At 44.5% G+C, this 55920-nt stretch carries 44 protein-coding genes, 1 other RNA gene and 3 pseudogenes; 21 read left to right on the top strand and 27 right to left on the bottom strand.

From position 1 onward, the window contains the following. Window positions 1–153 (top strand): helix-turn-helix domain-containing protein (locus C7379_RS09980; RefSeq protein WP_133241891.1); only part of this gene is annotated, 153 nt, incomplete at its 5' end. Window positions 154–340: 187 nt separating this feature from the next. Here C7379_RS09980 and C7379_RS12990 read toward each other — a convergent pair. Further along, window positions 341–580 (bottom strand): annotated as a pseudogene (locus tag C7379_RS12990) (hypothetical protein); the annotation flags it as partial. Here C7379_RS12990 and C7379_RS09970 point away from each other — a divergent pair. From C7379_RS09970 to C7379_RS09950, 5 genes are all read left to right on the top strand, one after another. Further along, entirely contained in the window at window positions 579–1766 is a 1188-nt protein-coding gene (locus C7379_RS09970) for an HlyD family secretion protein (protein WP_102697340.1), read from the top strand. The pseudogene C7379_RS12990 and the gene C7379_RS09970 sit on opposite strands and share 2 nt — an antisense overlap. Window positions 1767–1775: 9 nt before the next feature. Next, window positions 1776–3944: a peptidase domain-containing ABC transporter gene (locus C7379_RS09965; protein ID WP_102697339.1), complete on the top strand. Its 2169-nt coding sequence runs from the start codon at window positions 1776–1778 to the stop codon at window positions 3942–3944. Window position 3945: 1 nt separating this feature from the next. After that, the gene (locus tag C7379_RS09960; RefSeq protein WP_102697338.1) at window positions 3946–4272 is read left to right on the top strand and encodes an HTH domain-containing protein; all 327 of its coding nucleotides are present in this window, start codon (window positions 3946–3948) and stop codon (window positions 4270–4272) included. A gap of 47 nt (window positions 4273–4319) precedes the next feature. Further along, window positions 4320–4499 carry a hypothetical protein gene (locus C7379_RS09955; protein WP_102697337.1) on the top strand — a complete coding sequence of 60 codons (180 nt, stop codon included), beginning with the start codon at window positions 4320–4322 and terminating at the stop codon, window positions 4497–4499. Window positions 4500–4648: 149 nt separating this feature from the next. After that, a complete protein-coding gene (locus C7379_RS09950) occupies window positions 4649–5284 on the top strand; it encodes a CPBP family intramembrane glutamic endopeptidase (RefSeq protein ID WP_165815059.1) in 636 nt (211 codons plus the stop codon). Window positions 5285–5539: 255 nt separating this feature from the next. Here the strand turns inward: C7379_RS09950 and C7379_RS09945 are convergent, their stop codons facing one another. The 6 genes from C7379_RS09945 to C7379_RS09920 all read right to left on the bottom strand — a co-directional run bounded on the left by C7379_RS09945 (window position 5540) and on the right by C7379_RS09920 (window position 12392). Next, window positions 5540–5956 carry a hypothetical protein gene (locus tag C7379_RS09945; RefSeq protein WP_116617184.1) on the bottom strand — a complete coding sequence of 139 codons (417 nt, stop codon included), beginning with the start codon at window positions 5954–5956 and terminating at the stop codon, window positions 5540–5542. Between the two features lie 235 nt (window positions 5957–6191). Then, window positions 6192–6617 carry a hypothetical protein gene (locus tag C7379_RS09940; RefSeq protein WP_102698332.1) on the bottom strand — a complete coding sequence of 142 codons (426 nt, stop codon included), beginning with the start codon at window positions 6615–6617 and terminating at the stop codon, window positions 6192–6194. After that, window positions 6614–7930 (bottom strand): site-specific integrase, encoded by a 1317-nt coding sequence (locus C7379_RS09935; RefSeq protein ID WP_165815060.1) that lies wholly within the window; start codon window positions 7928–7930, stop codon window positions 6614–6616. The genes C7379_RS09940 and C7379_RS09935 overlap by 4 nt, the downstream gene beginning before the upstream one ends. A 28-nt stretch (window positions 7931–7958) precedes the next feature. Continuing rightward, window positions 7959–9188: a site-specific integrase gene (locus C7379_RS09930; protein WP_102698334.1), complete on the bottom strand. Its 1230-nt coding sequence runs from the start codon at window positions 9186–9188 to the stop codon at window positions 7959–7961. Window positions 9189–9592: 404 nt separating this feature from the next. Then, the gene (locus tag C7379_RS09925) at window positions 9593–11656 is read right to left on the bottom strand and encodes a TonB-dependent receptor (protein WP_116617183.1); all 2064 of its coding nucleotides are present in this window, start codon (window positions 11654–11656) and stop codon (window positions 9593–9595) included. Between the two features lie 106 nt (window positions 11657–11762). After that, window positions 11763–12392 carry a winged helix-turn-helix domain-containing protein gene (locus tag C7379_RS09920; protein ID WP_243406773.1) on the bottom strand — a complete coding sequence of 210 codons (630 nt, stop codon included), beginning with the start codon at window positions 12390–12392 and terminating at the stop codon, window positions 11763–11765. Window positions 12393–12888: 496 nt separating this feature from the next. Here C7379_RS09920 and C7379_RS09915 point away from each other — a divergent pair, with 496 nt between their 5' ends. From C7379_RS09915 to C7379_RS09900, 4 genes are read left to right on the top strand one after another with little or no spacing between them, the layout of a single operon-like run. After that, window positions 12889–13401 carry a hypothetical protein gene (locus tag C7379_RS09915; protein WP_116617181.1) on the top strand — a complete coding sequence of 171 codons (513 nt, stop codon included), beginning with the start codon at window positions 12889–12891 and terminating at the stop codon, window positions 13399–13401. Window positions 13402–13437: 36 nt separating this feature from the next. Then, window positions 13438–16578 (top strand): SusC/RagA family TonB-linked outer membrane protein, encoded by a 3141-nt coding sequence (locus tag C7379_RS09910; protein ID WP_116617187.1) that lies wholly within the window; start codon window positions 13438–13440, stop codon window positions 16576–16578. A 21-nt stretch (window positions 16579–16599) separates the two neighbouring features. Then, window positions 16600–18081, top strand: coding sequence for a SusD/RagB family nutrient-binding outer membrane lipoprotein (locus C7379_RS09905; protein WP_116617180.1), 1482 nt, complete (start codon window positions 16600–16602; stop codon window positions 18079–18081). Between the two features lie 60 nt (window positions 18082–18141). Beyond that, window positions 18142–19233 (top strand): sulfatase-like hydrolase/transferase, encoded by a 1092-nt coding sequence (locus C7379_RS09900; RefSeq protein ID WP_116617179.1) that lies wholly within the window; start codon window positions 18142–18144, stop codon window positions 19231–19233. Window positions 19234–19335: 102 nt separating this feature from the next. Here C7379_RS09900 and C7379_RS09895 read toward each other — a convergent pair. Continuing rightward, a pseudogene (locus C7379_RS09895) lies at window positions 19336–20004 on the bottom strand (PfkB family carbohydrate kinase); the annotation flags it as partial. Window positions 20005–20017: 13 nt separating this feature from the next. Here C7379_RS09895 and C7379_RS09890 point away from each other — a divergent pair. Beyond that, window positions 20018–20275 (top strand): annotated as a pseudogene (locus C7379_RS09890) (transposase); the annotation flags it as partial. Between the two features lie 112 nt (window positions 20276–20387). On the opposite strand, the gene C7379_RS09885 reads toward C7379_RS09890, so the two are convergent. Together C7379_RS09885 and C7379_RS09880 are read right to left on the bottom strand one after the other, a co-directional pair. Next, the gene (locus C7379_RS09885) at window positions 20388–21257 is read right to left on the bottom strand and encodes a hypothetical protein (protein ID WP_116617178.1); all 870 of its coding nucleotides are present in this window, start codon (window positions 21255–21257) and stop codon (window positions 20388–20390) included. A 3-nt stretch (window positions 21258–21260) separates the two neighbouring features. Beyond that, window positions 21261–22040 carry an RNA methyltransferase gene (locus C7379_RS09880; RefSeq protein WP_116617177.1) on the bottom strand — a complete coding sequence of 260 codons (780 nt, stop codon included), beginning with the start codon at window positions 22038–22040 and terminating at the stop codon, window positions 21261–21263. Between the two features lie 105 nt (window positions 22041–22145). Here C7379_RS09880 and tamL point away from each other — a divergent pair, with 105 nt between their 5' ends. Next, window positions 22146–24368 carry a translocation and assembly module lipoprotein TamL gene (gene tamL, locus C7379_RS09875; protein WP_116617176.1) on the top strand — a complete coding sequence of 741 codons (2223 nt, stop codon included), beginning with the start codon at window positions 22146–22148 and terminating at the stop codon, window positions 24366–24368. A gap of 210 nt (window positions 24369–24578) precedes the next feature. On the opposite strand, the gene C7379_RS09870 is transcribed toward tamL, so the two are convergent. Further along, a complete protein-coding gene (locus tag C7379_RS09870) occupies window positions 24579–25397 on the bottom strand; it encodes an MBL fold metallo-hydrolase (protein WP_116617175.1) in 819 nt (272 codons plus the stop codon). 187 nt (window positions 25398–25584) lie between these two features. Between C7379_RS09870 and C7379_RS12610 the strand changes: the two genes are divergently transcribed. After that, a complete protein-coding gene (locus tag C7379_RS12610; RefSeq protein WP_133241890.1) occupies window positions 25585–26046 on the top strand; it encodes a hypothetical protein in 462 nt (153 codons plus the stop codon). On the opposite strand, the gene C7379_RS09865 is transcribed toward C7379_RS12610, so the two are convergent. The 12 genes from C7379_RS09865 to C7379_RS09805 all read right to left on the bottom strand — a co-directional run bounded on the left by C7379_RS09865 (window position 25973) and on the right by C7379_RS09805 (window position 40943). Further along, complete coding sequence (locus tag C7379_RS09865) at window positions 25973–26902, bottom strand: glycosyltransferase family 2 protein (protein WP_116617174.1); 930 nt, start codon at window positions 26900–26902, stop codon at window positions 25973–25975. The two genes, C7379_RS12610 and C7379_RS09865, sit on opposite strands and share 74 nt — an antisense overlap. Further along, window positions 26899–29754, bottom strand: a complete 2856-nt coding sequence (uvrA, locus tag C7379_RS09860) for an excinuclease ABC subunit UvrA (RefSeq protein ID WP_116617186.1) — start codon at window positions 29752–29754, stop codon at window positions 26899–26901. Before uvrA ends, C7379_RS09865 begins: the two co-directional genes overlap by 4 nt. A 230-nt stretch (window positions 29755–29984) precedes the next feature. Beyond that, window positions 29985–31178, bottom strand: coding sequence for a carboxypeptidase-like regulatory domain-containing protein (locus tag C7379_RS09855; protein ID WP_165815058.1), 1194 nt, complete (start codon window positions 31176–31178; stop codon window positions 29985–29987). Window positions 31179–31370: 192 nt separating this feature from the next. Beyond that, on the bottom strand, window positions 31371–32495 hold the full coding sequence (locus tag C7379_RS09850; protein ID WP_116617172.1) for a serine/threonine protein kinase: 1125 nt from the start codon (window positions 32493–32495) through the stop codon (window positions 31371–31373). 121 nt (window positions 32496–32616) lie between these two features. Then, the gene (locus C7379_RS09845; protein WP_116617171.1) at window positions 32617–33243 is read right to left on the bottom strand and encodes a deoxynucleoside kinase; all 627 of its coding nucleotides are present in this window, start codon (window positions 33241–33243) and stop codon (window positions 32617–32619) included. Between the two features lie 39 nt (window positions 33244–33282). Then, window positions 33283–33933, bottom strand: a complete 651-nt coding sequence (locus C7379_RS09840; protein ID WP_116617170.1) for a deoxynucleoside kinase — start codon at window positions 33931–33933, stop codon at window positions 33283–33285. A gap of 1 nt (window position 33934) precedes the next feature. Continuing rightward, window positions 33935–35038 (bottom strand): AAA family ATPase, encoded by a 1104-nt coding sequence (locus C7379_RS09835; RefSeq protein WP_116617169.1) that lies wholly within the window; start codon window positions 35036–35038, stop codon window positions 33935–33937. Window positions 35039–35112: 74 nt separating this feature from the next. Next, window positions 35113–36174 (bottom strand): butyrate kinase, encoded by a 1062-nt coding sequence (gene buk / locus C7379_RS09830; protein ID WP_116617168.1) that lies wholly within the window; start codon window positions 36172–36174, stop codon window positions 35113–35115. Between the two features lie 40 nt (window positions 36175–36214). Next, window positions 36215–37069: a phosphate acyltransferase gene (locus C7379_RS09825; RefSeq protein ID WP_116617167.1), complete on the bottom strand. Its 855-nt coding sequence runs from the start codon at window positions 37067–37069 to the stop codon at window positions 36215–36217. Window positions 37070–37566: 497 nt separating this feature from the next. Beyond that, window positions 37567–37728 (bottom strand): hypothetical protein, encoded by a 162-nt coding sequence (locus tag C7379_RS12750; protein ID WP_165815057.1) that lies wholly within the window; start codon window positions 37726–37728, stop codon window positions 37567–37569. A gap of 1011 nt (window positions 37729–38739) precedes the next feature. Further along, entirely contained in the window at window positions 38740–39273 is a 534-nt protein-coding gene (locus C7379_RS09810) for a ligand-binding sensor domain-containing protein (RefSeq protein ID WP_116617164.1), read from the bottom strand. Between the two features lie 224 nt (window positions 39274–39497). Continuing rightward, on the bottom strand, window positions 39498–40943 hold the full coding sequence (locus tag C7379_RS09805; RefSeq protein ID WP_116617163.1) for a Do family serine endopeptidase: 1446 nt from the start codon (window positions 40941–40943) through the stop codon (window positions 39498–39500). Window positions 40944–41242: 299 nt separating this feature from the next. On the opposite strand from C7379_RS09805, the gene rnpB reads away from it, so the two are divergent. The 3 genes from rnpB to C7379_RS09790 all read left to right on the top strand — a co-directional run bounded on the left by rnpB (window position 41243) and on the right by C7379_RS09790 (window position 42539). After that, window positions 41243–41618: RNase P RNA component class A (gene rnpB / locus C7379_RS09800), an RNA gene on the top strand. Between the two features lie 57 nt (window positions 41619–41675). Beyond that, complete coding sequence (locus C7379_RS09795; protein WP_116617162.1) at window positions 41676–42125, top strand: hypothetical protein; 450 nt, start codon at window positions 41676–41678, stop codon at window positions 42123–42125. Window positions 42126–42131: 6 nt separating this feature from the next. After that, window positions 42132–42539, top strand: coding sequence for a YkvA family protein (locus C7379_RS09790; RefSeq protein WP_116617161.1), 408 nt, complete (start codon window positions 42132–42134; stop codon window positions 42537–42539). A gap of 197 nt (window positions 42540–42736) precedes the next feature. Here C7379_RS09790 and secA read toward each other — a convergent pair whose 3' ends face one another. The 3 genes from secA to C7379_RS09775 all read right to left on the bottom strand — a co-directional run bounded on the left by secA (window position 42737) and on the right by C7379_RS09775 (window position 48873). Beyond that, window positions 42737–46075 carry a preprotein translocase subunit SecA gene (gene secA / locus C7379_RS09785; RefSeq protein ID WP_116617160.1) on the bottom strand — a complete coding sequence of 1113 codons (3339 nt, stop codon included), beginning with the start codon at window positions 46073–46075 and terminating at the stop codon, window positions 42737–42739. Between the two features lie 234 nt (window positions 46076–46309). After that, on the bottom strand, window positions 46310–47707 hold the full coding sequence (locus C7379_RS09780; RefSeq protein WP_116617159.1) for an alkaline phosphatase family protein: 1398 nt from the start codon (window positions 47705–47707) through the stop codon (window positions 46310–46312). After that, on the bottom strand, window positions 47704–48873 hold the full coding sequence (locus C7379_RS09775) for an Lnb N-terminal periplasmic domain-containing protein (RefSeq protein WP_116617158.1): 1170 nt from the start codon (window positions 48871–48873) through the stop codon (window positions 47704–47706). Before C7379_RS09775 ends, C7379_RS09780 begins: the two co-directional genes overlap by 4 nt. Before the next feature lie 306 nt (window positions 48874–49179). On the opposite strand from C7379_RS09775, the gene C7379_RS09770 reads away from it, so the two are divergent. The 5 genes from C7379_RS09770 to C7379_RS09750 all read left to right on the top strand — a co-directional run bounded on the left by C7379_RS09770 (window position 49180) and on the right by C7379_RS09750 (window position 55313). Continuing rightward, complete coding sequence (locus C7379_RS09770) at window positions 49180–50490, top strand: BamG family beta-barrel-assembly machinery protein (RefSeq protein ID WP_116617157.1); 1311 nt, start codon at window positions 49180–49182, stop codon at window positions 50488–50490. Window positions 50491–50496: 6 nt separating this feature from the next. Next, window positions 50497–51153 carry an LptA/OstA family protein gene (locus tag C7379_RS09765; RefSeq protein WP_207773423.1) on the top strand — a complete coding sequence of 219 codons (657 nt, stop codon included), beginning with the start codon at window positions 50497–50499 and terminating at the stop codon, window positions 51151–51153. 7 nt (window positions 51154–51160) lie between these two features. Further along, entirely contained in the window at window positions 51161–52435 is a 1275-nt protein-coding gene (locus C7379_RS09760) for a hemolysin family protein (RefSeq protein WP_473234645.1), read from the top strand. Window positions 52436–52569: 134 nt separating this feature from the next. Further along, window positions 52570–54711 (top strand): peptidylprolyl isomerase, encoded by a 2142-nt coding sequence (locus C7379_RS09755; protein WP_116617155.1) that lies wholly within the window; start codon window positions 52570–52572, stop codon window positions 54709–54711. 395 nt (window positions 54712–55106) lie between these two features. After that, entirely contained in the window at window positions 55107–55313 is a 207-nt protein-coding gene (locus tag C7379_RS09750; RefSeq protein WP_116617154.1) for a hypothetical protein, read from the top strand. A 186-nt stretch (window positions 55314–55499) separates the two neighbouring features. On the opposite strand, the gene C7379_RS09745 is transcribed toward C7379_RS09750, so the two are convergent. After that, window positions 55500–55920: transposase (locus C7379_RS09745; protein ID WP_133241888.1), on the bottom strand; the 421-nt coding region annotated here is incomplete at its 5' end.

Raw genomic sequence — 55920 nt, 5'->3', positions numbered from 1 at the left:
GAAGTATGCGAACGGCTGTATATCAGCCCTCGTACCTTGCAGGACTATCGGGACAGGAAAGTTATCCCCTACACGCAATTCGCAGGGAAAATACTCTATAAGATGTCGGACTTGGAGAAAATGTTGGATAATAATTATAAGGAATGCGAATAAAACCGCCTTCAATAGTTATAATTGGCATTAACACTTGATACAAGTAAAAAATGGAAATACAGAGAATAGTAGATTGATGTGAATAATTGATATAAATATTAGTAAAATAGCATAAAAGTTCAATTAAAAATCATTATAAATAGGTATTGTGTAAGACTTTTATTATTATTTATTTTGCACACAAAAAAAAAGAGACAACCTCAGGAAACAAATGACAAAGATGATAGAAATGTTTAAAGCAGCGATAACCAGAGTCGTGAAAAAGAATCATTATTAGTATGACATCTGCCATTGACATCGTGGAATCACGATGATACTCTTTTTTTCCAGTAGGATTTAGCGTATATTTTGCCACCATTGCATCAAAAGGACTTCTATATTTTGAAGCCTCATTTTTATGTGACTTTTCTTGATATTTCCCATTTATGGAACAAAACTCTAAACTTTTATCGACAGATTGGATAACTGACAGCATAGATACATACATCTATTCGCAACGTCCAAAGAATAGTGCCATTTACATAATAGTATTAGCAGTTGTGGCACTGATTATAATCTCCTTACCTTTTATATATGTAGATATTACGGTACAAAGTAATGGCATAGTAAGACCCAACAGTGAGGTAAGCATAATAACTGCACCCATGACAGAGATTGTGGAGAAGGTTTATGTAAAAGAGGGTGATATGCTGAACAAAGGAGATGAAATTCTGAAATTCAGGACAAATTCTTCTGATGGAAGAATCAAATATCAGCAAGATCGTTCGCTCGATTTACAAACTCAGATTTCTGACCTAAACTTGTTGTCTAAAGGTTTAAGTCCAAGTGTGTTCTTATCTACTGCCAGACAACAAGAATATAGAAAATATTTATCTGAAGTTCATCGTCTACAAACTGATTTACACCAATATGAAATAGAATGGAAACGTCAAAAGACGCTTTTTGATAAAGGATTGATTAGTGAAAGCGAATACAATGAACACTATTACCAATATTTAAATAGACAAAACGAGCTTGCTTTGCAAAAAGCCAACCAAAAAAGCACATGGAAAACAGACCTTGCTAACCTAAAAATGCAACTATCAGAAATGTCTTCTGACCTTATTGAAACAAATAGTAATAGAAACCTACACGTTGTGAAAAGTCCTATCAATGGTACATTGGAACAGTTTTCTGGTATTTATTCTGGAAGCTACCTCCAAACAGGAACAACAATTGCCATAGTTAGTCCTGATACAACGCTCCATGTAGAAGTGTATGTAACACCACGAGATATTGCCTTCATAGCGGAAGGAATGCGTGTAAAAGTTCAGATTGAATCATTCAACTATAACGAATGGGGAACGATAGATGGCTATGTAAAAAGGATATCTTCTGATTGTATGAGGGACAAAGACGGCAATACCTTTTATAAGGTAAGATGTAAGTTGACAAAAAATTACCTTGAATTGCGAAGTCAAGGGAGAAAAGGATTTATAAAAAAAGGAATGGTATGCGTAGCTCATTTTGTCGTTTCGCATAGTTCTCTTTTGGATTTGCTTTATAAGAATCTTGATGAATGGGTTAACCCTACACAGCACCAAGCCACAACACCAATCAATTTGCATAACTAATAACTTTCAATGAATAACAAAGTAATAAAAATAAAACAGCAGGACATTACCGATTGTGGAGCAGCATCATTGGCTTCCGTATGTGCCTATTATGGATTGAAATTTCCTATTGCACGAATACGACAGTATGCGTTTACTGACAAAAAGGGAACAAATGTTTTGGGTATGATAGAGGCTGCTAAGAAATTAGGATTAGAAGCTAAAGGTGTGCGAGCACAATCTGAGGCTTTGAAGATAATACCTTTGCCCGCTATTGCGCATATTGTTGTGAAAGAGATTCTCCATCACTTTGTTGTTATTTACAAGGTGAGTAGCAAATATATAGAATACATGGATCCAAGTGATGGAGAGTTACACCGTGTTGCTTGGGACAAATTCCAAAAGGAATGGACAGGAGTTCTTATATTATTAGAACCTAAGGAATGTTTTATTCAAGGTAATATGAAAACCAGCATACCACACCGTTTTTTACAGTTGGTAAGTCCACATAAGCGAATTATGGTAGAAGTGTTGTTTGGAGCTATCGTTTGTAGCATACTTGGGTTAAGCACATCTATATATGTGGGTAAGATTGTTGACTATGTATTGGTAGATCAAAATACTAATTTACTTAATCTCATGGGAGTGCTTATGCTAATAATAATTATTGTTAGGATTTTCATTTCTTCAACAAAGAGTATTTTGGCATTAAAAACCAGTCAGATGATAGATGCTACACTTATTCTTGGCTACTACAAGCATATATTGAACTTGCCTCAGCTTTTCTTTGACACCATGCGAGTGGGTGAGATTATTTCACGTGTGAATGATGCCGTAAAAATCCGTACGTTTATCAACAATGTCTCAGTAGATTTAACTGTAAATATACTGATACTTGTTTTTGCGGTGAGCGTAATGTTTGCCTATTCGTGGCAATTGGCGCTGGTGACATTGGTTTCTGCACCTTTATTTCTTATAGTGTTTTTACTTTTCAACCGCCTTAACAAGAAATATCAACGCTACATAATGGAGACAGGAGCTGATTTGGAGTCTCAGCTTGTAGAATCGCTCAATGCCATTACGACTATAAAGCGATTTGGTATCGAAGATCATGCTAACCTTAAAACAGAATCACGTTTTGTACGACTTATACGCAATACATACATTAGTTCCCGAGGTGCTATATTTGCAAGTAGTGGCATAGATTTAATTTCGTCAGCTGTTACTGTTGTTATATTATGGGTGGGAAGCCGATTAGTATTAGAACAGTCCCTCACACCAGGAAATCTTATGATTTTCTATTCTCTGATAGGTTACGTACTTTCCCCCATTGGCTCTCTAATTACATCTAACCAAATAATACAAGATGCAATGATAGCTGCTGACCGTTTGTTTCAGATTCTCGATTTAGAAGTTGAAGAATCTAACATGGAACAAAGAATTACTCTTACCCCAGAAATTATTGGTGATATTGCATTTGAAAAAGTCTCATTCAGTTATGGCTCCCGCAAGCAGGTTTTTGAATCCCTCAACCTCACAATTCCCAAAGGGCGTACTACTGCCATTGTTGGGGAAAGTGGATCTGGTAAAACCACGCTTATCTCTCTGCTGCAACACATATATCCTATACAGAGTGGAAATATCAATATAGGGAAATATGATATATCCATGATAAGTAATGAAAGTTTACGCAGAGTAATTAGTACTGTACCACAAAAAGTAGAATTATTTGCAGGTACATTACTTTCAAACATATGTCTTGGAGATTTACAACCTGATATGCGCAGGGTGTTTGACATAATAGAGAAACTGGGGTTAAAAGATTTTGTCGATGGCATGCCACAAGGGTTGGACACTATCATCAGTGAACAGGGAACTACGTTGTCAGGTGGAGAACGGCAACGTATATCTATAGCCCGTGCCTTGTATAAACAGCCTGAAATTTTAATATTCGACGAAGCCACATCTTCACTGGATTCTATTTCCGAACGGTATGTCAAACAGATACTTACCGATTTGGCTACACAAGGTAAAACAATCATTGTCATCGCTCATCGTCTAAGTACCGTGAAAGATGCAGATATGATTGTGGTTATAGACAAAGGACTTGTTGCGGAATATGGGACACATAATAATCTAATAATCCAAAAAGGAGTGTATAGTAAATTATGGAAGGAACAATTTAACGTTATAGAATAGCATGGAACTGAGAAATGAAATTTATAGATTGAATAAGTTACATAGACTAATAAAAAATAAAAACACAGGTACACCTCAAGAACTTGCAGAGAAACTCCGTATTAGCAAGCGACATTTATATAATGTGCTGGATGACTTGCGAATGCTTGGAGCAAGGATTGATTATAGTCGCTCTAAATACACCTTTTATTATTCTAATCACTTTGAATTAAAACTCCATTTAGAAGTGGAATATTTGGATGAAAATGAAAAAAAGTATATTTCCGCTGGAAGTTTTTCGTTCGATGCACTGTTTGTGCATGGAAACATTTTATTTTTGCAAAAGTAAACTTTCCGAACGGACTGTTTTTATTTTATAAACCTAAAAATTCAAAAATGAAAAATTTAAACAGCAGCTACATGAAAGAGATGAATGTAGCAGAAATGAGAACTGTAAACGGTGGAGAATCAAAAGAGTCAAAGCACAAGAGATGGTCTGACGCCTGTACACGGCAAGGTGGCGGTGGTTCAATTGTTGAGGGCATTGGACATCTTCTTATTGAGATCTTTGGTTAAATGACAGTAAAGCGTCTTAGCCTCAATCTATGTGAAAGGGGTTAAGACGCTTTTATCTATCAAATATACTATCAACAATTTCAAAAAGATTACAACTATTATCATTAGCAATGGAAATTAAATATAGCAAAAAAACTTGCATCCTGAAGATGCTGAAGTTTATCGCTCTTTGTGCAGTTTTACTTATATCTCTTTCTATTCCCTATTTCTATCATTTCGTTCTGAATGAAAATTCTAAAATAGATTCCACTCTTGCTTACGATGGTTTTTCGTTTCTTGTCAGTGCAGTTCTGTTACTTGTCCTATCTGTTTACAGCACAAAAGAAAAACTACATATATGGAATTTTAAGGGGAATAGACTGTTTCTCAAACCTCTTGTTGTGTCTGTTGTTTTAGCGTTTATTTGGCAGTTGTTAACAATTATTATCTATTACTTATCAACTGGCTCTTACATACACAAAACGTTATCCCTTGGGATTAGCAGTGTATTAATACATTTTGCAAGTTTTGTTTTGTTAGGTCCAGTGATGGAGGAACTTATATTTCGAAAATGGTTTATTGACATGATGGAAAGAGGCGGTTTTTCCAAAATGTGCGTAATCTTTGTAGGTTCCATACTTTTTTTCTGTTTACATATAGGAGGCGATATCGTCAGAATTGATACATTAATTATAGCCATCCCTCTATGTATAATTTATATAAAAACTCATGATGTCAGATATTGCATCATTACACATATAACCAATAATTTTATAGCATTTATATTTGCTCTTGGGCTGATTTAATGTTCTATACGCTGTTTACCAATTAGAAATCGTTATTTTGTGATGTCCGAAAGTTCTACATCCTCTCTGATTTCATTCCACGGCTAAAGGAAAAGGTATTCTTTCCCTTCACATTTTGGAAGTATGTAGTCATTTCGTAGTAACGCGCATAAGCAACTACCAACTACAACGTAATTCTTTCTCTTTCACCGATTTAACTCCTATTGTAGTAATGTAGTAAGATATAATCGGTGAAAGAAAAAGGAAATATATTCATCAGTTCTTAGTATTGCCCAACAGGAAGATTGGCGTTACAATGGCAGCCTCTGTCTGCAATTTTCTACTGATGTACTTTCTGAACAAATACGCTTCGGTGCTGCTTAACAGAAAGGACAGGGCAATGATAATTGAAAGAGGATAGAGCGGTGCATAACCTTTAAGTTGTCCGTTGATGAAAACAGGTTCTTCACCTGCACCTCTTTCATCGGGATGCAGGTTGGAAGATTTCATAATCGTCTGAAGCCTATAATTGAGTTTTCTCCACGTCACACCGAAGAATCTCACAAGTTCGCTCTTTGTCATGGCTATTTCTCCGTTTCCTTTGCGAATGACTTGCATATTACTGCCCCAATCAAAACAACTACGATGATTGTCCGTGCTGGTCATTGTTCTTGGTTTATGGCTCGTATTCATGCCGTTTCCTCCATTTTACAGGTTATAATATCCGAAGGTTCACAAGCCTCTCTGACCGCATTCCACGGCTAAAAAACATATCCTTTCCGTTCATGGATTGGTAGTATGTAGTCATACCGTAGTTGCACATATAGTCATCTACCAACTACAACGTAATCCCTTCTCTTTCACCTTGTTACCTTGTATTGTAGTGATGTAGTAAGACAACAGTGAAAGAAAAAGGATTGGTACATATTCAGCTATTGACACCCCTGTCATATATGATGATAGGAATGACAGAGTTCCTTGGACGCATCAACTCACTGCACACATGCCTTCTGAACAAGTGGGCTTCTACGCAGTCAAGTTGAAAGGAAAGGGCGATGATTGTCGGTAGTGGGTAAAGCAGTGCGTAGCCCCTTACCTCCTTATCTGTGACAATCTTCCTTTCACCTGCATTCCTTTCATCTGGAGACAGGATGGAATCTTCGGTTATCGCCCGAAGTCTGCCACTGACTTTCTTCCATGTAACACCAAAGAACCTCGCAAGCTCGCCCTCGGTCATGGCTACATCGCCTGTACCCCTGCGGACAACCTGCATACCGTTTCCCCATTCAAAATAGCTGCGTGCTATGCTCTGTCGAGAATCTGTCCCTGTCAGCAATCTGTCTTCTGTATTCATGCCGTTTCCTCCATACTTTCGTTTCTGCTTGCGTTGACAATCGTCATTGCCCCTATGGCAATAGTTTCCGTTTCCATTGTATCGTTTTCTTTGTTTTTCTCCTGATGTTTGGCGATGAGTCTGTCCATGTCCTCGGAAATCTTGCAGTCCGTTACCTGCGCATAAATCTGTGTACTTGCAATTGATGCGTGTCCCATCATCTTGGCGATGCTCTCAATGGGAATACCTGCACTTAGACACATCGTGCCGAATGTATGTCTTCCCATGTGATAGGACAGACGTTGCTGGATACCACAAGCCTTGCCTACGATGCTTAACTTCGCTGCTAACACACTTCTGCTGCAACAGGGTTGAAAGATAAGACGATTATCCATATGCGTATTATTGCCTTCTTCTTTCACCGCTTGTAGCTGCCTTTGTTGCTCGATAATCGTCTTGGCTATGGGATGTAACGGCACTATAAATTCTACTTTTGTTTTCTGACGCTCTTTTCTTATATACATCTGTCCGTCCGCGGCACTCTTGATATGCCCAAACATCAAATGTTCCATATCTGCAATAGCTAAACCTGTAAAGCAAGAGAAGACGAACATCCGCCTTGCAAGTTCGGCATCGCTATCACACATCTTCATTGCCATCAGGTTTGCTACATCACTCTTGCTAAGAAAACGAATTGCCTTTTCCACCTTTTCATATTCTGCATGCTCAAATGGATTATAACGAATGATGCGCTGGCTTACCGCACGGAACATTAAACGGCTCAGCCAACAAAGATAATTGTTGATGGTAGAGCCTTTCAATCCTTTCTTTTTAAGAAAGAAGCGGTATTCCTCAAACAATTCCTCTGTTACGCTTTGGATTTCTATATCCTTACTCTCTAAGTCCTTTATAAACTCGCACAGCATTCTATTTGCATAGCAAAGGTTAGTATATGTACCTTCTGCCTTTGACTTGCCCACACCTTCCTTTACCATTTGCAGTTCTGCTCTACCAAGTCCTAATAAGGTAGAGAAATAGGTCGCTATCCCTTGCAATCTGTTTTTAAGCAGTTCAGCGCTTACTACTCTGTCTTTTAGGAGCAGTTCCCGATAAGTCTTCTCTACCAGTTGTCTGAATGATTGCAGTCGAAGATTGATTTTCTTGTCCGTTGTTATTCCTTGTTTTGAGTTCCACTCCGCAGGCTTACATTCTTCGTTTGTAGTAATGACAGAGTTCTTGCCATCTATCGTGATACGGCAGAGTATAGAGGTCAGACCGTTTGCTTTAGTCTTTTGTCTGTTGATATAAAACAGTGTTTTGAATGTACTTCTCATCATGATTTTAGTTTTAATATGCCTATTGCTAAATACTCATCTGCATATCCTCTGTGAAAGAAAGGAAACGCTCAAACTCCACAAATAGTTTCTGTGGCGTAACCTTTGCATATCGCTCGGTCATACTCACATTGCTATGCCCCAACATCTTGCTTACCGTTTCTATCGGTACTCCTTGTTCAAGGGTAATGAGTGTGGCAAAGGTATGCCTTGCTGTATGCGTGGTAAAGGGAAAGGCTATGCTGGCTCTTAGGCGCAATGCTTTAAGATACGATTGATAGGTGGCATATTTCATCTGTGGCAATAGGCTTTCCCTTTCATCGCTCTTGTACTTCTCTATTATCCTGATGGCTTCGGGCAACAACTTGATACGGCAAAGTACTCCAGTCTTCTGCCTGTTGAACTTCAGCCAAAGACTTCCCTCGTCATCACGGACAAGTTGCAACCTGCTTAACTCCATCAAATCGCAATAGGCTGCACCCGTATGGCAGGCAAAGACAAACAAGTCCCTTGCGGTTTCCATTTCTTCCTCCAACTCTCCAAACTGTATGTTCATTAGTTTGTCAAGCGAACACCTGTCAAGAGCTTTGGGTAGTTTCTTATCTCCTCTTGCTATTTTTGCATTAGCAAACAACAAGGTGTCAGCCAATCCCTCACGGTATGCCAACCTACATACGGTCTTTATTTGGGAAGCTGCACCATAGAAACTACTCTCTTGAAAACCTAATGTCCCCAAGAAAAAATCTCTAAAATCATAAATAAAGTTTTCAGATAGTTGTGAGAAAGCTAAATCCTCTACCTTATATTTCTCTTCGATGAATGTGCGAAGATTGCTTCGTGTAGAGTGATAATTAGATAGCGTATCTTTCTTAATATCTATTCCAACGTGTTCTTCTTTCTCCCTGATAAGCCTATCAAGGCGTTCTATAAGCATACACCGAGATTGTACGCTCCCTTGAAACTGCTCCTTGATGTCCGTGGCAGTAAATGCCTGTCCTTTGGACAACAATGTTTGATAAGCGGACTGAATGGAAAGTACTAAACTATCCAGCTTTCCGTTCACTTCCACCGCCTCACGGCTCTTGCCCCTCATTCTACTCTCACGAGGACTCCACAAAACTATATCGCAAGATAGCTTGCAACTAAACTGTGCTATACTCCTTCCAAGTGTGATACGTCCCATAATGGGAGCTTTACCCTGCTTATCCTTTCCGCTCTTTTTGAGGTAGAGCAATACCTTCATCTTTTCTGTTTTCATACGCTTTAATTTTTATGGGCAAAGTTACCCGAATTAAAGCGTTCCTCACTTATGCAGAAAACTGCCGACCAAAGCAACAAACACACGAGAGAAACAATTTCAGTTACCTACATCTGCATTTAGTTACCTACTTCAAATCTTGGTAATGATTTAGTAACTGAACTTTTGCCTATATCTGCATATTTCTACCCTTTACAAATAGAGCAGTTTTATGCAAATTGCCTCGTTTCTACCTCATTACCAATTAGTTTGCATATCTTTCGATATTTCTTCATTTTCCTTGATTAGTTACGAAGCAAAAACATAACCTTTAAATGCGTTAAAGGTTATGTTTTACTCTTTAAAAGATTTTATATTAGCTCTTTAAAGGTTATCTATTATTATGCCATTCAAGAGTTGAGCCGTTACATAATGCCTGTATCTGTGTCTTTATGCGTTTGTCTTTGGATAGTTTCCTTACCTTTTCGTCCAAAATCCATATTCCACGAAAAACTAAAGTTGATGAGATTACCAAACTCCTTGCCACTAATGCTATGATCTTTCTTCACATATTGGTTGAGCAAATGGTATTGTGAAAGCGTGGGGTTGTGCATAAATGGATTTTGGATATAGAGTGAAAACATACAATTTCCTACTTGATAGCTAGCTCCTATATATGCAGCCAAGAGATTGTCAGCCTTTCTTTCGCCCTCTATAAACGACCAACCATTGTCTACATAGGCAGAAATTGTCCATTTCCCGAGGTAAGCATCTATACCAATTTGTCCGTTAAAAGCCGTGAGATTGTGGGTATAGTCATCGCCTTTGTTTATAAAACGATATACACCTACAGCAATACTCGCTTCCAGCACATCAGGAATGAAGCGCAAGGTAGTATTGTTGTTTGCATAAAACAGATGGATATAACGCTGGTTATCTTGTATATATAAGAATTGATTATCGGCTGTGCGTACATATTTACCCATGTTAGGACGATGATTGAGGCGGGCATTTAGTACAAGGTTGTTCATCATGCGAGGGCTGTTATACGACAAAGTAAGAAACTGTTCTATACGGCGTGATGGGCGAATATTAGGATTTCCTACGTTCCATTCCATTTTGCTTGTTCTCACTTTGGTATCGCTGATCATCGCTATTTGGGAAACGTGATCGGACATTTCAAAACTATAGCGCACCGACCATTGCTTATTGAAGTGATAATTCAGCGAAAGCTTAGGGCGGGGCAACCAATAATTATAAGTCGATGCACCCTGCGTGTAATACACATTGGCTAACCCCATACCCAAAGAATATCCCCACTTATCCCATTGTTTTTTTATTTCAGTAAAGAAATAGGTGCGTGTATGGTGCATTTTGTTTATGGAAAGTACATCGTGCGTATATTCGTTGTTGAAATACTTGAGACTATTATTCAGCCCAACAGATAGTGTAAAGGGCTTTAGTTGGTTTTCGTATATGAGTTCAGAGAAAAGCGAATAGGTGTTACCTTTCACATTATATAGGTAGGGTTCACCCTCGTTTAGTTCGTTCCTACTATTAGTTTGTATCTTTGTTCCCACCACATTAGCAGTGATACTCTGCTGCTTGCTGAGTTTATGGAAGAAATATAGATCTAAGCTCGGCGATAAACTCTTGGTTGTAATGTTGCTAAAACCATTGATAAAACTCCCATCTTCCACGATGTCATACTGCTGATAATTGTTTGGACGATGCTGGAAATCGGCAGAAAGTGTGGCTTGAAAAACGTAAGAAGCCGAGTCGGCAAGGTTGTATTTTAGCTCGATACTATTGTTAGCAAACTTCGTCCTGTCCTCCGTTGTATGGTGTTCGATAGTGTGGATAGTATTATCATCGAAAAGGAAAGAAGCTATTTCGTTCTCTTTGATATGCTTAAAGTGGCGGTAGCCGAAAGTATAGTTAAGGCTAAATTCAGAGTTTTTATAGTTTGTCTTAGCATATACAGCGTTCTTACCATTAATTGCTGTGAGAGAATTGGACAGATGAATACCCACACTTCCACCCATAGCAGTCTTCATGGTCTTAATGTCTATCACATAGCCTACATCTTCTCCATAGCGTACACCGGGATTGTCTATAAAATGGACACTCTTTACAAGTTGAGGATTCATACTTAGTAGTTCTGCTTCCGATGAGATAATACCATTGATACGTATCTGAATATAGCCCTTATGGTTGAGTGCGGTGATGGTATGTAAGGCTTCGTCGATGCGTATCTGTGGTAGATGAAGTTTTGCAAGCAAGCCATATCCATTTTTGGAAGCCTCCGTTTGTGCTATAGAAGGAATGTAAAGTGTGCCGTCTGGTTTATCAATGGTTTTAGTTGCGGCTACAGTTACTTCGTTAAGAACGACGGTTTTTGTGCTATCAGCCACCTGCTTTTTTGTCTCTTGGGCAGTGGCATGAATAGTCATTACGAGATAAGTGATTAGGAATAAAATATTTTTCATCTTTGCAATGTTTATGGTTTTGTGTAGCAAAGATAGATCGTCAGAAATGAAAGGGCAAAAAAAGAGGCTGACAATGGTCTGACATTCCATTATCAGCCTATGTATGTTAGAGCTGTTTTAGTTCGTAATACCCTTTATTGTCCGATGAAATGGTACATTTTGCATGCTCTTGAAGGATAAGACGGAGTCGGCGAACAAGTGTGTAAAGCGTGTCGCTAGCATCGGGCTTTTTATGCCACAAATGGTCGCATATAGTTTGTTTAGATAGCTTGAGGTCGGGTGTAGAAAGGAAAAGTTGCATCAATTCGGTTTGCATTGGTGTGAAACGGATTGTTTCATGGTGTATTCCTATGAAGCATTGTTTGTCTTTAGCATAGACAAGTGTGCCGATAATGGGTTGGGTGTTTTTTTGCTTTCTGTGCCAAAAGGCATAGGCTGTTGTCCACAGCATAAGGAGCAAACAGAAAAAAGCCGATGATCGTTGATCAGAAATTTTCCAAATGGTGGCGAAAGAGCAGGTGGCATACGATTGGAAAGCTATCGGTTTGGCGGTTTGATCTTTCCATATCATCGGTTTACTGCATAGTGTTTGTGGTGTAGCTGTTTGCGCATAAGTGATAAACGACTCGTTTTTCAGTGCCTCTATCTTTAAGTTTTGCTTATAGTTTTGGATGGTATCGGGCGTAATCCATGCCACTGTTTTGTGGGCGAGGGTCTGCTCTAACGCTTGGTTCATATCCGTAATGATGATGTTTTTAGCCACTTTGTAACTATGAACACTTGTTATGGATGCTGATAACGCTAGTAGTAGAAAGACAATGAGTGCGTGATAAGATTTCATAAGCTATTGCTTTAAATAGTTATCTGTTGGGCAAAGATACTCATTTATTGTGATTTTGTTGCGTGGTTAGCGTAGAAAAAGCCCACATCCCTCTGGTAATTGTGATACAAGATGCCCAACTTATGGTAAAGAACATTTGACATCGGACGGAGTTGGGCATAGGCCACTTCAATCTGCCCGCTTTTTTTAGTTTTTTCCGTGTAAGCTTTTTGAGGAGCAGCAAGTTTATCTTTCCTTTAGCCCTTGCGCAGAGTTAATTTTTATATTATTCCAAACATTTTCACCTGTAATATTTTTGTAATTGAGTAGAAGTAACAATGTATAATGGTTGAAACAACTTCTTAACCCTTGCTGTGTAATTTTGCAACAAATAATTAAAATAGGTAAAAAGATGAAGAAGTTTAGTTTAGTAACGTTTATTTTAATGTTTCAAATGCAGTTGCCATGGGCAGGAAATATGATTGGTGCGGAAAACATAAATAGCAACCATGGTGTGAGTACATGGCAGTTTATGTACAGCGTAGCCAAACCCACTGAGCTTCAGTTACAAGCAGTTGAAAGCCATTCGGTGTTTGACAAGAAGACCGAGTTTTTGTACAATCAGCTGCAAGAACTTTGCTTTAAGCGCATACCAGTTGTGCCCGGCGACCCTACCACTCGTATTGTCACCCGGAAAAGCGAGCTTTTCAATGCCGTGAAAAGAGTTTCTAAAGGCCTTGAGGAAGAAATGAAGACACATAAGATTTCGACAGAAGACGCAACAACCCAACTCAACCAAGTGCTTAATGTTGCTATCTCGGCTTTTTATTCAGAGGATAGCAAGTCTTTTGAGAAGGCACTGCACGAGAATAAGAAAGATTACCAGAAGCTCATGAGTCTTTTCTCACAAGTAACATTGAAATAACATATTCTGATGAAAAAGATATTCTTATTATCTTGTATGTTGCTGCTAAGCATCAACTTGTTAGCGCAATCGTTGAAAGTTACAGGCCAGGTAACAGACAAAATGGGGCCTATTGCGGGAGCAACCGTGCGGGTGAAAGGTACCAAGCGTGCAGTTGTTACCGATTTAGAGGGTCATTATACTATACAAGCCAATAAAAACGACAAATTGGAGTTCTCGTATTTAGGTGATATCACTAAAACCGTTCAGGTTACGAGTTCTCCCCTTGATGTGTTTTTAAAAACTGAGACTCAGGATATTGATGAGGTTGTAGTTACAGCCATCGGTATCAGACAGGAGAAAAAGAAGCTGGGGTATACTACCCAACAAGTTACAAGCAAAGAATTAACAGCCCAAGGCAATGTCAACGTGGGTTCCTCGCTACAAGGGCAAGTTGCCGGCCTTACGGTTTCGGTGCCTTCCAGCCTGTTTGAGACACCCTCTTTCTCACTTCGTGGCCACACGCCGCTCATTGTTTTAGATGGTGTGCCTATCGAGTCGGACATGTTTGATGTATCGAGCGAGAACATTGCCAGCATCAACGTACTGAAAGGTACGGCAGCCTCGGCGCTATATGGGGCTCGTGGAAAAAACGGCGCTATCATGATTACCACCAAGCAAGCCATCACCGAGGGTATAGAAATTAATTTCTCTACCAAGAATATGGTCAGTGCCGGTTTTGTGGCTTATCCCGAAACACAACACTTATATGGTAGTGGCTCGAATGGCCAATATGCCTTCTGGGATGGTGAGGGCGGCGGCAAGTCGGATGATGACATGCAATGGGGCCCCAAGCTGGGCGTGGGCAACATGGCACCCCAGTGGAATAGTCCTATTCGTGATAAGGTAACTGGTGAGGAAACTCCCTGGTGGGGTAGCGTTAAGGGCACTCAATACGATGATCAAGGCCGTTACGAGCGAGTGCCAATGCCGCTGAATTCGTATGACAACCTTCGTGAGTTCTTGGAAACTGGCTTTATTACCAACAACACCCTGTCACTTTCGTACATGGGCAAGAAAGCGAAGGTGTACCTGCTTGGGCAGTATGCCTACCAAAAAGGGCAAGCTCCGGCAACCTCGCTGCATACAGCAGGGTTTAACCTCAATACGAGCTATCAGATTTCGAATAAACTTATGGTGGATGCCATGCTCAACTATAATGCAGTTATTTCGCCCAATTATCCGGATTACGGTTATCACCCTTCCAATTTTATGTACTCCATTGTCGAGTGGATGGGCGATGACATCGATATTCGAGAGCTTAAAAAACATCAATGGGTGCCGGGAATGGAAGGTTACAAGCAAGCCAATTACAACTATGCTTGGTACAACAACCCCTACTTTGCCTTGATGCAGGCCCGACACGCACAACGCAGGAATGTTACGACGGCACAACTAAGACTAAATTATCAGGTGCTGCCACAGCTTAACGTTATGGGGCGCATGTCGCTACGTTCCAATCGTAACCTTGAGGAGAACAAGATTCCCAAGTCGTATCTTAACTATGGCGACTCGCGAGAGGGAGCCTATAAGGTATGGAATATTAGTCAGGATAACATCGATGCTGATGTGCTGGTAACTTATACCAAATCGTTCCTCAACGATATTAACCTTACTTTAAATGCGGGTAGCTCTATCTTTTATCGCACTTATCGCAATGATTATGCGTCGACCGACGGTCTGAACGTACCCAATATCTATTCGCTGAAAAACTCCACCGGCTCAATCTTAACCTACGACCCAGAGATGCCGTATTGGGGTACACGTAACGAAAAGCAAATTAGAAGTGTGTATGGTGCTGTAAACCTTGACCTTTCCAAATATGCTTATCTTACCTTGACGGGGCGTAACGACTGGTCTTCTACCATTGCAAAAGGCAACAATTCGTATTTCTATCCGTCGGTAGCCCTTAGTACGGTAGTATCTGACTATGTAAAGATGCCTAAATATGTAGACTACCTCAAGTTCCTTACCTCGTGGGCTACTGTCTCGAGCGACCTTGATCCCTACCAAATACAACAAGTATACAGAAAAGAGTCATCATGGGGGAGCAACACGGTGGTGAACTACCCGTCAAATCTGGTCAATGCCGATATTAAGCCACAAAAGACGGCACAATTTGAAGTGGGGCTTTCTACCTCGTTCTTAAAGCGGGTGTCACTCGACCTGAGCTACTATCGATCGGTTGATACCAATCAGATACTGGACATGCTTATCTCTCAAGCCTCTGGTTTCAATTCGCGTAAGATTAATGGAAACACATATACTACCAATGGCTTGGAAATGATATTAGGCGTGAAAGCTGTTCAAAATAAGAATATAAAATGGAACTTTAATTTCAACGCCAGCCATAGAGTGCGGCGCCTTACAGAGATATATGGAGGTGAGCAATACTTTGGCAATCTTCGTAATAATGACCGGGCTGACGATTACTATGCCAGAGTATGGCAGCGAAATTCTGACGGCCGTGTCATCGTGGATGCAAACGGGCAGCCTTTGCGTGACCCCTATCAGCGCAAGATAGGACATGCTGAGCCCGATTGGCGACTGGGTATGCAAAACACGATACACATCAACGATTTTACCATCGGCATAGATCTCAATGCCGCCATAGGAGGCTTAATGTTCTCTAACCTGAGTCCTAAGATATGGTGGGGCGGCAAACATCCTAAGTCTGTACAATATCGTGACGAGGAATATGCTACGGGCAAGCCTGTGTATGTGCCCAATGCAGTAAGAGTGGTCTCGGGTGAGGTTTCGTATGATGTTCATGGCAATGTAGTGTCTGATACCCGCAAGTATGAAACCTTTGACAAAGCTGTAGACTGGCAATCGTGGTGCCAAAACTATCCTTACAGAGCCATCGTTACTGATGGCATGGATAAGCTATTTGCCAATACCTTTAGCCGTACTTATCTCAAGATAAGGCATATTAGCTTGTCGTATGACTTTCATCGCTTCCTGGCATCAACAAGTGCTATAAAAGGGTTAACAGCTACGTTTTTCTGTAATAATCCTGTGCTTTGGGCAAAGGCACCCTATGTAGATCCCGACGTGAGCGGGGATGGCAGCCATGACAACGGAGCAACAGACCCCACGGCACGATATGTAGGATTAGGTTTCAACATAAAATTTTAAATGACAGAATAGTACATCAATATGAAGACAAAAATTTTAATCTCCCTTGCATTGGTAGGAACGTTAGCCTGTTCGTGCAGTGACTTCGGCGACCTTAACGACAATCCTAACGACCCGGCAGCAGTTTCGCCCAAGCTTATTTTGCCAAATATTTGTGAAAAAGCTTTCTGGCGGGGAACAGGTGGTATGTATGCATATAAAATGGTGGTACAAACCGATGGACATAACACCGAGCAGTTTTATGAATGGAACCGGGGCGACTTCTCATTTTATAACAACGAATTGCTTCAGGTTGTCAAACTGAAAGAAGAGGCCGATCGGGTTGGCAGCACAGCATACAACGGGTTGTACCACTTCTTTAGAGCATATTATTTTTATAACTTAACGCTGCAGTTTGGTGATATACCTTATTCGGAAGCTTTACAGGGCGAGCAAAAAGCCCTGTTTACCCCTAAATATGACACGCAGGAAATGGTGTTCGCTGGCGTGTTGGATGAACTGGCATTGGCAAACGAGGAGTTGGCTAAGGCTGCGGCAAAAGGGGAGCAGATACAAGGCGACATTATTTACGGAGGAGCTGCCAGCATGTGGCAGAAATTGGCAAACTCATTCCGGCTGAAGGTATTGCTCACCCTGTCGAATAAGCAAACGGTGGGCAAGCATCAGGTGCAAAGCGAGTTTAGACAAGTGGCTTCCTTACCTCTGATTTCTGACAATTCGGAAAATGGGCAGCTACAATATATCGACCAGGAGGGCAATCGCTATCCGCAATTTAACGCGCAGTGGTCAGGATTTTATATGGATAAGACGTTTGTTGACCGAATGACCGCATGTAAGGATCCACGGTTGTTTCTCTTTGCGTTGCCCACCAACGAAGCTTCGAATGCTGGTAAAGCAGTCTCTGATTTTACAGCTTATGCGGGTGGCAACCCCACCGTGCCGTATGGTGAAAACAAGAACTTGGTAGGAGCTGGGCAGATTTCACAAATCAATGCTCGCTATCGTATACATCCCACAGGCGAGCCGACTATGCTGTTAGGCTATGCCGAATTGCAGCAGATTTTGGCAGAAGCTGTTGTCAGAGGTTGGATTGCCGGTGATGCGAAGCGGCATTATGAAGAAGGCATTAAGGCATCTTTTGCATGGTATCATACTTACGCACGTGAGTATGCTCAGTATGTTACTCCCCAAGATGCCGAGAAGTATTTGCAACACGATGCGGTAAAATGGGACGAGGCGTTATCGGCAGAGCAAAAAATAGAGCGCATTATCTTCCAAAAATATTGCGTTAGTTTCTTTCAAGGCAATTGGGATCCGTTTTTTGAGCATCTGCGTACAGGGTACCCCAAGTTTGCACATCTCAACAATACCCCAATACCTTACCGATGGATGTATCCAGATACAGAGAGCAAGTATAATACCGAGAATGTAAAAGAGGCTGTTACAAGGCAGTTTGGAGAGAATAATGATAAGATTACCTCAAAGCCTTGGTGGATTAAGTAAATAATTAAAAAAAATAAATAGAGTGGTAATTTCATAATTATCACGAGGAAAAATATCGATATGAAAAGGATTTTATTGACTCTGCTCATCACGCTGATAACATCACCAATGATGCTGAAAGCCGAACAGAAAGTGATTTTGGTAACTGTTGATGGCTACCGTTGGCAAGAATTATTTGGCGGAGCCGACTCTTTACTCATCAACCAAAAAGAATTTGGTGATGTAAATAGGATGAAAGAGATGTATTGGCGTTCAACACCAGAAGAGCGCCGGCAGGCACTGATGCCCTTTACATGGAGTTTTATATATAACCATGGTGTGATGATAGGCAACAGACGGGAGGGAAGTAAGATGAACGTAACCAACCAGATGTGGTTTTCTTATCCTGGTTATCACGAATTGCTGTGTGGATTCGCCGACGACGAAAACATCAACAGCAATGCTCCTTTACCTAATCCACATCCTACCGTATTCGAGGTGGCACAGCAGTCACCTCAATACAAGGACGCTGTATTATGCTTTGGAAGTTGGGGACGTTTTATCGAAATATTTAATGAGGAGCGCAGTGGGTTGAAGATAAATGCCAACTACCGGCATGCCATGACGGAAAAACCTACATTGCGAGAAAAGTATTTAGACAAACTTACCGAACTTTGTCCACGCTATTGGGGTGAAGAACGCTTTGACTTCCTTACCCACGAATATGCTATGGAAGCCTTGCGCACACAACATCCCAAGTTTGTTTTTATTGGATATGGTGATACTGATGAGTGGGCACATGCCGGCAGATACCAGTTGTACCTTGATGCAGCTCGCAGTACAGATGCATATTTGCAGGAACTTTGGAACCTTTTGCAAAGCGACCCGTTTTATAAAGATCAGACAACTGTAATTGTGACATGCGATCACGGCCGCGGAGACAAGGACAAGAAAGGGTGGCTTCATCATGGCAAGAGTGTCGAGAATTCCGACCAAACATGGCTCATGGCCTTTGGAAAGGGAATTCCCGCACAAGGAATTTATATAGGCAACTATTATAATAATCAGATAGCTCCAACAATTGCCTACTTGTTAGGCATTAAGTTTCAACCTAATTATCCTGGAATTGGGGAAAAATTTGACTTACGCTTCTCCCATCAAAACAAACGATAAAAAATGATTGCTGTCCACTGAAACTCACAAGGACATAATCGAGTAGGAGGCAAGCACTAATCATAGATGTCAACCTCTTACTCGATTGGTTTCCGGTCTTGTCTATCCTTTGATCTTTGACGTGAATTTCTCAGGAAGTCGAGGCATGGCACCCTTTTGTGTGCATACGTAAGCACTCACTTTCACTGCCAGTTCGTGGGCCTCCCTGATGGGCTTGCCCGACAGGATGGCGGCCGTGAAAGCGCCGCTAAACGAGTCGCTGACTCCTACGGTGTCGGCAACCTCCACCTTGGGCGTTTCCTGAAAGTTCTTCAAGCTCTTTGCAAACACGTAGCTGCCATTCGTTCCGCAGGCCAGCACGATCATGTCGAGGTTGTATTTGCCGAGAATCAGCCAGCACTTGTTCTCAATGTCGAGACCCGGATAGTCAAAAAGACGATCGATGACAACAAGTTCTTCATCGTTAATTTTCAAGATGTTGCATCGCTTAAGCGACTCTTGGACAACCTCTCTGGTGTAGAAGTTGCCATGCAGGTAGATGTCAAAAATCTTCAGTCAGTCGTCCGGATTGGCATCGAGAAATTTTCCAATGGTCGCTCTCGACTGCTCACTGCGCTGGGCCAATGAGCCGAAACAAACGGCACTGCAGCTGTGGGTAGTCGCTTCCACATCAGGCGTGAAAGAAATATAGTCCCATGCCGCACCGGTCCGGATTTCATAGGTGGGCACACCATCAGCATCGGGTTCCACCCCTACCGTTCCCGTAGGATAGTACATAGTATAATTGGTTACCGTTCTGGGATGCAACATGAAAAACAAGCTCCTGCCCTTGTATGACAAAATCCTACTGAGGAAGAGGTCGGTCATAGAAACCATCAATGACGAACTCAAGAACGTCGCTCAACTGGTACATTCCAGACACCGTAGCGTACTCAACTTCGCAATGAACGTACTCGCAGCCTATAGTTTCCTCAACAAGAAGCCATCTATAAATATAGACTTTTGCATTGAAGACAAAGGCGGCCAGCTGACCATATTTTGAGATAACCGAAACTGAATTGTATGGGCAAGAAAGCCATCCCTGCCAATTGACAGGGATAAAGGACTTATACCCTTACTTCAAAAACAGAACACAAGGTGAGTTTATCCCGAACTCAGTTTTTTAGTTTTAATTTAGCCTCGATGGAGCCATAGGCGTAGTAAAAGGCCAATAGCCCCCATGTCGCGACGTAGCACCACATGAACACGCCAATGATGTTGGCCAAGACAACTATCGCGCTGAAATAAGTGGGTAGCCCACTCTCATCGCCCATCGCCTGTCCTTGCAAGCTAATGGCGTCTGCCATCGCCGTGATGACTATTGGCATTTTTATGACCGCGGCGATGATGCCCATAATGATAGACACTAATAGCGATAGCGTGAACAAAAACGCCCAATATCGCCATCCTTGACGATAAGGCTTGCCAAAAATAGCTCCTAATTTTGTTCCCGTCTCTATGCAATACTTCATCATGGTGTAAGCGATGGGAAGCAAGACGACGCATGCCACCATCGCCACGAGCGTAGGTAGTGCCATCGCTAACCAGACTTTTTGTGGCGTCACGATGGTGTCGGGTGCAATGAGTGGCATGGAGCCAATGGCCAATAGCGTTATGGCGAGGGCTATAACTATCACTGTTATCAGGCCCACGAGTTTTGCCATGCGAGCAAGGTTGGTCTTGAATGTCGCGTCGTTTAGTAGCGTTGCCATTCTCGCCCCCAGCCATGTGACGCCAGTTAAGATGGCTATGGCCAAGATTATGCCGATAGGCGCGATTGTCAATAATTTTTGGGTATGTCCTCCAACCATATTCGCAAACAGTTCGCTTGACGCGAGTAGTTGGCCGGCTGCTGCGCAGATGCCCAACAGCAGAGCCGGCATCCACGTGAGGCGAATGATGGTTTTCAGGTTGCCACAGAAAAGTTCGTACGCAGCTTTGACACATTTGGCCAAACCACGCGTTTTATATAGCTCTGTTTCCATGTCTTATAATGTTTTTCTTCTTCTGAACTCGGCGCAAACAATGGCCGTGGCAATGGCCACGTTGAGGCTTTCCGCCGTTTGTCTGCCTATTGGATAGTTTGGTATGAGGAGGCGCCTGCTCACCATTTTTCGTATCTCGGGGGATATGCCTTTGCCCTCGTTGCCCATGACGATGAGCCCTCGTGGTTGCAAGTCTTCGTCGTAAATGTCATGGCCGTTGAGAGTGGTGCCATAGACCGGCGTGTTTGGTGGCAGGGCGCCAATGAGCTGCTTGAGGTCTGTGTATCGCAGTCTCACGCGGGCTATGCTGCCCATGGTGGCTTGTACCACCTTAGGGTTGTACATGTCGGCCGTGTCCTTTGAGCAGAAAATATGCCCAATGCCAAACCAATCAGCCACCCGGATGATGGTGCCGAGGTTTCCGGGGTCTTGTATGTCGTCGAGCGCCAAGCACAATTCTGTGTTTGGAAGCCTGCCACATGGCTCGCTGTCTTCTTGGTCAAACATGCCAAACACGCCGACAATTTGCTGTGGGTGTTGCATGAGCGACACTTTGCTCAGCTCCGTCTCGCTCGCCTCAAGCAGTTCGGCACGAGGCCATTTCTCGCGTGCGTCAGGATGTTTGGTTAACCATTCGGCCGTGGCGATGATCATTGTGGGGGCGGTCGCCATGCCGATGTCGCCCACCACCTTGGGACCCTCGGCCACGAAGAGCCCCTCGCGCAGCCTGTTTTTTTTCAGCTCTAACGAGCGCACGTATTTGATGACAGCCTTGCTTATCATATTGCAAAGATACCTAATACTTTTGTAAGACGTGGAAAAATCTATGTTAATAGATGCTATCTGTGGATAAAAACTATTACCTTTGTGACTTTAAAAGTCGTGTCATTGAAGACAAAATATATCTTATACTTGTCCGTTTTGGTATGCCTGTTATCGGCGTGCGGCTCCTCAAGGCTCATACCAGACAATAGCTATTTGTTGGAAAGTGTGGAGATCAAAAGCGATGACAAGCGTGTTGACGTCTCGTCGCTGACTCCATATATACGGCAACACGCCAATTCTAAATGGTTCTCGCTCTTCAAAATTCCGCTTGGCACATACGCGTTGGCTGGTAATGACAGCGCCAAATGGATAAACCGAACGCTTAGGCGCGCCGGGGAGGCTCCCGTGTTGTATGACGCGGAGCAAGCGGCGCAGTCTGTCGACGACTTGCGGACGGCCTTGCGAAATATGGGTTTCATGCATGCTGGCGTCGATTTGAGAACAAAGGTCAGGGGCAAGAAACTTAAAGCCATCTACATATTGCATCTTGGCGATCCTTATTTTATCAGTAGGGTGGATTATGATATCAAGGACGAGCGTATCAAAGCCATCCTTCGAAATTATGCGCGCGCCACGCCAAATAACAGCAAAGGTAGCATGCTTCGCGCCGGCGACCGCTTCACGGTGGATAAGCTCGACGAGGAACGGGAGCGTATCACCAAGATATTGAAAGATTCGGGCTATTACCGTTTTCACAAAGATTTCATACAATACCAAGCAGACTCCGCGGCAAACAGTCGTGACATAGGCTTGACGCTCCACCTGATGGGCTTTAAGGCCGATGGGTCCTCGGTGGAGACGCTCCACCCGAGATACACCATCAGGAACATAAACTTCCAAAATAGCGACGGCGGTGTCATACCCTTGCGTCGGCGGGTGCTTGAGAACAACACGTACATTCAGCGAGGTGCGCTATTCTGTGCCACCGATTTGCAGAAAACATATAACCGTTTTGGCCGTATGCAAGCGGTGAGGTATACCGATATTCGTTTCCAAGAGGTGCCAGACACGTCGCTCCTTGATGTTGACATCAATATTGGCATGGGTAAGTCTCGGTCTGTGTCTTTTCGGCCTGAGGGAACCAATACGGCCGGCAACCTGGGTGCCGCGGCCTCGTTGAGCTATGAGAACAGGAATATTTTTCGTGGCGCCGAGACTTTCAGCGTGGAGTTGCGTGGCGCTTTCGAGGCCATCACGGGGTTGGAGGGCTATCGTGACAAGAACTACGAGGAGTACGGCGTCGAGACTAAATTGCAGTTTCCCCGGTTCATCGCGCCGTTCATTTCCACCGTTGCCCGCCGCCGAAGCAATGCCACCTCCGAGCTGTCGTTGACATGGGACTTGCAGAACCGGCCGGAGTTTCACCGCCGGGTGTTTTCGTCAGCTTGGCGCTATAGATGGGCCATGCCTCACCGAAACATATCCTACAGGGTGGATTTTCCGGATCTCAACTATGTGTATATGCCTTGGATAAGCGATACTTTCAAGCGCGATTATCTTGACAACGCGTCCAACCGCAATGCCATACTTCGTTATAACTATGAGGATCTGTTTATCATGAGGGCTGGTTTTGGCCTCTCGTATAGCGATGGCGTGGATGCCTTGAGGGCCAATGTGGAGACGGCGGGCGGCGCGCTGAGCGTTTTGTCGCGCCTCATGGGCAGTGGCAAAAATCGCCGTGGGCAATACACTTTTCTCAATATAGCTTACGCGCAATATCTCAAATTCGACTTTGACTACACGCGCTTGATACGGTTTGACAGCCGAAACGAGTTGGCGCTTCATGGCGATTTTGGCCTCGCGTGGCCTTATGGCAACAGCTCCATACTGCCATTTGAGAAGCGTTACTTTGCCGGTGGGGCCAACGGCGTGCGGGCTTGGAGCGTGAGATCGCTTGGACCGGGTAAATATCGTGGCACAGACGGACGCATAGACTTTATCAACCAGACTGGCGACATGAAACTATACTTGAGCGCCGAGTATCGCACGTATCTCTTTTGGAAGTTGAATGGCGCGTTTTTTGTCGACGCGGGCAACGTTTGGACACTGCGCGACTATGCTGAGCAGGTGGGCGGACAGTTCAAGATAGACGAGTTTTACAAGCAGATAGCTGTGGGGTATGGTCTTGGCCTGCGCCTCAACTTCAATTTCTTCATCCTCCGTTTCGACATGGGTATGAAAGCCGTCAACCCAGCCTACGACACCCACAGGGAGCATTGGCCGTTGCTATATCCCAAGTTCAGTCGCGATTTCTGTTTTCATTTCGCTGTCGGCATGCCGTTCTGACGGATGGGTGTCGTGTTTGGAGACCATGAAATGTTTTTTTGTCGGAAACTTTTGGCAACAAGGTTGAAAAAACACTTCGACGTTTCTGTTTTCATTACCTGATAGAAAGAAGTTGGCTAAGCTCACGACTCGTTCTGTCAGTAGTTCGTAATCAACAGATGCGTGGCTTTTCTTGTCCTCGCCGGCCAGCGTACTGAGGAAAGAGCAAGTTTAGGGCTGCAAGTTGAAAATGGGGGATGGTGTCTTGCGGCGCAGCACGTCCAATTTGAAATCGGCAGCCGGGTCGTCTCCGGCAACGATGCCGTGCGCGCGGAGTGTTTGCCTCACGGTGGTCTCCGCAAGGTCGGGATGGTTGTTTTCGTTGCTCAGATGGCATAGCCAAACATGTCTAAGGCAAGGCGTGGCGTTGTTTATGATGGCTTTCGCGCACTCGTTGTTGCTCATGTGCCCGTATGGGCCGCGTATGCGTCGTTTCAGATGCTCGGGATAATGGCCACGGTCAAGCATCTCCGTTTCGTAGTCGGCCTCGATCACCAAGTAGTTGGCTTTTGAAATATAGTGCTTTATATCTTCCGTGACATGGCCTATGTCGGTCATCAGCACGAATGTTACGTCTTCGTGCTCCACGCAGTAGCCCACATTGTCGGTACTGTCGTGGGGCACACCAAAAGCCGTGATGGTGAGGTCTCCTATGTGAAATGGAACACCTTTTTCTATGTTATGGGCTTGCTCGGATGCTATTTTCCGACGCAGGCACCAGTTTCTCTCCATGCCGGCGTGCACCTGTGCGGTGGTGTATACGGGTATGTCGAAATCGTGGCTTAGGGTTCCTGCCGACTTGGCGTGGTCCGTATGGTCGTGCGTTACGAGTATGCCGTCGATGGCAGAAGGGTGGATGTTATAGTTGCAAAACCATTTTTTCAAAGTGCGTGTCCCCAGTCCCGCATCTATGAGAAGCCTTGTGCGCTCGGTGTACAGACAGCTGCAATTACCGCTGCTACCGCTGCCGAATGATATATAGTGAAGCATTGTTATCCAAATTTTGTTGCAAAGATAGCCATTATTGTGTGAAAAAGGGAATAAAGCGTGTCCCATTCACGAAAATATCCCTATTTTTGTAGGGAATTATCCATGGCTCTCGAGTGATGGGAAGATGCGTGGCTGACGCTCGTCGAGCGTCAGGGCGTGTGGCCTAATGACGAAAAATTATAAAACGATGAAAACAAAATGCCATGTTTTGACGGTGACGGTCTTGACGCTTTTGGTAGGCATGGTCGCTCTGTCGTCGTGCGAACATTATCAAGAAAAACAATTGAGGGATACGGTGAGCGATTTTTCCACCGCCTATTTCAATTGGCAATATCACAAGGCCGCGCGTTTTTGCGCGCCTGGCTCCGAACGCTGGTTGGCCTATATGGCGTCGCAAGTGACCCAGCGCGACGTGGACACGCTGAGAGCTTTGCCCTCGGGCGCGTCTGTAAGGATAAACTCCATGCGCTTTTACAAGGGCGACAGTGTGGCCGTCGCGGATGTGGAGGCGCGCGATTTTCTCGAGATGGACACGATAGGCAAAACTGGAAGGTGGGTGGAGAAAGCTCGGTACCTCATCTCGGCAAGGTTGGTTCGCGGCGTGTGGAAGGTTTGGCTGTCAGCTCCCCTGCGCGCTGAGAAAGACTGAGATAATAGCCCAATTTATAGCATTTGAACAACCATAAGGATGGCGACGGACCTATAAGGTTTTTTCTCCATTTGCTTTTTAGCAATTGAAACACAAGTAAATATAACGTCACGAAAGCCTTGTTGAGTTTGCCAACGACTTGGAGCAGGTGCGAATACTCTGTCAATTCATGGCGAAAATGGTACAGTGTGCGCACTCCCTCCTCTGTCTTGGCCACAAAATGCACGTTGTCTTCATAGTTGTAAAAACCGATGGGCGCATCTATATGTAGTACGTCTATGCCAGCCTCGCGCAAGTCGCGCCCGAGCATGACATCCTCGTAGCCATAGTTCACGAACCTGTTGTCCAAGGGGTGTGCCAGTATCAGTTCCCTGCTGATGAGCAGGTTGGAAATATTGAAGCACCGGTATGGGTGCGCTTGTCGGCGCATGGCCGTCAGCGCCGGAGCCGCCGCGCGCTCGTAACGCCATCGTAAATTGCCCTCGGGCCCTGGCATCATGCGGTATCCTCCGTAGCATACGGTGGCGTGACGAGAGGCTTTTATAAATCTCAACAAATAGTCGTCAAGGATGATTTGTCCGTCGCCGTCAATATAAAGCAGCCATTCGCCGTTGGCGTGTTCGGCCAAAAGGTTGCGAATGACGGCTCGCCCTACGTTAGTTTCTTGGCGGAATACATGGCAATTAGGTAGCTTTGCGATGCGTGAATTGTGCTCGACGACCGTGCTGTCCGTCGATGCGTCGTCTGCCACTATCAGCTCCCAGCTTAGCCCTTTTATGGCTGAGGCCTGTTGGACGATACTTGTGGCCAAATTCAGGCAGTCGTCGTTGTGGGTGGGAATGAGTATGGAAATCATGCCAGTTTGTCTTTGAGAAAACGCCCCGTGAGGCTGCTTTCGCAAGCGGCTATATCTTCAGGGGTGCCAGCGCACACGATGTTGCCACCTGCGTTGCCACCACCCGGTCCAAGGTCTATGACCCAGTCGGCCGACTTGACAACCTCGAGGTTGTGCTCAATGATGACGATACTGTGTCCCCTGTCTATGAGGGCGTCGAAGGCTTGGAGCAGGCGCGTGATGTCATGGTAGTGCAGTCCGGTGGTAGGCTCATCGAAGATGAACATGGTGGGCTCTTGTTTCTCCTGGCCAATGAAGTAGGCTAATTTGACGCGTTGGTTCTCACCGCCCGATAGTGTAGACGAGTTTTGCCCCAATTTGATGTAGCCCAATCCCACGTCTTGTAGTGGCTTGAGGCGGTTGATAATGTTATTCTGCCCATGCGAGCCGAAAAAGTCTATTGCCTCGGCTACTGTCATGTTGAGCACGTCGTTTATATTCTTGTCCTCGAAACGCACGTCGAGCACCTCTTGTTTGAATCGTTGCCCATGGCATTCCTCGCATTGGAGCACGAGATCTGCCATGAATTGCATTTCCACTGTGATGACGCCTGCCCCCTTGCACTCTTCGCAGCGACCTCCGTCGGTGTTGAATGAGAAATGCTGCGCTGTGAGGTTGAGTTGTTTGGCCAGGGGTTGCTCGGCGAAGAGTTGGCGTATAGCATCGTATGCTTTGATATAAGTGGCGGGGTTGGAACGTGTGCTTTTGCCAATGGGATTTTGGTCAACGTACTCTATATGGCGTATGTGGCTCCAGTCTCCATCGAGCGAGAGGAACTCGCCCGGGGCGTCGCACACCTCGTTGAGCCGACGCTTGATGGCCGGGTAGAGTATGCCCTTGACGAGGGTGGATTTGCCCGAGCCGGACATGCCCGTGATAACCGTCATGACATTGAGGGGTATTCGTGCGTCTATGCCTCGCAGGTTGTTCATGCGACAGCCGTTGAGCTTGATGGATAGGTTCCACGCTCGGCGGCTTTGGGGAACGGGTATACGCTCGGCCCCTGTGAGGTAGCGCACGGTATGGCTGCGTGGGTATTTCTTCAAGAGGTCGCGGCTGGCTGGGGTGTTGGCGCTCGCGGTGTTGTCGGGCACTTTTCCCTCGTATACTATCTCTCCGCCGTGGCTGCCTGCGTCTGGGCCTATGTCGATGAGCCAGTCGGCCGCTCGCATGATCTCCTCGTCGTGTTCCACCACGATGACGGTGTTGCCAATGACCTGAAGCTCGCGCAGCACTTGGATGAGACGGTGGGTGTCGGCACTGTGTAGGCCTATGCTCGGCTCGTCGAGAATGTATAGGCTGCCCACGAGCGAGGACCCAAGCGAAGTGGTAAGGTTGATGCGCTGGCTTTCTCCGCCTGACAGGGAATTGCTCAATCGGCCGAGGGTGAGGTAGCCCAAGCCTACCTCGCACAAAAATTTGAGTCGTGACCTGATCTCGGTCGTCAGCCGCTCGCTCACCGCTCGCTCGTGCTCGGTAAGCTCAAGCCGCTCGAACCATTTGGCAAGGTCGGACACTGGCATTTGGGTAAGATCCGTGATGGCGCGCCCATCTATCTTTACCCATTGGGCCTCTTTTTTCAGGCGGGTTCCCTTGCAGTCTGGGCAGATGGTTTTGCCACGGTAGCGACTCATCATCACACGATACTGTATCTTGTATTGGTTTTCTTTTACCATTTGGAAAAAAGAGTCTATGCACACGCTGTCCGCTCGCCGTTCGCCATTCTTTTTCATGTCGCTGGGCAGACCATGCCACAGCATGTCTCTCTCCTTGGTGGATAGGTCCATGTATGGTTTGAAAATGGGAAACTCGTCCTTTTGGGCGCGTCGGCAGAATTCCTCTTGCCATTTGCCCATTTTATCGCCATGCCAACACTGCACGCATCCGTCATAGACGGAGAGCGTTGAGTTTGGAATGACGAGTTTCTCGTCTATGCCAATGACACTGCCAAAGCCTTCGCAGGTGGGGCAAGCCCCAAGGGGAGAGTTGAAAGAGAACATATTATCACTGGGCTCTTCAAATTTGATGCCGTCGGCCTCAAAGCGCGAGGAGAAATCGTAATGAATGTTGGAGGGAGGGAACACCAGCCTGCAGGCGCCATGACCCTCATACATGGCTGTCTCGATTGAGTCGGCGAGACGGGTCAAGGCGTCATGTTCTCGTGACACGCTCAAACGGTCAACTACAAGGAATAAGGAACTGTCGTTTTTGTTATTCTTGGCGAATTGACTGTTTGTGATTGCGTCTTCGATAAGCATTACCTCGTCATCGATCATTATTCGCGTGTATCCTCCCTGCAAGCTCATTTCCAATTGCTTTTTTATGGTGCGGCCTTCCATGATGCGCAAAGGTGCCAAAACCATGTACTTGGTGCCATCTGAATATTGCAATACCTGTTGTATCACGCTATCTGTGGAGTGTTTTTTCACTTCTTGTCCGGATAAGGGAGAGAATGTTCGACCTATGCGTGCGTACAGAAAACGCAGGTATTCGTAAATCTCCGTGGAGGTTCCTACGGTAGATCGGGGGTTGCGCGCGATTACTTTCTGCTCTATGGCAATGGCGGGGGGCAGGCCTTTGATGTAGTCGCACTCTGGTTTGCTCATGCGTCCAAGGAATTGGCGCGCGTAGCTTGAGAGGCTCTCGACATAGCGGCGTTGACCCTCGGCGTAGAGAGTGTCAAAGGCAAGTGAAGACTTGCCAGACCCTGACAGGCCTGTGATGGCTATAAATTTGTCGCGTGGAATGCGCAGACTAATGTTTTTCAGGTTGTTTACCCTCGCTCCTTTTATCTCGATATATTTGTCTTCCATGTTAAAAATACTGCTCACGTACATCGTACAAATATACGAAGAATAATCTGAACGTTGTATTTAATACAGTTCTATTTTGAATAAAAAAACGCTCATGGCAAGAATATAGGTATGAATTGCGAAATAAATAGTGGTTGAAAATGTTATGACCTTATGGCTAAATATTAGCCATAAGGGTAAGGTGAAATTGTGAGTAAGGGTTAAAATATGTGCGTGCGAAAATAAACGGGTCAGTGCTTGTTATTTTTTTTGATAAAACGTTCGATGCCTTTCTCTAAGCTCTCAGTGGGTGCGATAATATTATATTGTTCCCAAAACTCTGGATCACCAAAGTATTCCGGGTGATCATAGAGCGCTTCATGCTTTCGAAAAGCATCACGCCCTTTAATGGTCATAAAAGCATCTGGTGCTTCGTGTGTTACCACCATCTCGGATGTCACACGGTAAGGTGAGGCGAAGAGCTTGCGTTTCCATTCGCATTTAAAGTCTGTGTCAGTGCGAATATAGTTTAGTGAAAGTTGCCCAAAGGCATTTTCTTGATAGTTTATGTGTATGGTGAGACTGCGTGGGGTGAACCTAACTCCTATGGGTTTACTTTTGAGCATGAATTTGGTTGCCTTGTTGCGGTCTCTCATGTCAAGTTGTAGGTCGACGTGCTTGATGGCGTAAGTCTCGGTGTTGATGTAAAAATCGCCCCATAGCAATGCGTATTCTGTGACATACTTTGGCTCAATGCGTACCACAACTTGTGCATTGTTGTTGTCGGAGGGCGATGGCATCATGGAGAATTGATACAAAGCGAGTTGCTTGTCGTTAAGCAAATAATCGAGATTTTTGACGATATCAAGGTAGATGGGGATGGTTGGGCCGCCCGCTATTTTGGCCCCGAGGGTGTCTGAACTTTGCGTAGAGATGAGTCTACGGGCTTTGCGGATAGCTACCTTGTCGTATGTCACTCCATGTGCATAGGATCGTTTGTACATGTCAGTAATAGCTTCTGCCACATAAATGTAGCGCTTACCTTTACGAGTGGTTTCTCGGTAGAAGCATTGTTGAGAAAGTGGACGTGACGAGTAGTTGACAGGGATATTCCGAATGGCGGTTTTTAATACTGTTTCTGGGTCGGCCACAAGTACTTCTTTTAGTATGACAGTAGTGGGTTTGAGTTTTATTTTCAAAAAAACTGTTTTTTGTGGCAGGGTGATGCTGCGTGTCTTGTAGCCTAAATGTGAAAAATTGATAGTCTGGGTAGATGTTGGCACTTTTAGAATGAACAGTCCGTCCTCGTTGGTTACGGTGCCAGTGTGCCCATCGTCTGCCATAATTGAGACGGCGCACATGGCACGACCGTTATCTGCGTCAGTCACTTTCCCGGTGATAGTGATAGGCTCTTGAGCACTGCAGAGTTGTTCCACTATCAGCATAAATATTAGGAAAAAAAAGCGATGGGTCTTCATGGGCATAAAAAAATAAAAAACAGACGTCTCTTGCAAATATAGCAAAAAACATCTGATTTTTGTGCTTTGGGACTATTTTTTTACCCCATAGCCCTATTTTCAAGGACTTATACAAAAGTATTTTTAATTTTGAATCACAGAAAAAAGCTTTTACCGTGGTTACAAACCTGCGTTTTTCTTGTTGACATAATCAGCAAATTCTTTGTCGTATGCGGCAAATTGTTCGTCGGTCTTGTTGCCCAAAGCCTTTCGTAAGCCTTTGTAGTAGCGAGATACTTTCGCATGAATGGCTGCGTTGTCACTGTCTGAGGCATATATCTTGTCAAGGTCAACGTGCATCTGTGGGACTAATTCGTTGAGAAATTCAAGTTCGCCCGAATATTTAGCCGATTGGTTGATATCAGGTGTTTGAGTAGGTTCTGCCATCTGTGTTGACTCCCTTTTGATAGTGTCTACCACTTCTTTGGATGGTTGCTGTGCTTCTGTTGAGGGTTGGTTGCGATTGAAAATAAATATGACCGCAATGCCAACGATGGCCGCAATGGCTGCAATGAGCACGGCTATACGCTTATTGTGATGCGAGCCGCTATTTTGTCGGCTTTTTTTTCGAAGTGTGACACGTCGATGTTCAAATGCTTCGAGAAAAGTTTCTATGTCTGGAAATCGGTCGTTTCGTACGAAATTGGTGCTACCTTCAATCACGTCACTATATTCGTCGTTGATATTTAGTTCTTTTAATATGGTTCCAAGAGAGAAAACATCAGTACGAGCGTCAAGAACAACGGTACCGTCTTTGGCTTCAGGAGCACGGTATTTTGTTAGTTCGGCTGGCTCGCTGAGCATATCGGCGAAATGTAGGCGTATATTGAGTAGTTTCACTTGGTCGTCTTTGTTGGTGATAAACACGCATGATGGGTTTATTGCGCCATGCACCAATGAGTTGGCATGAAGAAAGCTAAGTGCGTCTGCCAATTGGTGAATGATGTTTTTCTTTTCCTCCATGTCATGATTTTCACGCATGTAATCGGTAAGCGTGCGCGCAGGTTCCCACTCCAAGACAATGCAATGTCCATAATCCTCGAAGTCTCTTTCACCAATACATTTGATGATATTGGGATGTTCAATTTTGTGACAACGAGCGTATTCTCGCTTCAAACTACGTAGATATTGCGGTTTGTTGCGATAGGCTGACTTGATTCCAACGAGCAAGACATCCTGTCCATTCATTTTGTCAGTAACTAATATGTTGACACCATAGGTCTTGATTTCGTTTGATTCTGTCATGGTTTTTGGTTTTAAGGAATTTTCATAATGAACTTTTGTTATCAATATCGAGCCTTATGACAAAGTGGATTTTTGTAAACATTGACAACGATATATCTTTGCTGATGCGCTGTTGCTTGCTCTACTTTCCACCCATGGGGAAGAGACCGTAAAGGTTGGCGTCTATCATGTCTGTCACTTTGCGGAAGTCTTCCGCGTTGTCCTCAAAATTGATATTATCGCCATCAATGATGATGAGGTCTCCTTTGTAGCTGTTGATCCAGTTCTCATAGCGTTTTTGCAAACCTGTGAGATAGTCTATGCGGATGCTTTGCTCAAACGATCGCCCGCGCTTTTCTATATGGTTTACTAACGTAGGTATGGAAGAGCGTATGTAAATCATGAGTTGTGGCAGTTTTACAAGTGATATCATGAGGTCGAAAAGATCGGAGTAGTTTTCAAAATCCCGATCTGTCATAAATCCCTGATCGTGCAAGTTGGGCGCGAAAATGCGCGCGTCCTCGAAGATGGTACGGTCTTGTACGATAGTGTCGCTGCTTTTGGCAATCTCTACAATCTCCTTGAAGCGTTTGTTGAGAAAATAAACCTGCAAGTTGAAAGACCATCGGTTCATGTCTTTGTAGAAGTCGTCGAGATACGGATTGTTGTCCACTGGCTCAAATTTGGGTATCCAGCCATAACGTTTGGCCAAAAGTTTGGTGAGCGTGGTCTTGCCGCTTCCTATATTTCCTGCTATTGCGATGTGCATGATGTAGTGAGAGTTGGGTGTGTATTGAAAGTTTTGTTATTATCTGAGAGTGTCGCCAAACAGCGTGTTGTTGATGTTTTGTAGAGCTGCTAACTCTTCGTCTATGCGCTTGATGATACTTGCGAAATCTTCTCGTGAGTACAAGAAGTTGAGGTTGTCCACGTCAATGACGAGCGTGCGTCCAGTGTATTTGTTCATGATGAAGTCCTCGTATCGGTTGTTGAGGTTCTTCAAGTAGTCCAATTGTATGTTTTGCTCGTAGTCTCTTCCGCGACTATGTATATTTTCCACGAGGTGTGGAACCGTAGACCTTAGATAGACCATGAGGTCGGGTAGGCGCGCTACCATCATCATAGAGTCGAAAAGTCCCATGTAGGTTTCGTAGTCTCGATCGCTCATGTTGCCCATTTCGTGGTTGTTTGCAGCAAAGATATGCACGCCCTCGAATATGGAACGATCTTGTACGATGGTGTTGGTGGATTTCTCGATTTCCAACAAATCACGAAACCTTTCCTTAAGGAAGAATACCTCAAGGTTAAGCGACCATCGGGACATGTTTTCGTAATAATCTTGCAAATATGGGTTTTGCAGTACGCTCTCCATGCGGGGTTCCCATCCGTAGTGTTTGGCGAGCATGTTGGTGAGCGTAGTTTTGCCGCTTCCTATGTTTCCTGCTATAGCGATGTACATGTTATGCTTTTCTCAGTGCCAAGTTGTAATTGTAGAAATCCCGGTTGCCCGTGATATCTCTTACAGGTTTTATAAAAGGTGGAAAATTTACGTCCTCGGCGTTTGTTATGCCTTTGGTCTCCAAGATGGTCATGCCCTCAAGTTGTTCCAAATAAGTGTCAAGTTCAAAGTATTGCCCTTTCCAGATGAAGCTACGGCGTTTTTTGTGTATGGCGCGCCGGTAGGGGTCTGCTTGCGACAGCAATGATTGGTATAGTGCGTTGCTCACTTGTCGTTCAGTCTCCACTTGCTCCATGTCGTTGACAGTCTTTTTCATGGTATGTACGTTAACACGTTTGCCGTTGGACCAAAAACGCCTGCGCAGTCTTACTTCGCTGTCAGGATCTGATACCAAATAGGTTTGCAGAATATCGCTATCAATGGTGTTGGGTATTTCGCCGGTCACTTCCACAATGTATTTTCGTTCCTCGGTGATGGGCTGTGCCAATCCTAAAACACTTGAAATTTCTTTGAGTACGCGGTTCAATTTTGTGTCAAAGTCATCATGGTTGTTGATTACCCTCAGGTGTGGATGCCCACTCCAAGCATTGATAACTTTCTTGTCCAACTCACGAGCCATACGCAATCCCTCTTCGTTTTTTTGCTCTGCACGCTGCGAGTTGGTCGTAGTGGTATAGAATTTTTCCGCTCCATCAGCGGCCGATACCAAGTGGAGCACCGCGTCGTATCGGTCTATAAGTTGCTGTGCCGAAGTACCAATGTTATCGATGATATCTTCCCATACGTTAGGTTTGAGATATGCCGAGATATCCATGGTGCCACGGTCGCACACCACCACGGCAGGCTCTTCCACTTGTTCTGCCATTTTCATAAATTTGTCTTCAAGCAGAAGCTGGGCCTCGAGCGTGGCTTTTTCTCCTTCATAGAAAAAACGTTGGTTATCGGTGAGATAGTCCATGCCCGCTTGTGAGAACAGCGTGGGTACCTCGGGGATGGTGAATACTTTGAAGCCAAGGCTCGAAAAGTGCTCAATTATTTTTACCAAGGCGGTGGTCTTGCCGGCGCATGGGCCACCGGTGAGGACTATTTTCTTTATTTCTTTCATTGTCAACGTGGCTTGGGTGGTATTGTCACTCAAAGGCAAAGTTACAGATTTTATTGCATAAAGCCAAGCATTCCTTATTTATATTCTTGTGCGTTCATTTCTCCATGTAGCACGGCGAGTGCGTCCTCGGCGAGCGCCCCCATCTCGTTCTCGCCCGGAAAACAGTGGAACGGAGCCATAAACTCCACACGCTGACGCAGCATAGACACAATCTCGGCGCAATGAGCCACGCCGCCTGTCACGAGAATGGCGTCTACATTGCCACAGAAGTAGGCTCCGAGCGAGCATATCCATTTGGCGATATTGTATACCATGCCCTCCACCACAAGTTTGGCTTGTTGGTCGCCCGCATGCACACGGTCCATCACCTCGCGCATGTCGTTTGTGCCAAGATGGGCGGTTATGCCACCTTTGCCCGTAATCATGCGCAGCAATTGCTCTTTGGTGTATTTTCCACTGAAGCTCAGGTGCACCATGTCCGAGCTGGGCAAAGACCCCGACCGCTCAGTGCTGAAAGGTCCTTCGCCGCTGATGGCGTTGTTCACGTCGACCGCTTTGCCGTGGTCATGGGCGGCTACAGACACGCCACCACCCATATGGCACACTATGAGGTTTAAGTCTTCGTACCGCATGCCCTGCTCTTGTGCGAAGTGTTTAGCCACGGCACGCTGGTTGAGAGCATGCCATACGCACGACCTTGGCATTTCTGGGCGACCGGATATGCGCGCCACTGGTGCCATCTCGTCTACTACGCCCGGTTCTGCCACGAGAGCCCTGCTGCCCGGTATGAGTTTTGCAATATCTGAGGCTATCTTGCATCCCAAGTTGCAAGCGTGGTGATATTTGGCGTTCAGATTGTCGTGTATCATCAAGTCGTTGATTTCGTAGGCGCCTCCCGGTACGGGTTTAGCAATGCCTCCACGGCCTATCACAGCGTCAAAGTTCAGTGGAATGTTATGTGCGCTTAGCTCGTTGAGCACGAGTTCTTTGCGGAAATCGTACTGCTCGTGAACGTCGCCAAACGCCGCCAATTCACTGTTCGAGTGGTGAATGTTGGTTGAAAAAGTTGGGGTGTTATCATCAAATGTGGCTATCTTGGTGGATGTGGAGCCGGGGTTGATAACTAATATCTTCATGTTGTTTAATATTTCAAGGTATGGTGTTGCTACAATGGGCTCATTCGTTCACCGTGCCCAATGCAGCGGCTATGGCCAAACTGTAGTATTTGGTCTCTGGTGCGTCGGCGCGTGATGTCATTACCACTGGCACGCGTGCGCCTTGTAGCAAGCTGGCTAATTTGGCTCCGTTAAACAAGGTAATAGTTTTGTGAAACACGTTACCGCTCTCTATATTGGGGAATATCAGTGCATCGGCCTCACCGTTGATGGGCGATACGATACCTTTCACTTTAAGGCTTTCAGCCGAGCATGATGTTTTCAGGTCCAAAGGCCCATCCACGACGCATTTGCCAAACTGGCCTTGCTTGGCCATTTGCACTATCTCGCGGTATCCTGCGGTATAGGGGAAGTGGCGTTCGTCCACTTCTTCGCTGCAATGTATGAGTGAGATGCGTGGTTCTTCGATGCCCATGGCGTGGCACAGGGCTACCATGTAGCCCACTTGTCGTACCCGTTGTTCATGGGTGGGAAATGGAATGACGGCCGCATCAGTGTAGAAAAGCAATTTGTGGTATTCGGAAAAGCTTGCGCATGCAGTGTGTGTCAACATGTTGCCATCAGGCAACAGACCGCCTTTGTAACGTATAATGGCTTTGAGCAAAATCTCAGACGGTACCAATCCTTTCATTATCATGTCCACTTCACCGTTTTGCGCCAAGCTCACAGCTTTCTCAGCTGCAAGCTTGGGATTGTCATCATCGAGCGTCACTGGATCTATAAAACCCTCTTGGGCAGCTTGTCTTACGGCCTTGATCGTCGCCTTGTCTCGAGGGCTAACCACGGCCACTCTCCGACAAATGCCCGCTGCTTTCAATCGATCTACCACCTCGTTGAAATCTTTGATCGTATTCATAGCGTGTTGTGATTATTTTTTTCTATTGGTTGAAACTGTCTTCCTAATGCATGCAAAGATAAATAATAATTTTTAAAATGAAAATGCGTGATGGGGTTTTTATATGTCAACAAAATACGATTTGGCATTTGCGCCTCGTCAATCCCATGCACTTTGATATGAGAGGCAATGCTTGTACAATAAAAAAACCGGCGCACTCTCACGAGTTAGCCGGTTTTTCAAAATTAACTTTAATAATCTAATACCATGAAAAACACGATGCAAAGATACGATAATGTTTGAAAATTTTACAAATGTTCTCTTTAAAAAATCTTAATAAATAGTCGAGTAGAGCTGTTTTTTATTTTGTTATTCTTTTTTTCGCTTTTACATTTTATTGTTTTGATACGTTATGGTGGTTGTCATGTACTTTATCACATTCGTTTTTTCAGCTTTGCACATGTCCTTTGTGGAGCGCATTTTTTTTTTGAACTGTTCCTAAAATGTTTGTTAGTTTATCATTCGTGTTTGTAAAAGAAATATCCGCCTAATGAATAACCCCTTGATACTTTTTTCCACATGTGTCCTCTGCGCATGATGATGGGGTCGCCGCCATTCATTGATATGCAGACTATCACTTGGCAGTTCTCGTTGGTATCCGGACTGGCGTTGCCTATCACTTGCAAAAGTATTTATCCATTGCTCGGTCGTTTGAGCGTGGGGTCGGCAAATCGTTGCCACCGGTGACTGTGGGTTGAGAGAGTGCTGTCGGGCGATAGCGTCATGCGTGTGGCATCTCATTTGATGAAGTGGCTTGCGGCGTACGTGCTACAATCGGTGAGCATGCGAATGTTTTTGCTGATAGTTTTGGCGAATGAATGTTTGTGGATATGTAAGAATGTGGTGCGTGTGCTTGCGTCGTATCCGTTTGGCAACAAGAACAACAGCAATATCATAATCCTGCAGCGTACAAATCTTCTTATCGGGGCTGTCATTGCTTATTTGCATTTTACGTTCAAGATAGGTGTTCATGATAAAATGTGGGCATGAATGTGGTGGCAAGATATTTAGATGTCTATCCTGCTTTTTTGTTCTACATGCATATTTAGTTTTATGTTATTGATATGGCTGCAACAAACCGCTCAAGAAATAGCATAAACGAGCCAAATGTGCCAAATATGGCATGTCTTGAGGCGTGGTGCGCGGGCGATGTTCGTAGAATGGCGTACTAGCCTTGACGGGATGCGGCCATGTCGTGCTGATGGGTGACATGTGTGCAAAATGAATGTGAAAAACATTGATAAAAAGTCTCTTGAAATTCGTATATTTGTAAATAGTGATGCTATTGACCGTAAATATGTAAAAAATGAAGAGTTTTGGTAAACTTCTATCAGTCAATATTTTGCGAAGGAAATGCTGGCATTGCGCCAGAAAGAATTTTTTTTTTGTTGTCCCATTGGGCATTAATGACGAGGTGATGGAACCCTAAAGGCGGTAAGAATAGGGCTTAAACGTGTTTCGTTTAAGCCTTGAAGGGACTGTGAAAAAGGTGTAATCGTCATGTGACGTGTGCGCGCAAGCTGTCGCGAAGAGTGATTTTGCGCCTAAAATGTCATTTTGTCGTCGTAGAACAAGTGTGCCGGATGGCCCTGTTTTCGTGATTTTTTATTTACGTTGGCAATCTCGATTAATCACAGCCATGTTCGTGCCCACGATCTCAACAAGTCTAAATGTCGCAAGGGATAATGCCGCATGGCGTGCGTGTACGGGTTATAGCGGAAGAGCCCCTGCTCGTTGGCGGCTATAAACAGCTCATTGTCAACGAGCGTTAGGTCTGTGACGTTGTTTTGCACGCTAACTCCATCGTCTGCCTTTGTTGTGAGTGGCCGGAAGTTGTCGGTGATTGATGAGTAGACGAAGACACCTTCGTCTGTACCGATGTAAATATCGCCGTCGGGCGTTTCGCATAGTGTATTGATATAGTCGCTACCCAAGGCGCCGTGGGATGGTTTGCGATAATAGATTCTGAAGTGCGTTCCATCGTAGCGGTTGAGTCCGTTTTTTGTGGCGAACCAGATGAAACCATTCCGGTCTTGCAGTATGCTGCTCACAGTGTTTTGAGACAATCCATTGTTGATGTCTATATGCTTGAAAAGATAAGCGGCTGATATGTTCTCGGAAATGAGAAACATCGCAATAAACACTGTCTTGAGAAAACGACTCATGTGATTTTTAATTGATTGTTATGCGAACGTACATTTTTTTTGAACAAGACCAAGTAAAAATGGTTTTTATTAGAACAAGTATGGGTTACAATGATGCTGCCGGCAACAAGAAGAGCCGCTCCCACATCATTTACTGATGAGGAGCGGCTCTTTTCTCGTGTCAATGCGATATGTTTAGACTGTCATAGCCAAGCAAATTTATTGTTTAGCATTTGTTGACCTTGTTAGTCTTCGCTTATTTTGATGGCTTTGTAGTCTGTCTTGCCAGAAGGCCACATTCCTGTGATGAAGAGCACGGGCGACTTGCTTGTGGACGCGTCCTTTACGGCTTCTTGCAGATCGGAAATCTTTTTCATTGGTCTGTCGTTGGCGTTTATGATGATAAAGCCATTGCTAATGCCACCCTTCTTAAAGGCTCCGTTCTTCACGTCTTTCACCTGCAAACCGTAGCTTATGCCAAGCTCTTTCTTCGTGTTGTCATCAATGGGCATAACCTTGGCTCCAAGCACGTCGAGGTCAGCGGTGCGCATAACTTTGGTGTTGCCCTGCTGGTTCTTCACGGTGACGGTCTTGCTCATCTTCTTCTTGTTGTGAATCCAACTGATTGTAGCCTTGTCACCAGGGCGTTTGTTATTGATGATCTCTTGCAGTTCTGACATCTTGGTCACTTTTTTGCCGTCAATGCCATTGAGCACGTCGCCTGCTTTGACGCCAGCTTCCGCTGCCGCACCATTATCCTCAACCTCTGCGACATACACTCCCTCGTTGGTTCCGAGGTCGGGCACATCTTTGTCTTGTCTCTTCAGATTGTCAAGGTACATGTTGACATCCTGTCCTTTGATGCCAATGAAAGCTCGTTGCACGGTGCCATATTTCTTCAGGTCGTCCACCACCTTGTTCATGATGGCCGTTGGGATGGCAAAGCCATAGCCAGCGTATGACCCTGTCTCGGAATAGAGCATGGCGTTGATACCAATAAGCTCACCCTTGGTGTTGACCAGTGCGCCACCTGAGTTGCCACGGTTGATGGCTGCGTCGGTCTGGATGAAACTTTCCACGCCATTCTGATAGAGCGATCGCCCTTTGGCACTAACGATGCCCGCGGTAACGGTGTTGTTGAGGCCGAAGGGGTTTCCTACTGCTATGACCCACTCTCCAACTTTGATTTTGTCGGAGTCGCCGATGGGAAGGGAAGGCAAATTTTTGCCGTTAATTTTGATTAGCGCGAGGTCTGTGTTTGGATCCGTGCCGATAATGCGAGCGTTGAACTCGCGGTTGTCCTCAAGTGTGACGGTTAGCTCGTCGGCACCGTTCACCACGTGATTATTTGTTACGATATATCCGTCACTGCTAATGATGACGCCAGAGCCGGTGCCTTCTTTTTTTTGAGGCATTGATGGGCGGCGTTGGCCGAAGAACCCAAATGGGTCTGAGAAAAAGTCAGAGAATGGGTCCATTTGCATGCGCGATGGTTCGTTCTTCGCGTTTTGTACAAATCTGATATGAACCACGGCTGGCAATGCCTTGTCGGCTGCGTATGTTAAATCGACAGGTTGTCCCGCCATTGCCACCTCGTTGGTTGAAGCGTTTACTTTGATAAAAGAACTTGCGGAAAATGCCAATGCAACAACGCATAGGCCGGCAAGCAAATAATTTGAGATTTTTTTCATTCTTTATTATTTTTATTTGTTGTTTAATTTGATGTCAAATTGTTATCAATGGACTATCCCATGTTATACAATGGCTTTATTAGTCATCCTACAATGATTGTCTTTGCAAATATAGGAGCAAAATGCATGAATGTGCCAATTTGTCTTATCATTTTATCCGTATTTAACAATTATATTTTAGGGGTTAACGGCTCTTAAGCAGAAAGCGAATGGTTTTTACATTCGTTTATACATGAATAAAAAAATGACTGATTAGTGTGCCCTTCTCGGATAAAATCGTTACATTTGCACATTGTAATACAGTGCCCCGGCTCTATCGCTGGCATCGTTTTAAAATGCGAGAGGAAAGTCCGGGCAGCAAAGGGCGCTCCACTTCTGAAAGTAGAAGCTATTGGTGACAGTAGGTGTAGGCAGAAGAAAATAACCACCACTCCTTGTGAGTGGAAAGGGTGAGAAGGTGGTGTAAGAGACCACCGGGTGGCGGGTGATCGCCATGCCGTGCCGTCTGGAGGCTGCAAGTTCATGTATACCGTCGTCAATAGAGCTGCCCGCTCGATGCTCTGCAACGACGGAGGGTAGAACGCTGGAGTTGCGAGGTGACTCGTAATGTAGATAAATGATGGAGCTCCTCTCTTGTGGAGGATACAGAACCCGGCTTATCAGGGCACTGTTTTACTTTTTTAGACCATTTATTCGCAATAAATCTTATTTTTACAAGTTATCTTTTCATGTATGAAAGAGTTGCAGCCCAATATATTGAACGACTATGAACATGTGGTGAACTCACTTGTGGAGCGTTATGGAGACACTGCTGGTTTTCCGCAATTGGAGACTTATCATGTAACCAAAGAATTAGTGGAGGATTATCTCTTCGACTATCAAGCCATATTGGATAGTGAAGGATCGCAACGTTCACAGCAAACCATGTATGGCATCATAGCATTGCTACCTGTTATATTGCTTAGTGCTTTTCCCATAGAGATGTTGCCGTGGAGGTCGGAAACAACTTCGTTGATGGTAGGAATTGGCGTGGGTTTAGTATTGGCGTTGATAATGAAGGTTTTCAGAATGGGTGTAAAAAAATCGAGACTCAAAAATCTACAAAATGCCAATGCTGATGTGGCTAATTATGTAGAGGCGATAATGAAATGGAAAAATGATAATATAACTGATAATATTTGAGTAAGTATGAAAAACGTAGATTTGCCCGATTTTATGAAGTACAAGGATAAATTCACAAATAATGGTTTTGTGGAGAAAATCTCGCATGTGGCCAAACGCGCGGGAGCCAAGTTTGTATATGGTGCTTTGGTACTTTACTATACATTGGAGAGTGATAAAGTGTCAGTAAAAGACAAGGCTATTATCGTGGGTGCACTGGGCTATCTCATCAGTCCGTTGGATGTTATTCCGGATGCTATACCAATAGCGGGGCTAAGCGATGACCTGGCCGTGCTCATCTATGTGTTAGACAAGGTTTGGGGAAGTGTTTCTGACGAGATAAAGGAAAAGGCTTACGCCAAGCTAAACAAGTGGTTTGATGAGGACGAAGTGGCGGAAGCTGATCACCTCTTTGACAAATCGGATGATAAATAGTTTGTTGGAAAGGACGTCTACTAATATTATACGAAAAGAAACTGATAGCGCACCTTGGCATGTAATGATGGTATGGTAGCCCGATGTTTTTTGAATGGAAAGCGCGGGCGCGCGTTGTCCGATCCAATTTAATAAACTAAAAAGAGATGTTGCTACAGAGTGGGCAACATCTCTTTTGATGATGGCGCAGGGGATGTTTATCTCAGTCCCTTGCCATGACAATTCTTAAACTTCTTGCCACTGCCACATGGACATGGGTCGTTGGGACGTGGCATCTTGTCGTGTACGATGGGTTGGTGGCGCTGTTGGGCTTGCTCGCGAGTGTCTTGGTTGGCAGCTTGTTGTTGTGCTCGTCGCACCTCGTCATAATCGTCTTTTTGCTCATTGTAACGCTGTGCCGGTCTCTCTTCCTCGCCAACTTCTTGCACTTGCTGTTGTACCTGAATGGGAATTTGTCCGCGCATTAAGAAACTTGATATGCGATTGTTCATGTCGTCTATCATGCTGTCCCAAAGCTTGGCGCTTTCCAACTTGAATATGAGCAATGGGTCTTTTTGCTCGTATGAAGCATTTTGCACGCTGTGACGAAGCTCATCGAGCTGGCGCAAATTCTCTTTCCAGCAGTCATCAATGATGCTTAGCATGACAAACTTCTCGAATTCCCTGACGATGTTCTTACCCTCGGTGTCGTAAGCCTCTTTCAGGTTGATACGAAGCTGTATCACTTTTCGGCCGTCTGTGATGGGGACAAGGATAAACTGGTAAGTATCGCCTTGATTTTCGTACACATCTTTGATCACGGGATAAGCGTCGGCCTGTATGCGATCGGTCTTGCGCTTGAAAGAAGCCATTGCGCTTTGGAAAGCGCGCTCCTCCAAAGCGGGCTTGTCGCCATTCTCAAACTCGTCCTCGTTGAACGGAATTTCCATGGACAGCACTTCGAAAAAGCCTTCCTTGGCACCTTGGTAATCGTTGTTCTCAATAATGTTGACCACACGATCCCAAATGACATTGGAAATGTCCATGCCGATGCGTTCGCCCATCAAGGCGTGACGCCGCTTTTCGTAGATAACGGTACGTTGCTTGTTCATCACGTCATCGTACTCAAGAAGGTGCTTACGGATGCCAAAGTTGTTTTCCTCTACTTTTTTCTGCGCGCGCTCGATACTCTTTGAAATCATGGAGCTCTCTATGCGCTCGCCGTCTTCAAAGCCTAAGCGATCCATCACTTTGGCGATGCGCTCACTGCCGAACTTGCGCATCAAGTCGTCTTCAAGCGATACGTAGAACACGGATGAACCGGGGTCGCCTTGACGTCCGGCACGTCCGCGGAGCTGACGATCCACACGCCTGCTCTCATGGCGAGTGGTGCCAATGATGGCCAAACCTCCAGCCTCTTTTACCTCGGGGGATAGCTTGATATCGGTACCGCGACCAGCCATGTTGGTGGCAATGGTCACAGCGCCAAGGCCATTGGTAGACTGCCCAGCGTCTGCCACGATTTGTGCCTCCTTTTGATGGAGCTTGGCATTGAGCACTTGGTGGTTGATTTTGCGCATGGATAGCATCTTGGAGAGTAGCTCTGAGATTTCCACGGAGGTGGTACCTACGAGACAGGGACGTCCTTGTTTTCTCATTTCTTCCACTTCCTCGATGACGGCGCGATATTTTTCGCGATTTGTCTTGTACACACGGTCTTCAAGATCATGACGAACCACTGGCTTGTTGGTAGGTATCTCTACTACGTCAAGCTTGTAAATGTCCCAAAACTCGCCTGCCTCCGTGCTCGCCGTACCAGTCATGCCGGCCAACTTGTGATACATGCGGAAGTAGTTTTGCAGCGTGATAGTGGCGTAGGTTTGTGTGGCGGCCTCAACATGTACGTGCTCTTTGGCCTCGATGGCTTGGTGCAATCCGTCGCTCCAGCGCCTTCCTTCCATGATGCGTCCTGTTTGCTCGTCCACAATTTTCACCTCTCCGTTCATCACGACGTACTCGTCATCTTTGTTGAACATGGTGTAAGCCTTGAGCAATTGCTGCAATGTATGGACGCGGTCGCTCTGTACGGCGTAATGATTTAGCATGTCATCTTTCTTGTCCAAACGTTCTTGGTCAGAAAGATTGGTTTCGTTTTCAAGCGCGGATAGTTGTGCCGCAATGTCTGGCAGCACAAACAAATCCCTGTCTTTAACCTGTTTCGCCAACCAATCAGTGCCTTTGTCGGTAAGATCTGCGCTGTTGAGTTTTTCGTCTACGACAAAATACAGTGGCTCAACAGCCTCGGGCATGCGGCGGTTATTGTTTTCCATGTATACCTCTTCTGTTTTCTGAAGACCCAACTTGATGCCTTCTTCTGAGAGATATTTAATGAGTGCTTTGTTTTTGGGTAGAGCTTTGAAAGACCTAAAAAGGCTCAAGAAACCCTCGTCAATCTTATCTTGGTTCTTGCTCTCTCTGCCCTCGGAGATTTTCTGCCGGGCATCGGCGAGCAATTCTGTGGCTTGTTTGCGTTGAACCTCGTATAGACGTTCTACCAAAGGTTGGTATTCCTCGTACATTTGGTCGTCGCCTTTGGGAATTGGGCCAGAGATGATAAGGGGAGTTCGGGCATCGTCGATCAGCACGGAGTCGACCTCGTCGACAATGGCGAAATTGTGTCTGCGCTGTACCAAATCTTTGGGAGACAGTGCCATGTTGTCGCGCAAATAATCAAAGCCAAACTCGTTGTTGGTACCAAAAGTGATGTCGGCTCTATATGCCTTTCGGCGCTCTTCGGAGTTGGGTTGATGTTTGTCGATACAGTCTACGGACAGGCCATGGAACTGATAGAGCGGTCCCATCCACTCAGAGTCGCGCTTGGCCAAATAATCATTGACAGTCACCATGTGTACGCCATTGCCTGTGAGGGCATTGAGAAATACTGGCAGGGTTGCTACAAGTGTTTTTCCCTCGCCAGTGGCCATTTCTGCAATTTTACCTTGATGAAGAGCGATACCACCGAAAATTTGCACGTCATAGTGCACCATGTCCCACTTTGTCTTGTTACCACCAGCGGTCCATTCATTGTGGTAGATGGCCTTGTCACCATCAATCGAAATAAAATCATTGGCTGGATTTGCGGCCAGCTCACGGTCGAAGTCTGTCGCCGTGACAACTATTTCCTCGTTCTCCGCAAAACGTCGGGCGGTGTCTTTTACAATGCTGAATGCCACGGGCGTGACCTCGTCGAGTACTTTTTCAAGTGCTTCAAGCATGTCTTTGTCTTGCTTGTCTATTTCTGCGAAGATGGGTTCACGCTCATCAATAGGCGTTTCTTCTATTTTGGCTTTCAGTTCTTCTATTTTTTCAAGAAATGGTTTGGCAGCGGCCTGCACGTGTTCGCGTATTTCCTTGCTCTTGGCGCGCAAGTTGTCATTGCTGAGTTTCTCAATGTCGGGATAGGCTTCTTTAACCTTTTCAACTTGGGGTTGAATAAGTTTCATGTCTCTGTTGGACTTGTTACCAAAGAGAGATGTTAGAATTTTGTTGAAGTTCATATACTATTTATTATTTTTTTGCAATGATGATATATCTAATTATGATGCAAAATTACGAAAAGTTTTATTTATTTAAGGATAAACAAATGATAATTTGACTGTTACTTTGGTAGAAAGGCTTGTGAGATAAGTTTTGGTAACAAGGCGATATGTCGTGCATGAGATTTTCACATACGCATAACTTGCTATTCTTGTCCTCCAAATTCTTATATACTATCCTTCATTTATTCACCATCAAAATAATGGGGCAGCATTGCATGCGTTAGGAGCGCGGATACGGATGGCCTTGGCGATAGTCGGCGCAATGCGGTCTACGGTTATTTGAGTAGATATGCGTTGAGACTTGATACCTATTCCCATGAATACAATGGGGAATGGCATGAAGCCCGCACGATTGGTGAATGTTTGTTGTGTGTCTTCGTTAAGCAATTTCCATCCGGGTGCCACCTCAATGATGATATCACCGCTAATGGTGGGATTAAATCCGTTTCGGATTTTCAAGATGTCTGTATTGCCATCAAGTAGACGGTCGCTTGTGTATATGTCTGCCACTCCGGCGTTTTGCACAAGAAATTCTCTGCTGCGGCTGAGCACTTCTGAGATAGATACTCTTTTCTGCTCAATCAACTTATGATTGAAATACAGTTGATTGCCGTAAATCTGCTCGACATAACGCCCTTGACCGTAAATGGCACCAAGATAAATATTGAGAAGGTTGGCTGTACGGTTTATGTAGAATGTTCCAGTGGGTATGTGATACTTAGTCAAGTCGGCTATGCTTTCATCTGTGTAGCCCGTCGAGGTTACGACAATGAGCACCTTGTCAAGCCCTATCTGTTTTTCTATACCTGTGACAAGTCGTTCCAAACTGTTGTCGAGCTGCATATATACGCTTTCCATCTCAGTTTGCCAATGAGCCACCGGCATATTATCTGGTTTGGTTGCCGACAATGACACGTAGAGCATGTCGGACACATCGTCCTTGCCCATAGCTGCCGCCGTGATGGCATGGAGAGACGCATCTACCACTTGATCGTTGCGATTGACAAGTGTGGAGCTGGTACCTTTCAGTTTGTTGTATGCTTTCATCCAGTTGGGCATGCCAGGATAATAGGTCGAGGTTTGCCATGTGCCACTCTTGTTTAGCCAAAATGCTCCGTCGGCCGCGTGCCCTGCGGCCAAGATAGCCATGTCTTTTTCAGCCGCAAAAGAATATATGATGGCTGCGCCATTGGTACTTACCTTTAGCTCGTCGCCGATAGTGGATGTCTGTAAACGTTTTGGAGAATTAATGTGTTTGGTGTCATCAACGCAGAAAACGGGTTGAAGGGTTTCTCGATCGAGCCATCTTGAGCTAACGATACCATTATAATAAGGTGTTGTTCCTGTTGACAACGTGGCTGTAGCCGACGACCTGTCCACAGGCGAGAATGGATAGCCCGCCCCATCGTAGACCAACCCTTCGTGCATAACTCGTCGTAGACCACCAGCGGAATAGAGGGGGGCGAAAGCATCTATATAGTCGGTACGCAGTTGGTCAATAGTGATATTGACAACAAGCCGAGGCGCAAGCTGGAACGCTTGCATCTCTGCCGATGTAATAGCCGCTAATATAAATGCCAAATATCTCATGTCTTCAGTGTGGGATATTTATAGATAAACCTGTTAGCCACTACTCTTACAAGCAAAGTCAGTGCCAAAAAGTTCATTCCTTCTGCGTAATTTTGAAAAACAGATCCTATGAAAAATAATATGACGCATACTCCTAACACATTCCAAAACCAATGGTATTTGTGTTTTGCGGCTTGTTTCGCGACGGAATATACAAATATTATTGACAAAGGATTAAGTAATAAAATTTGCAGGTTCAGGCTCACCGTCGGATGCTTGGAGAAAATCATAGCAAAAAGAATGAGCCCCGGTATGCCGTCGAGAGTTAACAATATCACGTCTATTAGCCAAAATGTCTTGCGCCGATAACATTCGTATGCGGTTGTCAAGAAAATGATAACAGCAAGAATGGCAAAGAGCATACGAGGCGAAATATTGTCCCAAACGCTCTGTTCTGTTGTGGAATTTTGCGTGTTTCCCTTCAATACCTCAAAGGTGGAGTCCACCAAGGCGTGCTTTTGATGGGTTGGCTCCAAAACGATGGCATGCTCAAAGTCAGCCCGCAAGCTATCTGGTAAAAATTGTCTTGCGGCAAAATCATTTCTCATGTCTGCCTTCACGCCTAAAAGTAAGTCTTTGCCAAAACGTGCCCAACGATGATTTTCTGTCCATTGATGAACCATCTCGCGATAAGAGCAGCGCAAGTTCGTTCTACCAACGTAGACAACTTTTCCACTCAAATGATTGACAAGCATGTCGCGTGCCCTTGTGGTGCAATTGTCATAAAAGTAGTTATATCGGTAAATTCGATTTGCTGGCGAGCAGTTTTCGGCGATAGCTTGGATGATGTAAGTTTTATCTTCTGGCGAAAGATTTAACCTTTGCTGCACCACGGTTCGTCCTTGACGGGCATATTCCGTTAAAAACATAGGGAATGGAGCTATTCCAACACTGTAGTCGGTGAGCCCGAAAATGAAGCGAATGATAAAGTTCTTTTGGTTGTAATCAAACAATCCGTAGTTCACGGCGACATCCTCACCATTGCTCTTGTCTTGGATGCGAATGGCCGAGTGCCCGTAAAGGCTCCACACCTCATTTCCCGGAGAGCAGGTAAGCAAGCTTATTTCCACGCTGTCCATATGTGCTCCTTGCGAAGGGAAATTTTGCGCATGGACGCTCGCGGTCATAATTATAAAAGCCGCGAGGCAAAGTGCTCTTGAAAAAGAATTGAAATGTTTCACGATGCAAAAATACCTTATTATTTTTAGTTAACGTGCTTTTGTTTCGTTTTTTTTCAATACTTTTGCAGTTGCTTTTATAAAAACAAAGTTATTTGATGTTTGGCAGAAATTAAGTGTCTTGGATTATGCTCACGGCAAGCGTCTTTTATGATGTGCCATGTGCGATAATTGTCTGTGCACTGAGGGTTGACGGCCGAACATTTATAGGTATTACATAGATTTGATAAGAAAATAAAACGAAATATTCTTGCAATGAATAGATACGTGATGGCCATTTTTCTGATGGCAGTAATTGCTCAAGGAGCATCTGCGCAGAGCGGCACCAAGTCGCCATATAGCCAGTTTGGTTTGGGGTTGCAGACAGATCAGTCTTCTAGTTTCAATCGAGGCATGGACGGATTGGGTATAGGTTTTCACGAGCGCAATCAGGTAAATAGTCTTAACCCGGCTGCATATTCGGCTATAGACAGCCTCTCTTTTATTTTTGACGCTGGTATATCTGGCCAACTTTCAAATTATACCGAGAGAAACAAAAAACTCAATGCAAAAACTGCTAATGTGGAATATATAGTGGCAGGCTTTCGATTGGCTCGGCATTTGGGATTGAGTTTTGGGTTGCTGCCATACACTAATGTTGGCTATTCCTATACTGTAAGTCAGCAACTTGACGACGCAAATAAGACGACAGCTACCAATACGTATGAAGGTCATGGTGGCTTGAGGCAGGTTTATCTGGGCTTGGCATGGGAAATTTTCCGTGGATTGTCCATAGGAGTCAATGGTAGTTATTTGTTTGGCGACTACACCAAAACCATGTTAAGCGCTTATAGCGATGGCTACGCCAATGTCCTTACTCAAAAATACACAGCGGATGTGCGAAATTATAAGTTGGATTTTGGCGTGCAATATACTGCCAATCTGAGCAAGAAAGATGCTTTGACGCTCGGCATGGTATATGGTTTAGGGCACAGAATAGGCGGCAATCCCAAAATGGAGCTAATTGCCACCAACAGCCAAACGGGAGTTGCTGATACGGCCACGTACCAAGGTTCGGATGGGAATAAATTGTATTTGGAAATCCCTCACAGCTTTGGCGTCGGATTAATGTATAATCATAATAGTGTTTTCAAATTGGGATTTGACTATAGATTGCAGCAGTGGGGCAGGGTTTCAAGCCCGATTACACAGGTAGGCAAAGACAATCTCACCACCTATACCATGCAAACCGGTGCATATAAAGACCGCCATAAAATGACCGTTGGTATTGAGCTTTGTCCTGAAACATCCAGTCGCAATTTAGCTAAGAGCATGCGCTACAGAATTGGAGCATCATATGCCACTCCTTATTATTATATAAACGGACAGGATGGTCCGAAAGAAATCAGCGCAAGTATAGGCGTAGGCATTCCTGTTGTCAATGGATATAACAATCGGTCTATTTTGAATGTTAGTTTCCAATGGGCGCAACAAGCTGCCAATAACTATATCAAGGACAATACATACCGCATTAATATCGGGTTTACTTTTAATGAGCGATGGTTTGCTAAATGGAAGGTGGATTAATCCATGATGCGTCGTTTAATAATTTTACATTATATAATAGTCTTTGCCGCAATCTTGTTTTTTGTCTCGTGTGAGAAACAAGTGGAGCACACTGCTCCTGCCATTAATGACCGTGATTCGGCATCGGTCATGACAACATGGGGTGTTAACACTCTTATTTCTGATTCTGGCGTTATTAAATATCGTATCGTAACCGAGCGTTGGGAGGTAAATCAGGTACGCACGCCATCTCGGTGGATATTTGACAAAGGTCTTTTCCTCACGCAGTTTGATGAGAAATTCCATGTGCATGCTTATGTACAGTGTGATACGGCCTATTATTACGACTCTCAACATTTGTGGGAGTTGAGGTCGCGTGTACGCATATTGACAAAAGATGGGTTGAGGTTCAGGAGCGAACGACTTTTCTGGGACGAAACCAACCATGAGCTTTATTCCAACGTTTATTCACGTCTCATCACACCAGAACGTACTTTGGAAGGAACTTACTTTCGCTCAGATGAGCGGATGACACGTTATTACGTATCAAATTCCAAGGGTTCTTTTGAGCGAGGTGACGTTGACAGATCCACAAGCGATTCAGATTCTGCTCGTATTATGCAAGACAGTATTTTGAAAAATCTGCGCCAACAAGCCACCCCAATTCGAATTTCAAGCAATTAAAATATTCATTTTGGAACAAATTTCTTTACCTCTCGTTTTGGGAATAATAGTTAGCATGTTGTTCAGCGCTTTCTTTTCTGGCATGGAGATAGCTTTTGTCTCCAGTAATAGAATGTTGGCCGAAATGGACAAAGAGAAGAATCGGATATCTCAAAAACTAATATCATTCTTTTATCGCCATGCCAATGGTTTTGTCTCGACAATGCTTGTTGGTAATAACGTAGTGCTGGTTATATATGGCATTCTGTTTGCCCGATTTTTCGACAACACCCTTTTCAGGGGGCTTGACGCAGGCATGCAAGTCACGCTCAATACCATATGTTCCACTCTCGTGGTTCTTTTTACGGGAGAATTTGTGCCTAAAACGCTTTTCAAGAGTAACCCAAATAGGTTACTTACCTTTTTTGCACCCATAGCGTTTTTGTTTTATATTATTCTTTGGCCAATCAGCAAGTTTGCCACATTCCTTTCAAAAGTTCTCATGAGATTGGTGGGTATACGTCTTGCAAAAGACGACGACGAGGGATTTACTAAGGTGGACCTTGATTATCTTGTCCAATCGTCCATTGACAGCGCACCAGACGAGAGGTTAGTGGAAGACGAGGTGAAGATCTTTCAAAACGCTCTTGATTTTCCTGACACACGCGTACGCGATTGCATGATGCCGAGAACGGAAATAGAGGCTGTCGATATGAACGACTGTACGCTCGAGGAGCTTAGACAAAAATTTGTCGAGAGTGGAAAGTCTAAAATTATTGTCTATAAAGACGATATTGATCATATAGTAGGATACATTCATGCACAGGAGATGTTCAGACAGCCAGAACATTGGCAAGACCATGTACGCACGCTGCCTTTCGTGCCAGAGACCATGACCGCCCAAAAACTAATGCGAATTTTTTTACAACAAAAAAAGAGCCTCGGAATTGTTGTAGACGAGTTTGGTGGTACCAGTGGCCTCATCTCGCTTGAAGATATTGTAGAGGAAATTTTCGGTGATATCCAAGACGAGCATGATGTTGAAAACTATGTAGCCAAGCAGATAGACGACGGTGATTATATCCTTTCGGCACGTCTTGAAATAGACCGTATCAATGAGATGTTTAACCTTGATTTGCCCAAGAGCGACGAATACATGACGCTTGGAGGCTTGATATTGCATCAATATCGTAGTTTCCCTAAACTTAACGAAGTTGTAAAAATAGATAAATATAATTTCAAGATTATAAAAAACACCATGACGAAGATAGAGCTTGTAAGGCTACATATTGAAACGCAATAAATAGTCTAATTGTAATTTCTTTGTAAAAAGTTCCCTCGTTTGGTATTTAATTAGTAAATTTGTACACATTTTACCAAGTATGTGTGTACTGGTCAATAAATAGAAAATACAAATAAAATAAACAATAAATTCAAATGGCAGCATTAGGAAAAATAAGAAGCAGAGGTGTTACCCTGATTATTATCATTGGTTTTGGCCTTTTTGCTTTCATCGCCGAAGAAGCTTTTCGCTCTTGTGAGTCGTCTCGCAACAATCAACGACAGCAAGTCGGCGAAGTGTTAGGAAACAAAATCAGTTACGAGGATTTCGCCAAGCTTGTGGACGAGGCACAAGAAGCCATGAAGCTCATGGGGCAAGAAAATCTCAACGACGCCCAGCTGAACCAGCTTCGCGATCAAGTTTGGCAAGGATATGTTCAGTTTGAGCTTATCAAGAACGAGTGCGACAAGCTTGGTCTCACCGTTACAGATGCAGAGCTCCAGAATGTTATTAGCGACGGCACTAACCAATTGCTACTTTCTACACCCTTTGTCAATCAGCAAACAGGGCGTTTCGATGCTAACCAGTTGAAACAATTCTTGGCTCAGTATGAGGTTCAAAAAAAATCCAATCCTCAGGTTGCGCAGCAAATGCAAGCCATTTACAAATATTGGACATACGTTGAGAAGACCCTGCGCCAGCAGCTTCTTATGCAAAAATACAACGGATTGTTTGCCCATTGCTTCCTCTCTAACCCAGTGGAGGCCAAGATGAGCTATGACGAAGAGAGTATAGAAAGCCATATCCAGTTGGCCTCTTATCCATATTCCAGCGTTCAAGATGCCAAGGTGAAAATATCAGACGCAGACCTCAAAAAGCGCTATGACGAGGTCAAGGATCGCTACCGTCAGTATGTGGAGAGTCGCGACATTAAATATGTAAGTGTGCCTATCTATGCCTCTGCTGCCGATCGCGCTGCTCTTCGTAAGCAGTTTGACGGCTATTTCAACGAGCTTGCCACAGCCGCAGACCCATCAGATGTGGTTCGCAAAAGTACATCCGCGATACCTTATCTCGGCATACCTGTCGCCAAGGACGCTTTCCCCTCAGACATTGCAGAAAAACTTGATTCTATATCAGTAGGCCAGACCGTAGGTCCTATGGAGAATAAGCAAGACAATACGATGAACTTGGTGAAATTGGTAGCCAAGACACAGTTGCCCGACTCTGTGAAGTTCCGCGCCATTCAGGTTGGTGGCAACACGGTCGAGGAGGCTCATAAGCGTGCCGACTCCATTTATACGGCTCTCAATGCGGGCGCTGATTTTGCGGCTCTTGCCAAGAAATATGGACAGGAGGGTGGCGAGCAGTGGCTCACTACGCGCCAATATCAAAACGCTCCATCCATGGATAAGGATACCAAGGGTTATCTCGCTGACTTGATGAACATGGGCGTTAACAGCACAAAGAATGTGCAACTTACCCAAGGTAACATCATCGTGCAGGTGCTTGATCGTCGCAACATGATTAGTAAATATACTGTTGCGGTTATCAAAAAGCCTATAGACTACTCTAAGGAGACTCGTGGCGAGATATTTAATAAGTTCAGCTCTTTCGCCAGTGCTAACCAAACTTCTGACGCTATTATCAAAAACGCTGCAAAGAGTGGCTACAATGTACAAGAAGCTCAGGATGTTACCACGGCCCAGCACTATTTGGCTGGCATCAGCTCTACGCGCGATGCCATGAAATGGCTCTTCGATGCGCACGAGGGCGATGTGTCTCAGATGTATGAATGTGGTGAGAATGGAAATAACCTTCTCATAGTAATCTGTGATAAAATCCATCCAATAGGCTATCGTGATCTCAACGATCCACAAGTTAAAGAGGATGTAAAGCAAGATGTGATGCGCCAAAAGAAAGCGGAGATATTGTTAGCCAAGATAAAAAATGTGAAGAGCATTGCAGCCGCAAAAGCGCAGGGAGCACTTATTTCAGAAGTGAGTCAAGTAACATTTGCTGCCCCAGTATTTGTTCAGACCACGGGTTCCAGCGAGCCGGCATTAAGTGGTGCCGTTTACGCTACTAAGCCCGGAGCGTTCTGTGCGCGTCCAGTGCAAGGACAGGCAGGTGTATACCAATTCCAAGTAATACAACGTAACCGCAACGCTTCAAAATATGATGCAAAGGCACAAGAGGCTAAACTTCGTCAGAAAGCGTTGCAATATGCTGGAAATTATATGAATGAGCTTTATATCAACGGTAAGATTGTAGACAACCGTTACTTGTTCTTCTAAAGCATTTTAAAAAAAATATCGCAATAATATTTTTATGAAGCCACGACATTTTAATAAATGTGTCGTGGCTTTGTAATTTTTATGCTCATTCAACGCGGAGCTGTTGTTGTGCCTTTCGTTTTTCCGTTCAATCAGACAAATGCGTTAGTTTAATAGAGAGTTTGTTTGGTTAATCTTGCAGTAGGTTATAAAGGTCAATGCGGTTAGAATTATTAAGTAAAAAAAGTCTCAGGCCCTCTTCTAATATGGTATATGCAAGATTTACCATTTATTTGTAACACTTTACTTGCGTAAGTCTCTAATGACCAATTTTGTTTTAAAATAATCCAAATGATTGAATACTATATTCGCTCCCTTGGAATATTGTTTTCTATCTGCCTGCTACTCTTTCTGATTTGTCATTTATAGAAAAGCTAAATGCTAAAAAACAGAAGTACTTCTGCGCACGCCACAAGGTGAAGAAACCGCAGACCCACCGTGCGGAAGCCCGCCAGGCCTTCATCGGACTGATTAAGAAGAAACGCAAGGGAAAGGAACTTATTGACAAGACAAAACTGATCCAGATACGATGCCTGCAGGCAGACTTCCAGCTGTTGCTTTGATTTCCTGGGCAAACAGTCAAGCACACTTCTTGCTTGCTTCAGTCGCCATGACTACAAGTGTCTTCAGGCAGCGTTCAAGATGTATGAACAGTAAAAAATTATTACTGTCCGCTAAACATAGAAATCCTCATTCCAACTCATTGAGACACAATAGTTCGGATGACAGCATATTAGTGACAAGCCCCCTTATTCATTTTCTGTTACCTCTGGTGGCGATTCAGCCGCTGCTTCAAGCATGAGTTTCATGTCGGCATCCGGCATGTTGAAGAAATTATTCATATTGAGGTATTCCATAAGTACAATGCGCACCATAGTAGCCAGCCCTGAGAAACTCCACCGCCTCTGCAATGAGCTTTGCAGCAGTGACAGTAATAGATTGGCAATGAGTGTGACCCAAATCTGTATCTTGATGGCGTTGGCACTCTCGCCATAGAAGTATCTAAGCGGGAAGTTCTGTTTTATCTGCTTGAAAAGAGTCTCTATCTGCCACCTCCTGCGGTAGATGGCTACGTTAGTCTCCATGGACATGTCAAAGTCGTTGGTAAGCAAGGACACCAACTTTGGCATCTTTCCCTTCTTGATATCCACATAGGTGATGATACGCGCT

It is taken from the genome of Hallella colorans, from assembly GCF_003096815.1.
Taxonomy (GTDB): Bacteria; Bacteroidota; Bacteroidia; order Bacteroidales; family Bacteroidaceae; genus Prevotella; species Prevotella colorans.
Note: the sequence above shows the minus strand (reverse complement) of the source record. Positions and strands in the feature narration are given on the sequence as shown.

Bases quoted from the DNA above. Each gene is read 5' to 3' on its own strand.
- C7379_RS09960 (WP_102697338.1), top strand. From the start codon at position 3,946: ATGGAACTGAGAAATGAAATTTATAGATTGAATAAGTTACATAGACTA.
- C7379_RS09885 (WP_116617178.1), bottom strand. From the start codon at position 21,257: ATGGAAACAGAGCTATATAAAACGCGTGGTTTGGCCAAATGTGTCAAA.
- C7379_RS09945 (WP_116617184.1), bottom strand. From the start codon at position 5,956: ATGAATACGAGCCATAAACCAAGAACAATGACCAGCACGGACAATCAT.
- C7379_RS09770 (WP_116617157.1), top strand. From the start codon at position 49,180: ATGAATAGATACGTGATGGCCATTTTTCTGATGGCAGTAATTGCTCAA.
- C7379_RS09840 (WP_116617170.1), bottom strand. From the start codon at position 33,933: ATGTACATCGCTATAGCAGGAAACATAGGAAGCGGCAAAACTACGCTC.
- uvrA (WP_116617186.1), bottom strand. From the start codon at position 29,754: ATGGAAGACAAATATATCGAGATAAAAGGAGCGAGGGTAAACAACCTG.
- C7379_RS09900 (WP_116617179.1), top strand. From the start codon at position 18,142: ATGAAAAGGATTTTATTGACTCTGCTCATCACGCTGATAACATCACCA.
- C7379_RS09810 (WP_116617164.1), bottom strand. From the start codon at position 39,273: ATGAGTCGTTTTCTCAAGACAGTGTTTATTGCGATGTTTCTCATTTCC.
- C7379_RS09835 (WP_116617169.1), bottom strand. From the start codon at position 35,038: ATGAAAGAAATAAAGAAAATAGTCCTCACCGGTGGCCCATGCGCCGGC.
- buk (WP_116617168.1), bottom strand. From the start codon at position 36,174: ATGAAGATATTAGTTATCAACCCCGGCTCCACATCCACCAAGATAGCC.
- C7379_RS09775 (WP_116617158.1), bottom strand. From the start codon at position 48,873: ATGACCGCGAGCGTCCATGCGCAAAATTTCCCTTCGCAAGGAGCACAT.
- C7379_RS09845 (WP_116617171.1), bottom strand. From the start codon at position 33,243: ATGCACATCGCAATAGCAGGAAATATAGGAAGCGGCAAGACCACGCTC.
- C7379_RS09940 (WP_102698332.1), bottom strand. From the start codon at position 6,617: ATGAATACAGAAGACAGATTGCTGACAGGGACAGATTCTCGACAGAGC.
- C7379_RS09855 (WP_165815058.1), bottom strand. From the start codon at position 31,178: ATGCTGATAGTGGAACAACTCTGCAGTGCTCAAGAGCCTATCACTATC.
- C7379_RS09930 (WP_102698334.1), bottom strand. From the start codon at position 9,188: ATGAAAACAGAAAAGATGAAGGTATTGCTCTACCTCAAAAAGAGCGGA.
- C7379_RS09805 (WP_116617163.1), bottom strand. From the start codon at position 40,943: ATGAAAAAAATCTCAAATTATTTGCTTGCCGGCCTATGCGTTGTTGCA.
- C7379_RS09795 (WP_116617162.1), top strand. From the start codon at position 41,676: ATGAAAGAGTTGCAGCCCAATATATTGAACGACTATGAACATGTGGTG.
- C7379_RS09870 (WP_116617175.1), bottom strand. From the start codon at position 25,397: ATGCTTCACTATATATCATTCGGCAGCGGTAGCAGCGGTAATTGCAGC.
- C7379_RS09925 (WP_116617183.1), bottom strand. From the start codon at position 11,656: ATGAAAAATATTTTATTCCTAATCACTTATCTCGTAATGACTATTCAT.
- C7379_RS09850 (WP_116617172.1), bottom strand. From the start codon at position 32,495: ATGACAGAATCAAACGAAATCAAGACCTATGGTGTCAACATATTAGTT.
- secA (WP_116617160.1), bottom strand. From the start codon at position 46,075: ATGAACTTCAACAAAATTCTAACATCTCTCTTTGGTAACAAGTCCAAC.
- C7379_RS09765 (WP_207773423.1), top strand. From the start codon at position 50,497: ATGCGTCGTTTAATAATTTTACATTATATAATAGTCTTTGCCGCAATC.
- C7379_RS09955 (WP_102697337.1), top strand. From the start codon at position 4,320: ATGAAAAATTTAAACAGCAGCTACATGAAAGAGATGAATGTAGCAGAA.
- C7379_RS09915 (WP_116617181.1), top strand. From the start codon at position 12,889: ATGAAGAAGTTTAGTTTAGTAACGTTTATTTTAATGTTTCAAATGCAG.
- C7379_RS09965 (WP_102697339.1), top strand. From the start codon at position 1,776: ATGAATAACAAAGTAATAAAAATAAAACAGCAGGACATTACCGATTGT.
- C7379_RS09880 (WP_116617177.1), bottom strand. From the start codon at position 22,040: ATGATAAGCAAGGCTGTCATCAAATACGTGCGCTCGTTAGAGCTGAAA.
- C7379_RS09970 (WP_102697340.1), top strand. From the start codon at position 579: ATGGAACAAAACTCTAAACTTTTATCGACAGATTGGATAACTGACAGC.
- C7379_RS09935 (WP_165815060.1), bottom strand. From the start codon at position 7,930: ATGAGAAGTACATTCAAAACACTGTTTTATATCAACAGACAAAAGACT.
- C7379_RS09905 (WP_116617180.1), top strand. From the start codon at position 16,600: ATGAAGACAAAAATTTTAATCTCCCTTGCATTGGTAGGAACGTTAGCC.
- C7379_RS09755 (WP_116617155.1), top strand. From the start codon at position 52,570: ATGGCAGCATTAGGAAAAATAAGAAGCAGAGGTGTTACCCTGATTATT.
- C7379_RS09910 (WP_116617187.1), top strand. From the start codon at position 13,438: ATGTTGCTGCTAAGCATCAACTTGTTAGCGCAATCGTTGAAAGTTACA.
- C7379_RS09865 (WP_116617174.1), bottom strand. From the start codon at position 26,902: ATGATTTCCATACTCATTCCCACCCACAACGACGACTGCCTGAATTTG.
- C7379_RS09790 (WP_116617161.1), top strand. From the start codon at position 42,132: ATGAAAAACGTAGATTTGCCCGATTTTATGAAGTACAAGGATAAATTC.
- C7379_RS09825 (WP_116617167.1), bottom strand. From the start codon at position 37,069: ATGAATACGATCAAAGATTTCAACGAGGTGGTAGATCGATTGAAAGCA.
- C7379_RS09780 (WP_116617159.1), bottom strand. From the start codon at position 47,707: ATGAGATATTTGGCATTTATATTAGCGGCTATTACATCGGCAGAGATG.
- C7379_RS12610 (WP_133241890.1), top strand. From the start codon at position 25,585: ATGAAAACAAAATGCCATGTTTTGACGGTGACGGTCTTGACGCTTTTG.
- C7379_RS09920 (WP_243406773.1), bottom strand. From the start codon at position 12,392: ATGAACCAAGCGTTAGAGCAGACCCTCGCCCACAAAACAGTGGCATGG.
- C7379_RS09950 (WP_165815059.1), top strand. From the start codon at position 4,649: ATGCTGAAGTTTATCGCTCTTTGTGCAGTTTTACTTATATCTCTTTCT.